Source organism: Prevotella sp. SGI.167, assembly GCF_050313615.1.
Lineage (GTDB): Bacteria > Bacteroidota > Bacteroidia > Bacteroidales > Bacteroidaceae > Prevotella.
The window spans coordinates 1-57,671 of record NZ_JBNPLT010000021.1 but is presented as its reverse complement, the minus strand read 5'-3'; the positions used below and the strand labels follow the sequence as shown (position 1 = coordinate 57,671).

The window sequence follows — 57,671 nt, the reverse complement described above, 5'->3', positions numbered from 1 at the left end:
AGTCGTTGAGGAGCATGTCTAGATAAGCCTTCACGATGGTCTGCACGTTCGTGCTGTTGTGGTCAAGGTCGCGCATGCCGCTCCAATCGTCGCCGGTATCGTTGTTGCTGCTGAGCTTTACGCCCTGCTTATCAGCCTCTTTCTTGGTCTTGCCGCCATCATCGTTGGCACAGATATCGGTTGATTTCATCTCGTAAGTCACTCCCTTGTAGGTTTCTACCGGGAAGTCAAACCAGGTTGATACGTTCTTACGGTGGTTGATTACCACGTCGGCGATGGTTCCGATGCCGTTATTCTTGAAGGTCTTGATGAGAGAGCGGAGTTCTCTTTCACTTCCGAAAGAACTTTCGTAGTTGGAAAACCAGTAGAGGTCATCGTAACCCATTGACTTGCCGCCACAGTTGGCACTCTGTGGAATCCATACGAGATTGAAGTACTGTCCCAGCTCAGGAGCCTGCGCTTCGAGATGGGTCCACTTGGAATCGCTGAAGGAATCCCAGTAGAATCCCTGCAGCATCACGCCGCTATGGTTGGCTGGCCAACCCTGGGCAAACATATTTGCGGTTGCCAGTAGGGCAACGAGTGTAGAGTATATCTTCTTCATATTCAAGGATTAAGATGTTTTGTTTATTTGTTGCAAAGTTACGATTTATTCCAATAGGTATGCGCAAATATGATGTAAATCAAGCAAAAGATCTGTGCAAACGTTTGCATATTTATCGATTTCATTTCTTTTTCCGTAAAATCTCACCCGATGCAGTAGAAATTGCGTCCCGACGTAGCATCAGATACGTCCCGACGCAGTAAAAGATGCATCCCGACGTAGTATCGGATACGTCCCGATGTAGTAAAAGATGCGTCCCGACGTAGCATCGGATACGTCCCGATGTAGTAAAAGATGCATCCCGACGTAGTACAAGATACGTCGGGACGTAATTTCAGAAGCATCCTGATTCCCATCTAGTAAGCCTCAGTTGAAGTTCAAGTAAGCCTCAGTTGAAGTTCAAGTGAGCCTTATTTGAAGTTCAAATGAGCCTTAGTTAAATGTTACGTAAGCTTTACTCCAACATTACGTAAGCCTTACTTCAACCTTAAGTAAGCCTCATTCGAAAAAAGTATCTTATCTGAATTTTCGTATCTGGTTCAGGGCGTAAGCGTGGTAATGCGTGGCAATAAGGTGGCAATAAAAAATCCCTTATTGCCACGCATTATTTGCTTATAATCAATGAGTTAAGTGTAAGTGTGATAGATGTGGCAATAATTTGATGAAAAAATTATTTTTTTGGCTATGTAAAACTTGGGTTAAAGATAATGAATCTGTGTGAATCTGTGGGAGTTTTTTTATGTCCCACGGATTTCACAGATTTACACAGATTTTTTTATGCCCTGGGTTAGCAGCTTCTGCCTTAACCTTTCCGCTGTAGTGTAGTGTGAAGTATTTTTGTTTATTCCGTTGTCTGTGCATTTGAGGCGGCTTTAGGAGATAATTATTATAAAAAAACTAGAAAACATTTGGCTATCTCGTTTTTTATTGCGTAATTTGCGTTGCGTAAAAAGCGCAATGGTTGCAAGTGTAACGAAAACAATAAGATTAAAGCAATAATATGGCAACATTGAACGATGGTTTATCAGAATTATTGTGCCTGGCTTACGGAGAACCAGCAGAAGCTGTTGCTGGCTATAGCTAGTGAGAGCCTGGTATCTTCGCCATTGAGCCAGCAGTTTATCAGCACCCACCATCTTCCTGCCACGAGCAGCGTGAAGACGGCATTAAAGGCATTGGTGGATAAGCTGCTGGTAAGCAAGACCCCAAACGGCTATTTAGTAAGCGACCGCTTCTTTGCGAAATGGCTGGTGAGAGGGGGAATCACATTATAGTCCAGTCATAATTCTGCTGGCATATAGATTACGGTATGTAAATAATATTCCAGAAAGAGACAGTCAAGGAGAAACTCCCGGAAAATAGGGAAAGAAGAGATTGAATATTTTTTCCCTTAAGGATATTTGTTTTTTCCTTAAGGGAAATAAATTCTTCCCTTAAGAGATATTTTCATCACATTTAACTTGTAAGGCTATTTTATTAAAACAAATCGCTATGGGTTCCATTGTTGAGAAACAGCAAGGTTAGTTTTTCATCGTTTTGTTCCCACAGCATCAACCAATCTGGGGTTATGTGACACTCCCAGATACCTTCTAGGTTTCCATGAAGTTTATGCGATTTATATGATGGTGGCAGTTTCCCCTCTTTGGCTAGTTTCTCTACGGCTTTTTCAATGAGGGTTGGATCTAGACCACGTTTCACTCCTTTTCGCAGAGACTTTTTAAATTTGTTTGTAAAGTCAATAGAGTATTTCATTCTAAGCACTGTTTGATTAAGTCGTGAGCATCTTTTGCATGATATACTCTTCCAGCTTTAACATCTTCTAGGGCTTCTTCAATGCCACTTTTCTTTTCGGTTTGAATAACCCAGCCAAACTTCTTTGCCAGTTCCTTTAATAAGTTGAAGTCAACTTGCGGAACAGTTATTGTTGTTGTTATATTATTTATAGCTACATCCATATTGCTTTACTTTTAATGTTATTTTTAATGCTGCCGCAAAGATACGACTTTTCCTCGTAACCACCAAATGTTTATGGGGAAATGTTGTGGGTTAGCGCAAAAAAGAAAATAGGCGGCTCCCGGATTGGAGGAGAGTCGCCTATTCTATGAATTTTTAACTAAATCAGTAAAGTTCGACCAACTTTCAACTTTGAATCCTCTTAGATCTCTGACGGATTTCTTAAACCACTCTATTTTAGAAAGCTCCATAACAGTTTTTACAAGTGCAGTCAAATCATCATTCATCGTCATGTATGTACTGCCTTGCACCCACTCGAAACCATTCTTCTTTAGAAGCTCTTTTATTTCGTAGTAAGCCTTGTTGTAAGGTTCGCCATAGTATTTTTGTAAATCGGAAATAACCATATCAGATGCTAGTGCGTACATACTGCCTCCTTTGCTGGTTCAAATAAGTCCTTATATCCAAAGAATATGTTCCCATCTGCGGTTTTTGCGGAGATGACAATTCCTACGAAAGGATTGTTCTCAACTTCAATCACTTCGCCCTGTGTCCAGTCTTTGGCATGTGTCAAGTCTGGAGATATTAATACTTTGTCGCCTGTTCTCATAATCATAAAAATATAAATGTTGTACTTATTCGGTGCAAAGATACGACTTTTCCTCGTAACTTCCAAGGCTTTTGGGAAAAATATAGGGAGGGTGATAAAGAAAAAAAATAGGCGACTCCCGGAATTGAGAGCCGCCTATTGATATTTAGTTTATTTGATGAAGCAAATGCTTACTTCTTTGTCATTACACACTTTGCATAGCCATTAGCCCATGCATAGAGCTTGATGTCGTAAGTACCAGCATCTACAGAGATGTTGCCACCGCCTTGGGTAAGAGCATTTACATCGCCACCCCAGTTGATAGCCCAGTCGTCGTTGGCACGGAACTTGATTTCACCAGAAGCCAATGTGATGTCCTTTGCCTCCCAGTAGCCAAGTGCTTTTGTTTCTGCATTGTAAGGAACGTATGTCATATCTACGTCTGAATCCCAACCATTAGGGGATGCGCTACCAATGATACCAATAGTTGTGATAGGAGTCAGAACATAGCTCTTGCTTTCCAAATCAACATCTACTTTGTAGTAACCGGCTTCTTCTGTCATGGTGATGTTGGCTGCATCAGCAGCAGTATTGAAGTCTGCGCCATAGTTGGTGCCCTTCCACTCTGGCTGAGTACAGAACTTGAAACCATTCTGGTTCAAGTACATGAAACCAGTAAAGTGTACACCATCCTCACCTGCGAGGTAGTCATTTGTTGCCCATCCATTAGCATCACCTGCCATATAGAGTACTGGCTTGCCTACAGTGTAAGTAAGGTTGTTCATATCAAGAGTAACAATCCATGTACCTGCGCCTGGGATTACTGGAGTCTGAAGTTCACCCCATGAATCGCCATCATAGAGAATGTATCCGAATGTGTCTTCTGAACCGTTCTCCTTGCAGCCCAAGGCTCCCTTGTTGATGGAATCCCAGTCTTCACTTACGAAGTTGCTTCCAGCATAGAACTTAAACCAGTTTTTGTCTGCAGTAGTTGTAACCTTCAACTGATAAACTCCATCGCTAATCTTGTTCATCCAGACAGGAGATTTTGCATCCCACTCATTTCCGTTTACCTGACCGAGCATGTAGTAGCCCTTCTCATCGAGTTGAGGTGTTGCTGTTGGAGTAAACTTACCTGTAGTCTCGCCCTTGGTAGTAATGCTTACCGCATCACCAGAAGCGAGATTGATAGAAACTTGTGTCTCCACTTTCAGGTCGCGAGCAACAGAAGCACGAGACTTATTCTGCTCGCAAACGAGTTTCTCCAATTCAGAAGCACTTACTTGAACGCTGTTGCCAACCATTGTTCCATTGACAGCTACTCCGTTCACCTTGAAATCTTGGAGGGTGAAACCAGAGACATTGGCATCTGTAGAATTGACTGTTACGAGATTGATGATACCATCTTCATCAGCCATGCTGCCTTCTGCCTCAGAACCATTGGCAAAGGTTACCCCATACTTGGCAGCAGATGCTTCCTGCTCGTTGGCCTGTGGGTTAGCCCAGTCGTCGTAGTCGCCAGCGCAGCTGGCAAGTGCGAGACTTGCCATTGTTGCTAAGCTATATAATAATGTCTTTTTCATTGTGTTCATGTTTTTAATTATTTAACTTCTGCTGTGTTCTTGTCGAAGTTGACATAGAGCTTCTGTCCTGCTGTGCAAGTTACAGAGTAACCTTCACCAGCCTCAGACCAAGAATTAACAATGTTCATGTTTCTCCAGAAGCAGTTGCCCTTGAAGATAGTGTACTCTGTACGCCACCAGTCGATTCCTGGAATCTTGATATATGTGCGGAGCTCGCCATCACCACCGAAGGCTGGAGATACCCATTCGCCAGTCTGGTCTGCAGGAGCTGTCATAGCCCAAGCGGCAGAAGCGTCGTCCCAATTGCCACCAGCAGCAGCACCGATGATGTAAGCAGCACCAGGATAAACATTCAGTGAGTAGTTGATGTTCTTCTTGTCTGCTGACATTTCACCAACGAAGTGGAGAACGAACCAGCCGCCATGAGCAACCTTCAGGTTTCCGTCGCCATCCTCTGAGAATTCAGCACCAGCATTATCGTTGACAGCAGCCAGACGGCTAAAGCCACGCCAGTCATTCTCGTATGTACCCCACTTGAATGAACCGCCATCAGGAACATAAACCATGGTATAATAGTTGCCTGCCATACCATATACAGGAGCCACTGGCTTCCAGCTGCTCCAAGCCTCTTGGATAGAAGAACCAACTACGAACAGGTTCTCTGGATACTTAGCATCTGGAGCCTTGTAAGTAGCCTTCACTGAAGGCAGGGTTATGATGTTGGAATAACTCTGACCAAGATAAGGGTCGGCTGTGCCATCTATGACAGCACGCAATCTTACATATACAGGCATTGTTTCTGGCACGCTTGTGTCTGGGTTGGCTGCCTGGAACATATCAACGAGTGTAGAGTTCAACTCTGCTGCATCCACAGCCATCTTGGCTGTGGTGTAAGAGGTTGACAATTCTTTATGTGTAGCTGTTGTATCTGTCAGGAACTTCTGATCGAGTGCAACCTGCACATAGTAGCGAACCACGTATGGAATACCTCCATAGTTTGGCTGTGAACAAGACAAGGTCAAGTTGTTGGCACTTGCCAAGTCGTATGTATTGTTTTCTGCGTATGCTGGTGTATTCAATACAAATCCGTCTGCAGCATGATTTAAATCCAATGTAGGATTGCTGTCATTGTCGTCAGAGCATGAAGTGAAGAGCAAAGGCAAAACCATTGCAGGCAACAGCATCAATTTTAAAAATATCTTTTTCATAATTGTATTCTTTAATCAATTATAGTTCTTTATTCCGAAGAATCCCCGATTTACTAAGATTAGTAATTAGGGTTCTGAGTCATGTTAGGATTACCTGCAATGTCGGTAACAGGGATAGGATATACGTTGAACTTAGACTCGATACCGATACCTCCTGCTACACCTCCCTTGAAGTCCCAAAGATACTTGGAACCAGAGAAGAGACCAAAGCGGATCAAATCAGAACGACGACGGCCTTCTACATAGAACTCACGGCACCACTCATCAATCAAAGTCTGTTCATCGACAGCTCCAGAAATCTCCTTGCGATTAGCACGCTTCTGGATAGTCTGGATATCTGCGAGAGCATCTGTTGTATTTCCCAAACGATAGTTAGCTTCTGCACGTGTCAGGTAAATCTCAGCCAAACGGAACAATGGAATATCTGTATCCATGAATGTACCATCGTGGATGTCGGAACCGTCTGCATGGCGATTCTGCCATTTTACGATAGAAGCACCATTTGTGAAACCTGTAATCTGCTTGCCAGGGCTGAGTGTGCGGATGCCGCCACCTACACCCATGTAGAACATGGCACGGTCATCACCAGCTTTGTTGATGACATCCTTTGTGGTTACGTGCAATTCTTCATCCTTTGCGATAACCTGCTCCTCGGTGGCATCCTTCAGCGCATCGCTTTCACCTGCCATAGGGATATTGTCATTAGGGAAGAATTTCTCAACCAAGTCCTTGCGGGCGAAGTTGCAGCTCCAATAGTTGCTGGTGAATGAATTTGGCATTCCTGAAGTTCGCATAGATGCTACGAGGTATGTAGAACCTGAGTATTCCTGAGTCTTCTTGCCATCCTGGCGGATAGGGAAGATAATCTCCTTCATAGCCTGGGTGTTCTGGTCGTTGTCGCCCATGAATACCTGCTCATAGCCTGAGAATCCATTCTTTGTCTCGGTTGACAATGCGTAAGCTCCACTATTGAGAATCTTGTCACAGTAGTCCTTTGCCTTGGCGAAATCCTTTACCTGGCCATCTGTGTAAACTGCAGAGTTCAGAGCCAGACGAGCATGGAGGGCATAAGCTGCACCACGGTCTGCACGGCCAAAGCCTTTTTCGTCATTGTAAGCACCAACTTCCTTGAGCTGTGGCTCAATGGCGGTCAACTCCTTGTCAATCCAGTCGTAGAGATCCTTACCGGTTTTCTCAACAGGCAGTTCGCTATCAAATGTATCCTTGAAAGGTGCCTTGTGGAAGAGATCAAGGAAATAATAGTAGTTCAAGCAGCGGAGGAAACGAACCTCTGCAATGACGTCATCGCTCATCTTGCCAGTTTGCTCACTGATAAACTGGTTGTGAAGGGTGATGTCGTATGCCAGGCGCTGGTATGCCCAGTTGGCACGTACTGAACTTGAGTTCCATGCAATATTGGTGAGGGAAGGGATATCTGTATCAGTCTGCCAAGCCCAGATAACCTCATCGGTGCAAAGCTCCTGAAGATTGAAGATGACACGATAGAAACCGCTTTCACCCTCATCCTGGCTCATATCTCCCTTTCCTGCAGGACCTGCCTGACCTGTCAGACCAAGTGTGGCATATTGTTTAGCTAAAAGACCGTCGGCATCATAACTAGGTGATGACTGAGGATCAATTGAGCTGATATTCAAATCGTCTGCGCAAGAAGCCAATCCCAAGCAGAGGAAACCGGCAACTGCAGTCTTTATTAATATATTTCTCATAATTATAATCCTTTATATATTAGAAGTTGAGGTTCAAACCAATCTGGAAACTCATTGGACGTGGATATGGATTGCTGTCGATACCACTGGTTACCTCTGGGTCGATACCCTTATATTTTGTAATGATGAATGGGTTCTGTGCTGTGAAGTAGATACGTCCGCTGCAAGAATTCTTGATCAATGCAGGGAAGCTGTAACCCAATGTAATATTGGTACACTTCAAGTAAGAAGCATTACGTACAAAGTAATCACTCAAGTAGTTCTGGGCAACTGTCAAACCTGTGAAACCGAGCTTAACGGCCTCTGGAGTGGTGTTGCTGAATGAACTGTTAGAGTAAAGACCTGATGGAGAGATGGATGCTCTGTTTGCCAGGAAGTCATAATATACGTAGTTGCCCAAAGATGCACGGAATGCCATACTGAAGTCCCAATTCTTATAGAGGAACTTAGTGGTGAGACCCATGATTACATCTGCAGCTGGGTTCTTGTAATAGTAACGGTCAGCGTCGTTAATCTGACCATCGGCATTGCGATCTACGTACAGACCTTCGATAGGTTTGCCATTCTCATCATATACCTGCTGGTAAACGAAGAATGAGTTGACTGCTTCACCCACCTTGTTCTTCAAAATCTTGGTGTTGTTACCGCGAGAAATCTTGTCACCTGTCCATACCCAGTCCTGAGCACCGGCATCAAGAGAAGTAATCTCGTTGTGGTTCCAGCCTACATTATAGGTAATATCCCATGTAAAGTCCTTGGTTACGATAGGCTTTACGTCGAAAGCCAACTCAACACCATAGTTCTTGAGGGAACCTACGTTCTTCAACAGGTTATCACCGAAAGTTGTACCTGCAGGTACGTCAACGGTTGATAACAAATCGGTTGTCTTGCGATAGTAACCATCAATGTTGAAAGAGAAACGGTTGTTGAGAGCAGCGAAGTCGATACCTGCATTCCATGTTGTGGTCTTTTCCCAAGTCAACTTGTCGTTATACTTGTTAGGACGTACAGTCTGGTGATAGTCGTTACCGAAAGGATACTGAGCATAAGAGTTACCTACTACATAAAGTGGAGCATAGTAGAAGTCATCGATACCATTCTGCTGACCAGTCTTACCCCAACCTACACGGAATTTGAAATCATCAAGCCATTTTACATCTTTCAGGAAGCCCTCGTTGTTGATCTTCCAGGCAAAGGCTGCTGATGGGAAGTAGCCCCACTTATGACCTTTGGCGAAACGAGAAGAACCATCGGCACGGAATGTGGCGGTAATCAAGTAGCGGTCGAGAAGATTATAGTTCAAACGGCCGAAGTATGATACCAGAGAGTTGTGGTTAGCCCACTCCTGCTCGCTGCGCTTTGATGGGTTGTGCTGCCAATTGTAGTAACCTGTCTCCTCGTTGAGGACTGGGTTATTTGCCTTCAGATATTCATCTGTACCAAAGCCCTGGTTGTAGCCATGTCTGTGGTAGTGGCTCTGCTCGGCACCTGCCATAACATCGATGTCGTGAACACCAAACTTATGAGCATACTGTGCATAGGCATTACCAATCATATTGTATTTCCAATAGTGAGTCATACCAGCCCAACCGAAATAGTTGTTAGAGTATGAGTACTTGGAAATCTCATCGCTTTGCTGTGTAGAGGTGTACTGAGCACCCAAGCTTGCATGCAGATGCAAATCCTCGAAACCATGAATTTTGTAATCTACCTCGAAGTTGCCACTGTAGTCACGGGCGTGAGCCATAATCTCTTTCTGGTTAAGAAGAGCCACTGGGTTCTGGGCTGCATTAGAGTTGGTCGTATTCTTCCAGTTAGGGTCTTTTATAGCATCAGACTTGTTGATCAGGTTCTGATAGTAACCGCCTGTAACTGCATACTGGTCACCTTCCCCAAAAACAGGCTCTGTTGGATTCATAGACAAAGCTGCACCGATAGCACCGCCTGCATCTGCATAGCGGTCTTTCTCATACATGAACTTACCTGTGATGTTGAAGTTCAAGTGCTTGTCGAGCAATGATGGAGCCAAGTTGAGAGAAGCGTTGACACGATTCATCCAACTGGTCTTCACGATACCGTTTGAGTTGTTGAAACCAACACTGGCACGATATGGCATGTTCTTCAAGCCACCCTGTACGCTTACGTTATGGTTGGTAGATACTGCTGTGCGGAAAATCTCGTCCTGCCAGTTGGTATCTGCATTGCCTAATTTTGATGCATCAAGACCATTAACTGAGCTGACAAGTTCCTTGTACTGAGCTGCGTTCAATACGTCATATTTCTTCTGGATCGTAGAAATAGTTACATCGCCTGTGTAAGAAACAGAAGGCTTCTGACCATTGCGACCTTTCTTGGTGGTAATGATGATGACACCATTAGAAGCACGGCTACCATAGATAGCTGTGGCAGATGCATCCTTCAATACGGTGAAAGTCTCAATATCAGTAGGATTAATCATCGCAAGGATATTACTCATACCGGTAGCAGTCTGGTTATCGATAACCAAACCATCTACTACATAGAGTGGGTCATTGGATGCACTGAGAGAAGCACCACCACGGATACGAATCTGGGCACCTGCACCAGGAGTACCACCAGCAGTCTGTACATCTACACCTGCAATCTTACCTACCAACATATCTGATGCGTTGTTGGTGATACCCTTTGACATCTCATCTGGCTTGATAGCTGTAACAGAACCAGTCAAGTCGTTCTTCTTAGCACGACCATAACCGATGACAACGACTTCGTTCAAAGCCTTAGAGTCATCTGCCAAGGTAATCATCATGTTAGATGTGGCTTTGATAGTCTGTGGAGTCAATCCCAGATAGGTGAATGTAAGATCGGTACCTGGAGCTGCGTCAACAGAGAAGTTACCATCCATGTCGGTAATACCTACTGCCTTACCGTTCACTGTAATGGTAGCACCCATGACTGGCTCACCGGAAGCATCCTTCACGTGTCCCTTAATCGCATTAGTCTGCGCAAAGGAACTTGCTGTCAGAAGCAGACCACTTGCTAGGGTCAACGCTCTGAGAGGCAATTTAAATTTTACCTGCTTCATCATTTTGTCTGATTTTTAAGTTTATGTTTATATTTATTGTTTATTCTTTATGAATATTCTGCTTGTTTTGTGATGAATATCACGTTTTTAGTCTCTGGCCTTGTTTTATATATAAAAATAGGTCGAGGAATTGCGCTGTTTATTCTTTCTGGGTGCAAAATTAAGGTCTTTTTCAATACGATGTACTATTTTTTAGTTAATTCCGTTATTTCTTATGCGCAATCGTTTGCATACCTTTTGCTTGATTTAAATCAATGGAAATGATGCAACTTAACGGATATTTGTCTAATTTTGCAGCGTGAGGAAAGATATCATGAACGAAAATAATATTATAACAATGAAAGATATAGCTCGCGACCTGGGGGTAAGTATCGCCACGGTGAGCAGAGCTTTGAAGGACAGCCCTAGAATCAGTGCTGCCCAGAAGGAGCGTATACAGGCGTATGCGCGGGAACATAATTTCTATCCCAACGTCATCGGAGAGGCTTTGCGACATAGCAAGGTGCAGCCGATGAAGGTGATAGGAGTTATCATTCCGGAGTTGGTACATTATTATTTTATGTCCGTTCTTTCGGGTATTGAGGAGGAAGCGAGAGCCAGAGGATATCGTGTGATGGTGGCACAGAGCAAGGAAAGATATGACCGAGAGGTTGCCATCTGCGATGATTTCTATAAGAATAAGGTGTGCGGCATCATCGTTTCGCAGGCAAAGGACACCAAGCAGTATGCTCACTTCGAGAAGTTGATGAACAATGGCGTGCCGCTGGTCTTCTATGATAGAATATGTACGGGCGTCAACTGCTCCAGAGTGGTGGTGGATGACTACATGGGCGCCTTCACCGCCGTGACTTATCTCATTGATACGGGCTGTAAGAAGATTGCCTTCTATGGTTCGCCGATGAATATGGAGATTTCCAAGAACCGGTATAATGGTTATCATGATGCCCTCGTGAAGCATGGATTGACGGAAAATCCAAGTTGGGTGAAGGTTTGCGACAACCGTGCGCAGGCTGAGGCTATCACACCTGAAATCCTGGAGCAGGATGATGTTCCTGATGCTTTCTTTGCCATCAACGATGATACGGCAATCGGCATCCTCTATACCGCTAAGCGTATGGGATTCTGTGTGCCGGATGATATCAGCATCTGTGGCTTTACCAATGGTGACCGTGCCAAGGCTAGCGATCCGATGCTTACCACTGTGGAACAGAGAGGTGTGGCTGTAGGAGAGGAAGCGGCAAATATCCTTATCGGTCAGGTGGATGGCTCCATCCCGAAAGATGATGTAGAGAAAAGAGTAGTGAGAACCCGACTCGTGGTAAGAGGAACTACCAGATAACTTTGAACTTTGAGCTTTGAACATTGAACTTTATAAATAGCTCTAATAACCTAATGTCCTTTGTGAATTTCGATGTTCAAAATCAAAGTAAGAGTAATCATAAAGTTCAAAATTCAATGTTCAAAATTCAAAGTATAACAATATGACACAAAAACCTGATTTAAGTTTCTGGAAGCTCTGGAATTTGAGCTTCGGATTCTTCGGGGTACAGATTGCCTACGCCCTTCAGAGCGCCAATATCTCCCGAATCTTTGCAACGTTGGGTGCTGACCCACACAACTTGAGTTATTTCTGGATTCTCCCTCCATTGATGGGAATCCTGGTACAGCCTATAGTAGGAACACTGAGCGATAAGACCTGGTGCCGATTCGGTCGCCGCATCCCTTATCTCTTCGTGGGAGCCACGATTGCCGTCCTCGTGATGTGCCTGCTGCCGAATGCCGGTTCGCTGGGCTTGACCGTGAGTGGAGCGATGCTCTTCGGACTGATTGCCCTGATGTTCCTGGATACGAGCATCAATATGGCAATGCAGCCATTCAAGATGCTGGTGGGCGACATGGTGAACGAGAAGCAGAAGGCAAAGGCTTACTCTATCCAGAGTTTCCTCTGCAATGCCGGCTCTGTGGCTGGATATATCTTCCCATTCCTCTTTACCTTCCTGGGGATCAAGAATGTAGCTGAGCAGGGCGTAGTGCCGGATTCTGTTATCTGGTCGTTCTATGTGGGCGCTGCCATCCTCATTCTCTGCGTCATCTATACAACGATGAAGGTGAAAGAGTGGAATCCTAAGCAGTATGCTGCCTATAATGGTGTAGCTGGCGAGGTAGAAAAGGAAGAAGAGGGCAAGGCAGACTGGATTACCCTCTTGAAAAACGCACCTTCTACTTTCTGGAAGGTGGGACTGGTTCAGTTCTTCTGCTGGGCTAGTTTCCTATATCTCTGGAACTATTCTACCGGTGCCATCGCCGAGACGGTTTGGAATACTACCGATCCAAAATCGGCAGAGTTCCAGGAGGCAGGTAACTGGGTAGGTATTCTCTTCGCTGTTCAGGCAGTAGGTAGTGTGCTTTGGGCTGTGGTTCTTCCTCAGTTCAAGAATACCAAGATGGCATACGCAGTCAGCTTGATTATCGGTGGTGTGGGCTTTGCTCTCATTCCATTCCTTCACGACCAGTACTTGCAGTTTATCCCATTCCTGATGATTGGTGCCGGTTGGGCAGCCATGTTGGCAATGCCTTTCACCTTCGTTACCAATGCCTTGCAGGGCTATGGTCACATGGGTGCTTATCTGGGCTTGTTCAATGGAACCATCTGTATTCCTCAGATTGTAGCAGCCATCTGTGGTGGTGGCGTCTTGAGTCTGGTAGGTTCTCATCAGAGCGATATGATGATTGTGGCTGGTATTTTGCTTATCTGTGGAGCTTTATCGGTTAGTATCATCAAGGACCATCAGAAAAAGAATGCAAAAGAGTTAAAGAAATAGGTGTGAAACCGAAATCAATGCAAACGTTTGCATCGTTTTTTTGTTCTTTTGTGCAAATGAAAGTTGAATATAACGGATATTTTTCTTAATTTCGCACCGTAAATAATAACAAAATAACCTTTTTGAGTCTTATGATTATACATTTTCATATTTCGTATAAGACAATGTTCGGCGAGCAGATTGTCGTCAACATTCAGAAAGATAATGAGGAAGTGAAGTTTCCTTTGACCACGCTCGATGGTGAGCGCTGGTCGTATGATTGGTGTGTAGAACCTACTCAGCAGGCTTACACCTATTTTTATAGCGTAGTACGTGAGGGCGTTGTTCTGAAGACTGAATGGCTTCTGGTGAAGCATCGCCTGGATATGACAGCGAAGAAGGCTGCGGAATATACGCTCTACGATCACTGGAAGGTGATACCTCAGGATTCCTACTTGTATAGTAGTGCCTTTACTGATTGCATCAACCACCAGGCTCCTCAGGAGATGAAGCCATGTAACTATGCTAAGACAGTCCGTATTATTGTTCGTGCTCCTCAGTTGCGTGATGGTGAGAGACTCGGATTGTTGGGCGCTGGTCAGGTATTGGGTAACTGGAATCTTCAGAACGTGGTACCAATGACTCAGCATATCTATAATGAATGGGCAGTAGATTTGGATGCTACCCAGTTGCAGAGTTCTCATTTGGAACTGAAGTTTGTGGCTGTTGATAAGAAGAAGTCACAGGTTCTTTGGGAGACAGGAATGAACCGTACCATTGACTTGCCGGAGATGGAGGCAGGAGAAGTCGTAGTCTATGATTTAGACCAGGCATTCTTCGCCCTTTACAACCGCAAGCTTGCCGGAACGCAGGTGCCGGTATTCTCCTTGCGCAGCAAGAAGAGTGCCGGAGTGGGCGATTTCGGTGATCTCAAGACTATGATTGATCTCGTGGCATCTACCGGTCAGAAAGTTCTTCAACTTCTGCCAATCAATGATACTACCATCACCCATACCTGGACGGACAGTTATCCATATAGCTGCATCAGCGTCTTCGCCATCCATCCTATGTATGCCGATCTTCATGCACTTCCAGAGTTGAAGGATGCCAAGGCTCGTGCTGCGGCAGAGAAGAAACGTGAACAGCTGAACAGCTTGTCCCAGATAGATTATGAACAGGTAAATGATTTCAAGATCAATTACTTGCACCAGATATTCGAACAGGAAGGCAAAAAGATAATGTCGGGAGCCGATTTCAAGGCTTTCATTCTGGAAACACAACAGTGGCTCGTGCCTTACGCACAGTATTCTTACCTGCGCGACAAGAATGGTACTGCCGACTTCACTCAGTGGCCAGACCATAATGTCTGGGATGAGGCTGAGCGCAAGGATTTGACCAACCCTGAAACCGAGGCGTACAAGAACGTTGAGTTCTTCTACTTCGTGCAGTTCATTCTGAACAAGCAGATGCAGGAGGCACACGAGCATGCCAAGGCTAAGGGGGTCATCCTGAAGGGTGATATTCCTATCGGTGTGCATCGTCACAGTTGTGATGTCTGGATGGAGCCTAAGTACTTCAACATGAACGGTCAGGCAGGTGCTCCACCGGATGACTTCTCTGTGAACGGTCAGAACTGGGGATTCCCTACTTATAACTGGGATGAGATGTTGAAGGACGGTTGCCAGTGGTGGACCCGCAGATTCCAGAATATGTCTAAGTACTTTGATGCTTATCGCATCGACCACGTGCTCGGCTTCTTCCGTATCTGGGAAATTCCGGTAGATAGCGTACATGGTTTGCTCGGACAGTTTGCTCCATCCCTCGGCATGACCCGTGAGGAGATTCAGGGCTACGGCTTGAACTTCCAGGAGGATCGCTTTACCCGTCCGTTCATCACCGACTGGGTCTTGGACCGCATGTTCCATGAGCGTGCTGACGAGGTGAAGGAGAAATATCTCGACCGTCTCGACGATGAGCGTTATCAGATGAAGCCAGAGATAGATACCCAGCGCAAGGTAGAAGCTCTCTTCGCTGATGTAACAGATGAGAAGGAAATCTGGTTGCGTGACGGCTTGTATGCCTTGATAAGTGATGTTCTCTTCGTTCGTGACCGCAAGAATCCGGAACTCTTCCATCCACGTATCTCTGCGCAGCTCGATTTCATCTACGAGTCGCTCTATGATAGTGATAAGGTTGTGTTCAACCGTCTTTACAATGACTACTTCTACCGCCGCCACAACCAGTTCTGGTATGGCGAGGCTATGAAGAAACTTCCTAAGCTGGTTCAGGCTACCCGTATGCTGGTTTGTGCCGAAGACCTCGGTATGGTACCTGATTGCGTGCCATGGGTGATGGACGAGTTGAAGATATTGAGCCTGGAGCTCCAGAGCATGCCAAAGGATCCTACGGTTAAGTTCGGTCATCTGAGCCGCAACCCATACCGCTCTGTCTGCACCATCACCAGCCATGATATGCCAACCTTGCGTATGTGGTGGGACGAGAACATCTCCCGTACTCAGGAGTATTACAACACGATGCTCTATCGTGAGGGACCAGCTCCTCATCCGCTCCCAGGTTGGTTGGCAAGAGATATCATCGCCCGTCACCTGGCCTCTCCATCCATGCTCTGCATATTGAGTGTCCAGGACTGGCTTGCCATCGATGAGAGACTCCGTCTGCCGTCTGCCGATGCCGAGCGCATCAACATCCCTGCCAATCCAAAGCACTACTGGCGCTATCGCATGCACCTCAGTCTGGAGGAATTGGCTGCCAGCAAGGAGTTTATGGAGAGCATCACCGAGCTGATAGCTCAAGGTGGAAGAATCTAAGGTTTTGCGAAAGTAATAGCAAAAGTGAGTGCAAAAGCAATAGAGAATGCATGTGCGTGCAAACGTTTGCACCCTGATATACAGAAAAATACCCTCCCAATTTGCGGAGGGTATTTTTGTTTTTTGTATCTTTGCACTGTCTTAAGAATAAACTGAATATGATTAAGATGAACTAGCAAGGAAACAAAAAACAAGAATAAGCAATAACTGAACAATATGAAGAAACTGAATTTATTAGTGATGGGTCTCTTGCTCCCGATGTTGGCAGCAGCCCAGACCGTTAAGTCGCCTAACGGCAACGTCTCAGTAACTTTCTCTTTGACAGAAAAGGGACAGCCTACCTATGAGATGAGCTATAAGGGAAAGACTGTATGTAAGCCATCCCATCTCGGATTGGAGTTGGCGAAGGATAAGCATGCCTCTAAGGGTATGGAGGAAACCAGCCTGATGGATGGTTTTACAGAAACAGGCAGCAAGACATCGACCTTCGATGAAACCTGGAAGCCTGTATGGGGTGAGACCGCTACCATCCGTAATAACTACAACGAGATGGAGGTAAACCTGAACCAGGCTTCATCCAAGCGTAACATCACCATCCGCTTCCGTGTATATGATTATGGTATGGGTTTGCGCTATGAGTTCCCTCAGCAGGAAAGCCTGAACTATTTCGTCATTCAGGAGGAGCATACCCAGTTTGCCATGGCAGGCGATCATACCGCTTACTGGATTCCTGGCGATTACGATACTCAGGAGTATGAATATCAGATTACTCCATTGACCGGTATTCGTCCAATTATTGCGAAGAACCGCGAAGCTTACAAGAGCAATTCTTCTACCACCGTCTTCTCGGATACCGGTGTTCAGACCTCTCTCCAGATGAAGACAAAGGATGGTCTCTATATCAATATCCACGAGGCTGCCTGCCTGGATTATCCAACCATGCACCTCAACCTGGATGAAAAGACATTGACCTTTGAGTCTTGGCTGACTCCTGATGCCGTAGGCAGAAAGGGATTCATCCAGACTCCGTTCAATACACCTTGGCGTACCGTCCTCGTTAGTGATGATGCCCGTGATATGCTTTCATGCAAGTTGACATTGAACCTCAACGAGCCTTGCAAGATTGAGGATACTTCATGGATTCATCCAACCAAGTACTGCGGTGTATGGTGGAACATGATTGTAGGCACCAAGACCTGGAGCTATACCAACGACCTGCCATCTGTTCGTCTCGGTGTAACCGATTACAGCAAGTGCAAGCCTAACGGTACTCATGGTGCAACCAACCAGGAAGTAAAGCGCTATATCGACTTTGCAGCCAAGAACGGTTTGCAGGAGGTTCTGGTAGAAGGCTGGAACGAAGGTTGGGAAGACTGGTTCGGTCATCAGAAACTCGATGTCTTCGATTTCGTGACTCCATATCCTGATTTCGATATCAAGATGCTCAATGACTATGCTCATTCTAAGGGCGTGAAGCTGATGATGCACCACGAGACATCTTCTTCTGCACTCAATTATGAGCGCCATCTGGAGGATGCCTTCAACCTGATGAACAAATATGGTTATGATGCCGTGAAGACCGGTTATGTCGGCGATATCATCCCAAGAGGTGAGTATCACTACAGTCAGTTGATGAACAATCACTACCAGCGTGTCATCGAGACTGCAGCCAAGCATCATATCATGGTGAATGCTCATGAGGCAACCCGTCCTACTGGTATCTGCCGCACCTGGCCTAACCTGGTTGGTAACGAGAGTGCACGTGGTACAGAGTACGAAGCATTTGGCGGTTCTGTATCTTATCATACCGTGATGTTGCCATTCACCCGTCTGCAGGGTGGTCCGATGGATTACACTCCTGGTATCTTCGAGACCAAGCTTTCTGAGTGGAGCAACAATAAGAGTTATGTTCATACCACTCTCTGTGGTCAGCTTTCTCTCTATCTCGTGATGTACAGTCCGTTGCAGATGGCAGCCGATCTTCCAGAGCATTATGAGAAGTATGATGATGCTTTCCAGTTCATCCGTGATGTAGCTTGCGACTGGGATGACTCCAAGTACCTGGAGGCTGAGCCTGCTAAGTATATCACCGTAGCCCGCAAGGCAAAGGGAACCGACAACTGGTTTGTCGGTGGTAAGACTGATGCAGCCCGCACAGCCGTAGTAAAGCTCGACTTCCTGGATAAGGGCAAGAAGTATGCTTGCGCTATCTATCAAGACGGCAAGAATGCCGATTACGAGAAGAATCCTAAATCTTACCAGATCATCCACAAGACTGTGAAGAAGGGTGATGTCTTGAAGATTAAAGAAGCACGTGGTGGTGGTTTCGCCATCTCATTGCTCGCTAAATAAGTCTATAATTTCCGTATTTCCGTCCAACTTGTCGGCTTGGACGGAAATACGCTAAAAATGAGTGTAGATAATCTGGGACACTTATTCTAGTTTTATTCACTTTAATGTCCTGTATAATAGCAACTTAACAATATGAAAGTCCAAAAACTAATAATTGCAGCACTGACAGCATCGATATTACCAACTTCATTGAATGCCCAGCAGACATTTAATGAGATGATGTATTCCAAGGAGAAAACCATGTTTGTACTCAATGCCCCTACAGCCGGAAAGTCTTCTGTTACCATCCGTCTTTATAAGGACGGACAAAAGGGGAAGGCTTATAAGACGTTGAAAATGAAGAAGATGGGTGATGAGCGATGGGAGGCTACCGTGAAGGGCGACCTCAAGGGAAAGTTCTATACCTTTGATATCGGTAAGGGGGAAACTCCGGGTACATTTGCCAAAGCAGTAGGCGTGAACGGAAATCGTGGCGCCATCGTTGATTTGTACGATACCGATCCGTCTGGATGGGATAAGGATGTGCGTCCTGCCTTGAAATCACCAGCCGATCTCGTCATTTACGAGCTTCACGTACGTGATTTCTCCATTTCTCCTACATCTGATTTGAAGTATAAGGGCAAGTATCTTGCCCTCACAGAGCCTGGTGCCATCGAATATCTCAAGAACCTCGGCATCAATGCCATCCATTTCCAGCCGGTATTTGATTACGCATCAGTAGATGAGACCCAGCTCAATAAGCCACAGTTCAACTGGGGTTATGATCCAAAGAATTATAATGTGCCGGAAGGCAGTTACAGTACCGACCCATATTCTCCGGGAACCCGCATCAAGGAGTTCAAAGAGATGGTGATGGCGCTTCACAAGGCAGGCATCCGAGTGATTTTCGATGCCGTATACAACCATACTTTCGATATCAACGGCAGCAACTTCCAGCGTACTTATCCTGATTATTATTATCGCAAGACCAAGGATGGCAAGTACTCTGACGGTTCCGGCTGTGGAAACGAGACTGCTTCAGAAAAGGCTTTGATGCGCCAGTTTATGCTGGAGAGCGTGAAGTATTGGATAGATGAATATCATATCGACGGTTTCCGTTTTGACCTGATGGGTGTGCATGATATCGAGACCATGCAGGCTATCCGTGAGATGGTGAACCGTATTGATCCTAGCATCTATATCTATGGTGAGGGATGGAGCGCAGGCAGCTGTGCTTATCCTACGGAGAAACTTGCCATGAAGGCGAATACCCACCAGCTCAACGGTATCGGTGCCTTCAGCGATGATATGCGTGATGCCCTCCGTGGTCCTTTCTCTGATGACCATAAGGGTGCGCTCCTGGCTGGTCTTCCTGGACAGGAGGAGAGTCTGAAGTTCGGTATCGTGGGTGGCATCGCTCATCCGCAGGTGGATATGAACAAGGTGAACTATGACAAGAAGCCTTGGACCAACAACCCAACCGAGCAGATCAGTTATGTAAGCTGCCACGACGATATGTGTCTGGTAGATAGATTGAAGGCAAGTATCCCATCCCTGACAGATAAGAATATCCCGGAGGAGATGCGTATTGCCGAGTTGCTTCGCATCGACCAGCTTGCACAGACCTGCGTCTTCACTTCCCAGGGTGTACCTTTTATCCTTGCCGGCGAGGAGATGCTTCGCGACAAGAAGGGTGTGCACAACAGTTTCAATTCACCAGACAGCATCAACCAGTTTACCTGGACCAATCTGCAGAAGTATCCACAGGCATTCACCTTCTATAAGAATCTGATCCAGCTCCGCAAGAACCATCCAGCCTTCCGTCTTTCTACAGGCGATAAGGTACGTGAGCATCTGGAGTTTTTGTCTAATCAGGATGCCAACGGTAAGGAACAGAACTGCCTCGTAGGTTTCCAGCTCAAGAACCTGGAAGGTATTGATTCCTGGAAGCATATCGTAGTCATCTATAATTTCAACAAGCAGACTAAGAAGATGCAGATTCCTGAAGGCAACTATACCGTGGCTTGCTGCAACGGAGTCATCAACGAGGAAGGCCTGGGCTTTATCTCCAGCAAGGAAGTAGAGGTCGCCCCTCAGTCTGCCTTGATTCTTTATCAGAAATAGTCTATATATATAATAAGGTGTAAATTATGAAAAAGATAATAGCTTCATTATTGCTTATGGGTAGCGCAATAAGTATGAACGCAGCGGTCAACGTAAGCCGCATTGAACCAACCGACTGGTATGTGGGCATGAAGGATGCCTCGCTCCAGCTGATGGTGTATGGAAAGGATATCAAGAATGCCGATGTTACGGTGGATTATCCGGGTGTGAAGGTGGATAGCATCGCCCGCCTCGATTCTCCTAACTACCTGCTGGTGTATCTCAATCTCGATGGTGCCAAGGCAGGAGAGATGACGCTCAACTTCAAGCAGGGCAAGCAGTCGAAGAAGGTGAAGTATGTGTTGAAGAACCGTGAGATGGCGGGAGACAAGCGCATCGGCTTCTCTAACGAGGATGTGCTCTACATGCTGATGCCTGACCGTTTTGCCAATGGAAATCTGAAGAACGATGCATTCAAGAACATGCGTGACAAGACCTGCGACCGCACGGCACCTAGTCTTCGTCATGGTGGCGACCTGGAGGGAATCCGCCAGCACCTGGATTATTTCAGCCAGTTGGGCGTAACTGCCCTGTGGTTTACTCCGGTTTTGGAGAACGACAGTCCTAATGATGGCAAGAACAGTACCTATCATGGTTATGCCACCACCAACTACTATCGTGTGGATCCACGCTTCGGAACCAATGCAGAGTATAAGCAACTCATTGATGAGGCTCACAAGAAGGGTCTGAAGATTGTGATGGATATGATTTTCAACCACTGCGGTTTCGATCATCCTTGGGTAGCCGATATGCCAACAAAGGATTGGTTCAATACTCCGGAGTGGCTTGCTCCTGAAAACCAGACTCCAGAGCATCAGAAGAATATCGGAACCATGGATGGTGCTGCCAAGGTAAATGACAAGTATCTCCAGACCAATTATAAGCTGACTCCTGTACTCGACCCATACGCCAGCAAGGTTGATCTCACAGAAACCGTGGATGGATGGTTTGTTCCATCTATGCCGGATTTGAACCAGCGCAATCCGCACGTCATCAAATATCTCATTCAGAACAGCGAGTGGTGGATAGAGACTGTAGGTATCGACGGTATCCGCATGGATACCTATCCATACGCCGACCGTGATGCGATGGCACACTGGATGAAGGTGCTTGGCGAAGAGTATCCTCACTTCAATACCGTGGGTGAGACCTGGGTAACCGAACCAGCCTATACCGCTGCTTGGCAGAAAGACAGCAAGTTGTCAGAGAAGAACAGCTATCTGCCAACCGTTATGGATTTCGCCTTCTTCGACCGTATCAACAGTGCGAAGAACGAGGAGACCGATGACTGGTGGAACGGTATGAACCGTATCTACAATGTGTTCTGCTACGACTATCTCTATCCTAATCCAAAGAGCGTGATGGCATTCGTCGAGAACCACGATACCGACCGCTTCCTGGGTGAAGGCAAGGATACCCTGGCATTGAAGCAGGCCTTGGCACTTCTCTTGACCGTAAACCGCACCCCGCAGCTCTATTACGGAACTGAGGTGTTGATGAATGGTACCAAGAGCGTAACCGATGGCAATGTCCGCAAGGACTTCCCTGGCGGTTGGGCTGGTGACAAGCACAATGCCTTTACTGCCGAAGGAAGAACACAGGCAGAGAACCAGATGTTCAACTGGCTCAGCAATCTGTTGCATTGGCGTCAGGGAAATGAGGTCATTACCAAGGGCAAGCAAACCCAGTTCTGTCCTCAGAAGGGTGTGTATGTCATCGCCCGCCAGTACAACGGAAAGAGCGTGATGACCATCATCAATGGCAAGAAGGAAGCCAATGAACTGAATGTTTCCCGCTATGCAGAGATTATCGGCAATGCTGAGAAGGCTACGGATGTAACGAATGGCCGTACCGTTCTCATCAACAAGAACGTGAAGCTCCGTCCTCGCCAGAGTATGATACTTGAATTCTAGAAAAAACTCAAGAAAGTGCCTAACGGTGTGATTTTACACTGATAGGCACTTTTTTCTTGTATTTATTCTTTTGTTTCGATAATTCTTTGTACTTTTGCAAGCAGAGAGTTAAAAACTTAATAAAATGGATGAAGAAATAGGCAAATGGCTATTAGATATATCCAAGTATATAATTACTGCTTATATCTTATCGCAAATGTTTGGTAAAGATAATGATTCCTGGTGGTCATTTATTGGTGCTGTCTTATTGGCTGTTCTATTGTTTGCATTGGGATATTATTTAATTAAAAAAGGAAAAGATAAAAATAAGAAAGGGAAGTAAAATGAGTAATGGATTATTGGCAATGTATATTTTCCTTGCTGTGTTCGCAACAGGATTAGTTATTTATTCTAATATGTCTGATAGAAAAAGACAGGAGAAATAAGTATGGATTACGGATTATTGGGAATGTATATATTCCTGGCTTTAATTATTGTTGGTTCTTTAATCTATTCAAAATGGGAGGATAAGCATCAGCAACAAGAGCAATAAATGGTGATTAGATACATTCTTTCCATAATAGGCATTTTTTTCATAACCTTGAGCAGTTTTGCGCAAGGCAGCCTTCCTAGTCGCTTTAATGTAAGCTACCTCAATATGGCGGCAGGAATGCCTAATAATTTTGCGGATGATATTTTCCAGGATTCATACGGCTTCGTCTGGATCAGTACACATGGTGGTGGACTGGTACGTTATGACGGATTCAATTATATGAACTTCAATCTGGGCTCATCCGGTATCAGTCTGCGAAGCAATAGCTGCCGCAATGTCTATGAAGATCATTTCAAGCGCCTGTGGATAGCTTTCGAGGAAGGTCCGCAGGTGCTCGACCTCAAAACGATGCAGCCTGTTGTTCCACCTTGTGAGAACAGCCAGGTAGAGGCACAACTCAACAAAGTATTCAAGAACTTTTGCACCCGAACATATTGTGATGCAAAGGGCAATATATGGATGCTTTCTTTCAACCAGCTTACCCGTTTCGGCTTTAACGAAAAGGGCGAGGTGAACAGCGTCTTGTCTACATCCTATCCTTATAATGCTCCCGACCTCGGAATCTGTGATGTCTATCGCAGAGGAACGGTTGTATTATGCAACAAAGGAGTGGTGAGCGAGTTTTCTGTGAAGAACAATCAGCTCGTAACAAAGAATATCTCATCCCTGTTTCCTCCGCTCGAAGGCTGGTATGCCTGTGCCATCATCTCATATCATGGCAAGATATGGATGGGTACGAATCGCGGATTGTTTAATAGTGCAAAGCAGGAATTCCATTGCTCTGCTACCGACCATTCGCTCCAGCACGAAGTAGTGACGAGCCTTGCCGTTTCTCCAGATGACAAACTTCTGGTAGGAACGCTCTGTGGCGTAGATATCTTCAATGATAATACCGGAGAGATAGAACATTGGAACACTGCTACGGCTGTGAATCCGCTGAGCAGCAACTTTATCAACAGTCTTTTCTCTAAGAACGGACAGATATGGGTAGGTTCCGAGACAGGTGGTGTTATCAAGCTGGCTCCACGTCAGCTGAATTTGGAATTCTACCGTCACGACCCCGCCAACCCAGGCAGCATCTCTCCCAACGCAGTCAATGCCATGTATGCGGCAGCCGACGGAACCCTGTGGGTAGGAACTGTAGAGGGAGGTCTCAATGCCTTGACTCCAGGCAGCATGAACTTTGTTCATTATACGGTGGCAAATTCCGGTTTGCCGCATAATACCGTCTCGGTTCTTGCAGCCGATAACCGCAATCAGCTCTGGATTGGTACCTGGGGAAGGGGCTTTGCTGTGATGAATCTCAGTCAGCCGGGCAAGATTATTCCTCTGGTGATAGATGCTAAGCATCAGCATTTACTTAACTTTGCCGGTTCCTTGGCTTACGATCCTATCAATGATGGTATGTGGCTCGGAACCAATGATGGTCTCTTCTTCTATGATATGAAGCGCCGCCAACTCATCGAACCTTTCAGGGGATGCCAGAATGTGCGCGGCTGCATTGGTTCTCTGATAACCCGAAAGGGCAAACTCCTGATGGGTTGTGTGCGGGGAATGGTAGAGGTCGACCTCAAGTCGCGTCCTCATGGCAAGGGCGATTTCGCTGTGACGTATCATCAGTATAAACTCGACAATCCGAAGAGTGGAGTCTTCGATAAGATATTGTCTTTCTGCCAGGCTAAGGATGGAAAGATATGGATGGGCAGTAACGGCTACGGTCTGTATTGCTATACCAGCGATAAAAACGGAAAGACTCAAGTGAAGTCGTATACCACCAATAACGGACTTGCCAACAATATCGTGAAGGGTATTGTAGAGGATAACCAGGGTATGTTGTGGATAGCTACCGATAACGGACTCTCTATCTTCAATCCGAAGACCGAGGCATTCTGCAGTTTCTCCCGTGAAGATGGTCTGATCAGTTCGCAGTTCTATTTCAATGGTGCCATCCGCAATGCCAAGGGCGAAATATTCCTGGGCACCGATGCGGGTATGATGGCTGTAAAGGGCATAAACCGTTCTGTGCATCAGACGGGTAAGTTGTGCTTTACCGAACTTCTGGTAGATAACCAGCCTGTCTTTGCCGGCAGCGATTATCTGAAAGAAGACATTTCTATTGCCAGAAAGTTGCGTATCCATGAGAGTGATAAGTCGTTCACCCTCTTTTTCTCAGCACTCAATTATGGCTGCGAGACACAGGGCGTGTACCTTTATCGCATGAAGGGATACGAGAATGAGTGGGTTCAACTCAAGGCTGGTCAGCATAGTGTGCGTTATTCCACTCTGCCAGCTGGAGACTATAAGTTTGAGGTGAAATATATCCCATCTATCAATTCCGACAAGGAGCAGGTGATCTCTGTAGAAGTTCAGATTACTCCTTATTTCTGGAAGAGCTGGTGGTTTATTACCATTCTAGTAATAGGTATCATCGCTTTGGTACAGTATATCTATATACGTCGACTTAATGTGATGCGTGAACGGGAGGTAGAGGCGCTGTATCGTCCTATCGAAGCTGCGCTCAAGGACAGTGATGAACCGGAGAAGCTCCAGAGTCGCATCCAGATGATTCTGCGAAATCAGCAGCGTTATCAGGAAAGTCAGAAGAAGAGTATCGAAGCTGATAAGAAGCAGGTCGTAGAGAATACGCATCCGTTCATGGAAAGTGTCATGGAGGTGATGGAGAAGAATTATGATAATTCCGAGTTTGGAGTTCAGGAACTTTCTGATGCTATGGGCTTGAACCGAAGCGTACTGAGCAAGAAGTTGACTGCAGAAACGGGCTTGCCAACGGCTCAGTTCATTCGTAACTATCGTCTGGATATTGCCAAGAGGATGATTGTTGATAATGGTGCCAATCGCAACATTACCGAGATAGCCTATAGGGTAGGTTTCAATGATCCGAAGTATTTCACCCGCTGTTTTACCAAGCAGTATGGAGTTTCACCTACATCTTTCAGGGACGCCCGGGAAGATGAAAAAGTGGAGAAGATGGCAGACGAGAAACCGGATAGAGAGCAAAAATCAAATCAGTAAATTTGAGAATAGAACCACAGAAAATAGGAATCGCTTGATATAGGTCAAGTGATTCCTATTTTTGTATGTGTGGGTACACAGAGGGTGGATAAGTACGTAAAACTACTAAAAACAAGCCGTTTATGCGTTTTGTCCACCTATAATTTTCATTTGTCCACCCTATATATACTGATTAATTGTACTTTTGCCACCGAAAATTTGTGATGTGTATGGCTTTGCCCTGCACTACTAACTTCCATCCGCAACCCATAAAAAGAGTAAACGGACGAAAGCAACTACAAACTATAGAAAATTAGAATAAACAAAAATACAAACCTAAAAATTGATAAGCAATGAGGAAACAATTATTCTCTATGATGCTATGCCTTGGTGCTGTTGGTGGCGCTTCTTTTGTTGCCCCAATGCCCGCAATGGCTGCTGTTGCACAGGACCAGGTGATCACAGTCAAGGGACAAGTTGTAGATGATCAGGGTGAACCTCTGATTGGTGCAACAGTCAAGACTAAGGATGCCAAGACAGGTGCAGTTACCGACTTGGATGGTAATTTTGAAATCCGTGTGAAGGCGAACGCCACTCTTTTTGTAAGCTATCTTGGCTACAAGGAGCGTGAGATTGCAGTACGCGGTCGTGCCATTATTGATGCTATCCAGCTCTCTTCTGATGACCATGTACTCGACCAGGTTGTTGTCGTAGGTTATGGTACCCAGAAGAAGGCAGACCTTACCGGTTCCGTATCTATCGTCAATGCTGAGGAGATGAAGAAGGTATCTAATTCCAACATCTCTACCATGCTTGAGGGTAAGGTTGCCGGTGTACAGATTACATCAGACGGTCAGCCTGGTGCAGATCCTAGTGTGAGAATTCGTGGTATCGGTTCTTTCGGTAGCACAGCTCCTCTTTATGTCATCGACGGTGTGCCAATGGGTACCACTATCCGTGACTTCTCTCCTAATGATATCGAGACCATCCAGATTCTGAAGGATGCTTCTGCGGGTGCCATCTACGGTTCTCGTGCTGCCAATGGTGTCGTTATCATCACTACCAAGAATGGTAAGAAAGACCAGCCTCTGAAGGTGAACTACTCTGGTTACTTTGGTGTTGACCAGATTCCTGACGATGTATATGATGTAATGAACGCTGACCAGTATAGCAACTACCTGGGTCAGGCTTGCAAGAATTCCAACACTCCTCTGCCTGGCGGTTACAAGATGGGCGAGGATGGAATGTATCATTTCCAGGACGAAACCAACACAGATTGGTTTGACGAGGTATTCAAGACCGGTATCCGCCAGAACCACAACGTAGCCCTCAGCGGTGGTAGCTCTCACAGTACTTATAATGTATCTCTCGACTACTATAACCAGAAGGGTACCTTGGAAGGTGCAGGACCTAACTACGAGCGTTATACTGCCCGTGTCAACAACACAATGGACACCAAGTTCGTAAAGTTCCGTACCAGCATGGTTTACTCTCACTCTAACCAGGACAACATGGGTCTTTCCAATGCCTCAGAGTATGTCCAGGGTCTTTACGGTGATGTAACCAACGTGCTCCGTGGTACACTTCTGATGCAGCCTACCATCAAGGCTTACGATAACTCTACATGGGTTCTCGATGACAAGGTGGGTGCAGCCAACGGTTATCGCTACGATGCTTACGGTTATGGTGTTTACTATGATGGCGTACATGGTGATATCTCTGCTTCTAACCCATTGTTGGTTAACAATATGTTGCAGCGCAATACATTGGTTGACCGCTTCGTAGGTACAGCTTCTGCTGATGTTGACCTGTTGGGTATGGTAGGCATCAAGAGCAAGAATCATGGTCTTCACTATAATGTAAACCTCTCTTACAGCAAGACAGAGGCTAAGGATAAGACCTGGATTCCTTCCTGGATTCAGAGCAACCGTGTATATCTCGCCAAGGAGAATGAGCGCCTCACCAAGGGTTCACGCAACTACAGCGATGCTTTGGTTGAGAATACCATTACCTACAATGGAACAATCGGCAAGCACAACATCAACCTGCTCGCCGGTATGACATACGAGGAGGAAAATACCAACCTCCTGACTGGTTGGGGTATCAACTTCACAGAGCCATACTTCCTCCAGCTCCAGAACGCCAAGAACACTTACTCAGAGTCATTCGAGTATAAGCATAGCCTGGCATCATACGTAGGTCGTTTGAACTACAATTATGATGAGAAGTATCTGCTTTCTGCAGTAGTACGTCGTGATGGTAGCTCCCGTTTGAGCAAGAACATCCGTTGGGCAACCTTCCCATCTGTATCTTTGGGTTGGCGTTTCGATAAGGAGAAGTTCTTCCCTATCAGCCGCGACATCGTTAACATGTTCAAGATTCGTGCCAGCTATGGTGAGCTAGGTAACGAGAACATCGGTGAGTACCAGTATATGGCTACCATGAACCGTAACAACATGACTTACAGCTTTGGCAACAGTCCTGTAACCGGTTCTGCCGTTTCTACCTTCGTGAACAACGATATCGCCTGGGAGAAGAAGAAGACCACCAATGTGGGTATCGACCTGGCTATGTTCAACAACCGTTTGGAGTTCACTGCCGAGTGGTATAAGAACAAGTCAGAAGACCTGCTTTACTCAGTTCCTGTGCCAGCACAGACCGGTGTATCCAACACCTCTGTAACCATGAACGCTGCCTCTATGGAGAACAGTGGCTTCGAGTTCAGCGCTACCTACCGCAACCGCGATCATGCCCTCAAGTATGATATCAGCGCCAACGTAAGTACCCTGAAGAACAAGGTAACCTCTCTGGGTATCGGTAAGGATTCATACATTGCGGGTGCATACGCTACTTACGTAGGTCAGGAGATTGGTAAGTTCTATGGTTGGGTTTACAAGGGAATCGCCCGTACCCAGGAAGACTTGGACAACAATGCTGTTCAGCAGGGTGCCAATGTCGGTGACTGCCTCTATGAGGATATCTCAGGTCCTGACGGAACTCCTGATGGCGTAATCGACGCTTACGACCAGACCGTATTGGGCAGTGGTCTTCCAAAGGTAAACTTCGGTTTGAGCACTCACTTGGAGTATAAGGGTTTCGACCTCAACATCTCTACATACGGAGTATTGAATTATCACGTATCAGATGATATCTATAACAGTTTGAACTCTTGCTACGGCTATGGCAACAAGGAAGTAGGCATGCTGGATGCCAACCGCTGGTCAGAGGATGGTTCTACCTACCTCTCTAGTGTTCCACGCACCTATGCAGCCAACAACGCTACCTTGGCATGGAACGACCTCTTCAGCTCTCGCAAGATTCAGAATGCTGCTTACTGGAAGATAGCCAACGTAGAGTTGGGCTACAACTTCCCAGACAAGTGGTTTGGTGGATATGTAAATGGTGTACGTCTCTATGTATCAGCACAGAACCTCTACACCTTCACAAGCTATCATGGATATAATGTAGACTATGCTGGCGGTACCTTTACCCCAGGTTACAACTTCTGCTCTTTCCCAAGTGCAAGAACATTCATGTGTGGTCTCCACTTCACATTCTAATAATGAGAATAGACAAGTATAAGAATCATTATTTAAAAGAACATTTGATATGAAACTATATAAATTATCATTAGCTCTCTTCCTTGGCCTCGGTGCAATGGCTACTACATCATGTGAGGACAAGTTGGAGGTAACAAATCCAAACCAGCAGACCACCGGAACCTTCGGTTTCAATGCAGATGATTTGGAGGAGTGCGTTATCGCAGCATACAACCATATCCGTATGGAAGGTTCTTCTGCTCGTGTAGGCTATACCCTTGATGTAACACGTGGCGATGAGGTTTGGAACTCATCACAGGTATGGTATATGCCATTCGACGACATGAACGACCCAGTAACAGACGAAATCTCATTCTGGCCTTGGCGTGAGGCTTACTATACTATTAATGTATGTAACTTCATCCTCTCACGTACCACAGGCGATGATGCTTCGCTCTCAGAGACCATGAAGAAGATCAAGGGACAGGCTCTCTTCCTTCGTGGTTATTCTTACTATACATTGGCAGGATACTATCAGAATCCTACTTTGATTACTGATTACGCCAACTATTCTTCTCTGGATGGTCTCTATGGCAAGAACAGTACCTACGACGAGGTACTCGATCAGGTAGAGCAGGATTTTGCTGAGGCTATGACTCTCCTCCCATCTCGCGATGCAGGTGGTCAGTGGGCTAAGGGTCGTGCAACCTGCGGTGCTGCTGCCGGTTACTATGCCCGCACTCTGATGCAGCGTCATAAGTACAGCGAAGCTCTTGCCGTACTCAAGGACATCATGAACAAGAAGTATGGTTCTTACAAGCTGGTGGCTAACTATGGCGACAACTTCCGTGAGGGTTCTGCTTATGAGAACAATGATGAGAGCCTCTTCGAGATTCAGTATCTCGACTACGGTTCACAGGGTGTGGATGATGAGTGGACTCCAGTCAATACAAGTCCTAACGCTACACAGGGACATGCCGTTGAGTCTAACTTCGCTCCAGGTAGATTCGGTGGATGGGCTGACCTCTCAGCTTCTCCATGGTTGTACAACCTCTTCAAGCAGGAGCGTACCAAGGAAGGTAAGTTGGATCCACGTCTCTACTGGACCATCGGTACATACGAGACTGACTGGGTTGGTTTTGAGAATGGTAACGTAGCTTACAAGACCGAGATGACAGCTTCTGATACCATCATAACCAACAACAACTATGGTGGTCTTCCTATCGCTAAGTGGACCAATTTCCGTACCAACCTTTATGATAAGGTGACAACCGGTCTTCATTGCGGTATCAACCTCCGCATGATGCGTTACTCAGACGTTTTGCTCCGTGCAGCAGAGTGCGAGAACGAGGTGAACGGTCCTACACAGCAGGCTATCGACTGGATTAACCAGGTTCGTGAGCGTGCCAACCTGAAGGACTTGAAGCTTTCAGACTTCAATAGCAAGGATAAGCTCTTCGAGCAGATTGCCAATGTAGAGCGTCCTAAGGAGTTCGGTTGCGAGTACGGTCGTGGTTACGACCTGATCCGTTGGGGATTCTTCTATGATCAGGGTCGTTTGGCTCAGTTGAAGGAGCACGGAACCTTCCGTCGTTCTCCATACAAGGCAAAGGAGCCGGTAAGCTACTCTTTGGTAGGTGTTGATTCAGAGGTGAAGAGCTCTTACGATACATACGTACCAGGTCATGAGTTCCTGCCTATCTATCAGGGCTTGTTGAATGATAACCCTAACCTGGTAGGTAACTCAGCTAATACGAATACGGATAACTCATCTGATTTCTTCGGAAGAGGTTGGACAGTTCATCCAGTAGTAGACTTGAGCAAGTAACAATATTCATTATCTCAAGGGGCAGGATTACCTGCCTCATGAGATAAAACTAAATAATTCACATATTTATAATATAGAATATAATATGAAACACCTAAATAAATTAGCATCTGTCTTCTGCGTAGCTGCAATGGCATTGACAGCGATGACTGGATGCGAGGGAAGTGACATGTTCAGTGTTAACTCTCCTGATTGGATTTCAGAAAAGATAGACTCCATCAATGCCGCTAAGGGCAATGACAATGCATTGCCAGAAGGTGAAGAGGATGTTTACACAGTCGGTGCTACTGACTATTCTACAGGTTGGTGGACAGCCTTCTCCAAGTACTATGTCATTCCTGATGGCAAGACCTGGAATGCCGTGTTCAATCTGAACATCAACCCATCGGCTCCTAATACCTACAAGAACTTCGCCCTCATCCTTGCTAGTGATGATGATCGTGGTGGCGCTAACTATAAGGAGTATGGAGCTATCCGTTTCGATAATCAGCCAAGCGGTAACTCTGAGTGGGGTGATTATATCGACAGAAGTGGTGTAGTAAGTACTCTTACTTTTGATACTGATACCGATGAAGGCGTACAGAAGCTTGGTGGTACTGTGATTCTTACTGTAGACCGTTCTGATCCTAATGCCTTCAGCGTAAAGATTACCAACGGAACTGTAACCAAGACATACAAGCAGGCTACCCCTCTCCCAAATCTCAATCCGGATGCAAGCGATACCAACATCCGTGCATTCCTTGTACCGGAAGGTTCTTACATCAACTTCCTCCAGTCTAACCTCGAGCCAATCGGTGGTTTCACTTCTGCAGAGGATAAGCAGCCTCTTTCTATGGAGTTGCACTCTGTTCCTAAGAAGGTAATGGTAGGTACATCTCTTGAGGATGCAATGGCCAACGTTTCTGCTACCATCACATTCGAGACTGGTATCACCAAGGAGGTTCCTGCTGCTGAACTCGGATTTGTGGCTGTTCCTAACATGGATCAGGTAGGTGTGAAGACACTCGTTGCTATCTACAACAAGACATTCAAGAACGAGAACTGCAGTTCTCCTATCACAGGTCAGGCTCAGTTCAGCGTTGTTGACAAGATGTTCAACAGTCTGGGTGCTACCGACAACTCAACTCCATTCTTCGGTGTTCTGTCAGATCCAGTAAAGGTAGCTCCTCATGAGACTCAGGTGATGCAGTTTACCAACTATACCAATGGTGGTAATAACTGGGAAAACTTCCTCGTTGTAATGGTAAACGGTGCTGGAACAGAATACGGTGTTACCCGTGCCGACTGCTTCGGTTGGGGTGCTGCTTATGACGGCAAGGCAACTCCATTCGGTGCTCCTGAAAATTGGGCAACATGGCTCGCTGACATGGATGGTGCAAAGGTTACCCTCTATACAACCAACAATGGTGATGGCACTGTTGATATCAAGTACGATATCCTGGCAGCTAATGGACATAAGTATCACATGGGCTACACTGGAATCTCTGGCGTAGATCCTAACGACTTCTTCGTCAAGCTCTCTCTTGAGAAGGCTCACCTGGAGTTTGATACCGTCATCGGTAATGAGGACAATACTTCTGCTTTCTTCGGAGCACTCTCTAATCTGTTTGATGTTCCTGCAGGCAAGACAGTTTCTACTCAGTTCGTCAACTACACAGCTGGTGGTTCTAACTGGTTCAACTTCGTAGCAGTTCTTGTCAACAAGGCAGACGATAAGGAGTATGCTGCAGTTCGTGCCGACAACTTCGGTTGGGGTACTGGATATGATGCATGTACTCATGCCTGCTCATGGGAAGACTGGGGTGCTTGGCTTACAGCCATGGATGGTGCCAAGGTTCAGCTCTCTGTAACCAATGTAGGTAATGGTACAGCCAACATCAAGGCAACCATGATAGGCAACAATGGTGTAACCTACACCCAGACCTATAATGGCATCAACAACATCGATGCCAATGACCTGGCGTTCAAGCTCACGATAGAGAAGGCTCATCTCGTATTCGACCTTCCTTTCGCAAATTCATCATTTGCTGCCCGCAAGCACTATACACGTGCTCATCGCAGATAAGAGATTTTTGAAATAATATGATAAGGCATGGCCTATGTGAAAACACATTTCCACATAGGTCTGCCTTTTTGCATCATATCAGAAGTCTTGGTTTTCTTTTTACAAATCAATAATTTAACTCAATCAAGTTATGAAGAAATTATTACTCTCTATGTTGGGGCTTGCTGCCATCGGTGCTACTGCCCAGACACAGGTCAGCGACAACGACCTGACGAATGCTTATACGTCGAGAGCATATAATAAGCGTGTGGTTTGCCACGACCCGTCTATCGTGGTAGATGACATCACCAACCCTAACTCGCCTACCTATTATATATATGGTTCTCATCTGGGTAGAGGCAAGACCACTGCGGCAAGCAACTACCAGGAATGGACTCCGTTCAAGGCGGGCGAGGAAGCTGCCGGCAATGTGAACAGTCTCTTTGCCAACAAGCAGGGCACATTGGTTAATTATTCCATTGCCTATCAGTCGCATGTTGTCACCGAAGTGAAGAACAGCAAGGGTGAGAAGGTGAAGTTCGGCAACTTCAATGCCCACGGCTGGCAGTATAAAGGCTATAATGTGCAGGGCAATCAGTGGGCACCAGACATCGTATACAACAAGACCATGAAGAAATGGTGTATGTATATGAGTCTGAATGGAGACCACTGGTGCTCTTCCATCGTATGCTTTGTTTCAGATAATATCGAAGGACCTTGGACTTATCAGGGACCAGTAGTTTTCTCCGGTTTCCAGGGCACATACGCTCACAATTCATACGCTGCTGCGGATGACTGGAAACATACCGACTTTGCCATTGCCACAGGCGAAACCGCTCTTCCTTCCCGTTATAAGGTGGGCGATAAATGGGGAACCTATTGGCCAAACTGTATCGACCCATGCGTCTTCTATGATGATAACGACAACCTCTGGATGAGCTACGGCTCCTGGTCGGGTGGTATCTTTATGATTAAGTTGGATAAGACCAACGGTCTCCGCGACTATACCTATACCTTCCCTTACGAGGTGAATGGCAAGGTCACCACTCCGGGTGCTGCCAGTGCCAACTGTACCAGCGATCCTTACTTCGGCAAGAAGATTGCTGGTGGATATTACGTATCGGGTGAGGCAAGCTATATTCAGAAGATAGGCAAGTACTACTTCCTCTTCATGAGCTATGGTGGCTTGACCAGCGATGGCGGTTACCAGATGCGCATCTTCCGTTCTGAGAAGCCGGATGGTCCTTACAAGGATTGCTATGGCACATCGGCTCTCTTCAACAGTTATAAGATGAACTATAGTTCTGCCACAGAAGACAACCGTGGCGTATTGCTCTTTGGCGGTTACCAGTGGGATGCAATGAGCGGTGCTGAAATAGCACAGGGTCACAACTCTGCGTTTGTAGACAAGCAGAACCGTTCTTTCGTGGTTTACCACACCCGTTTCAGCAATGGTGGCGAGGGTCATCAGGTTCGTGTTCATCAGCTCTTCCTCAATGACGAGGGGTGGTTGATGGCAGCTCCATTCGAGTTTGACGGCGAGACCATCACCGATGCAGCTATCGCTTCCAAGGCATCTATCGCAGATGCTGACATTGCAGGCGACTATCAGTTCATGCGTCATCAGTATGGTCAGAACACCAAGGCAAAGGCTTTCGAGACTCCTGTGAACATTACTCTCAATGCCGATGGAACCATCACTGGTGCCGAGAAGGGAACCTGGAAGCGTACGGCTGGTACTGATTACATCCACCTGACTATCAATGATGTCGTATATCGTGGCGTACTGGTTAAGCAGACCATCGACTATACCAATATCCCAGCCATCGCCATCTCTGCTCTCTCTTCATCAAGCGGTAGCGTGGCACTGGGACAGAACAACTTCACCTATCAGCAGGAGGTTTGGGCTGTAAAGGCAGATGCCAAGGCTGCCATTAAGTACACCCTCAGCAAGATGACATTGCCATTCTCTGACGGTGCCACTCTGAATGCGGCTCCTTCTCTGCCAGTTCAGGGCAAGATGGGTGCGAATATTTCATGGAAGTCAAGCGATACCTCTATCCTGACCGATGAAGGCAAGGTGAAGGGAAAGGGCAAGGTAACCATGACCATGACCATCAGCAAGGATGAGTATGAGTATGTGAAGGATTATTCCCTGAATATCGATGCTGAGGCTGAGGAAACAACTCCGGTATATTATCCAGTGTCTGCACTGAAGAATACAACTTCTGCTTGGTGGACCAACTTCTCGGCAGATTATAAGTTGCAGGCAGGTAAGAAGGCTCAGTTTAAGTTCTATAACTATAGTAATGCCACAAACAACTGGTGCAACTGGGCTTTGTATGGTGCCAACAAGACACATGGTGTGGCTGGCTATACCGAGTATTTCGGTATCCGTTGTGATAATTGGAACAATACCACAAATTCTAACACTGGGTGTGTAAGCAATTATGTTTGGGATACCTTCAAGAATGATATGAACGGGTCTTTGGTTGACATGACTGTGGAGTATGCCGCTAATGGCACCTTCAAGATGACAGCCACAATCACAACTACCAGCAAGAAGGTATACAACTATTCGTTCTCTACCACCATTGCCAGCAAGCCTAGCCAGCTTAACCTGTTCTTCGTAAACGAAGGCTCTTACATCGATGGCTCTAGCCTCGTAGATACCGGATTCGCTCCTATCATTATCCAGAAGAAGCAGAATGACGGCAAGTGGTACAATCTTGCAGGTCAGCTGGTGGACAAGAGCTACAAGGGTGTAGTGATTGTAAATGGAAGAAAGTTTGTGAACAAGTAATTCTCTTATATATTATAATAAGGTATAATACAAAGAAGATGAATTTATCTAAAATACTATTGGGAGCAGCAATGATGATTGCTGCTCCTGCTGTAAAAGGCGGTTGCCAGATGATGGCACAGAATGCTCCTCAGGAGCCAATCGTGGTAGATACTCCGATGGTTCACGACCCCGTGATGGCTTATGAGAACGGCAAGTACTATCTCTACTGCACGGGTCATGGCATTGCGCAGATGACTTCTACCGACCGCAAGCATTGGACCTTGAATCCGCAGGGTGTGTTGAAAGACGAGGTGCGTGGTGCTTTCCCGGCCTGGACCCATGATAGTGTGCCGGGTTATGAGAGTCATACCTGGGCACCTGATGTCATCAAATATAAGAACAAGTGGTATATGGCTTATTCCTGTTCTACCTTCGGCAAGAACACCTCTGCCATCGGATTGCTCAGCAATGTTTCTTTAGCCGATACCGATGGTTGGAAAGACGAGGGTTGTCTCATTGTCTCAAAGGGTGGAAAAGTGAATTGGAATGCCATCGATCCTAATTTCGTGATAGATGAGAAGGGCAAGCCTTGGCTTACCTGGGGTTCTTTCTGGGATGGCATCCAGCTCATTCCGCTGGACAAGAAGACGATGCATGTGAAGAAGGGCGCCAAGCCTCAGACCATTGCCCGCCGTTATGCACTCAATCAGATTGATGTGCCTACCAATCCTACTTCCAAGGATGCCGGCACCAATGCCATCGAGGCTCCATTCATCATGAAGCATGGTGGTTATTACTATCTCTTCGTCAGTTGGGATTACTGCTGCCAGGGGATGAAGAGTACCTATCGTGTTGCCGTAGGCAGAAGCAAGAAGGTTTCCGGTCCTTATCTGGACAAGACGGGTAAGGATATGCGAGAGGGTGGTGGCACCCTGCTGCTGGAAGGTGACAAGAAGGAATATGAGGCGATGGGCCATTGTTCAGCCTACTCCTTCCCTGATGGTGATTTCTTCTTCTGCCATGGTTACTGTATCGCCAAGAATGGCGCCAGCATCCTGGTCCAGAAGCGAATCAACTGGACGGAAGATGGATGGCTGACGCTGGAATAAGATATATTAGCTTAGTGTTAAAATAGAGTTAAAATAGCGTTTATTCCGCTACGAACGGTAAAAAATCGGTTTCGTAGCGAAATAAGCGCTATTTTCTTTCACTATTTCCGAAATTTGTCGTATATTTGCAGCATCTAATTGAGTATGATTATGTGTGAAATAATAGGTAGAAAAAAGGAAATAGCAGAATTGAAGCGTTACTACGAAAGTGGTAGGGCTGAGTTTGTGGCTGTGTATGGTCGTCGTCGTGTTGGTAAAACATTCTTGATTGATGAGGTGTTTCATGATGATATGGTGTTTCATCATACAGGATTGTCGCCTTACGACCGTCGTCGTAAGATAACTTTGAAAGACCAGTTGCAGAATTTCTATTTCTCGCTTCTTCGCCATGGCATGGAGGATATTGCGCAACCTAAGTCGTGGATGGAGGCTTTCTTTTTGCTGGAACGTTTTTTGGAAACTTGCGATAATGGTTCCCGACAGGTGGTATTTATCGACGAGTTGCCTTGGATGGATACGGCACGTTCCGGTTTTCTTACCGCATTAGAGGCTTTCTGGAATGGTTGGGGCAATATGCGCCATAATCTTTTGCTCGTAGTCTGTGGTTCTGCCACCTCCTGGATGCTTGATAATCTAATCAGTAATAAAGGTGGATTATATGGTCGTTTGACAGGAGAAATCAAACTGTCACCATTTACTTTGAAAGAATGCGAGGAATTCTATCAGAGTCGTGGCATCAAGATGTCCCGTTATAATATTACGCAGGCTTATATGATTATGGGGGGAATACCTTTCTATATGAATTTCTTTAATCCATCCTATAGTCTGGCTCAGAACATAGATGCCTTGTTCTTTGACCGTCAGGCGAAGCTGGGGGATGAGTTTGACAGGCTCTTCAATTCTGTGTTTGATCATGCAGAAGACTGTATGAAGATTGTGCGCTTTTTGGGAACCCGGCATGCAGGTTTCACCCGTAAGGAGATAGCAGAGCATACCGGTTTGAATCCGAATGGTGATTTTACCAAGATGCTGAAAGCCTTGTTGGGCAGTGATTTTGTGGTGAAATATACTCCATTTGGTTTCAGTCAGCGAGAGGAGTATTACAAGCTTATCGATTCCTTTTGCTGGTTCTGGCTTCATTTTAAGGAGAAGAAGGCAGTAAAGCAAACTGACTACTGGCAGCAGCATTTGAAGGAGAGCGACATTGCCTCATGGCGTGGCATTGCTTTCGAGGAGGTTTGTTTGCAGCATATTTCACAGATAAAATATGCTCTTCATATTGGTGCTGTGTCTTCGCAGGAATCTTCGCTCATAGTGAAGGGAAGCGAGGAGACAGATGGCATGCAGATAGACTTGTTGATAGACAGGGCTGATGATGCGGTGAATGTTTGTGAGATGAAATTTTATAAGGCTCCTTATGCCGTTACCAAGGGCTATGCTCAGGTGCTGAATAGCCGCTTGCAGGCTTTGGAAGAAAAGAATCCTGCTAAAACATTCCTCCTTACGTATGTGGGAAATTCTGAGTTGGTGAGTAATGAATACTCCGATATATTCAGGGCTTCAGTAACACTAGATGATTTGTTTGTTTGAATACTCTGAAATATGTTTAATAAGGCATTCTGAAATCTCGAAACTTGTAAAATAAGGCGTTCTGTGTAGTTAAAAACATGTAAAATAAGGCATTCCTCATTATTTTTTCTAATCTTTGTTCGCCCCGAAAAAACAATGGGATTGGGTTGTGGAAATGGGGACGAGAAAAAATTGAAAAATAGAGAAAAATAATAATCGCAATATAAGAAATGAATAAATTAAAAGCATTATTGGGCTTCGACCCGAAGACTACTACGGTCAAGACGGAATTGATAGCTGGTATGACTACCTTCTTGACCATGTGTTACATCCTGGCAGTAAACCCTACCATCCTTGCCACCACAGGTATGGACAAGGGGGCTCTCTTTACTGCCACAGCCATCGCTTCTGCCATTGCCACCTTCCTGCTGGCTTTCATGGCAAAGCTGCCTTTCGCCCAGGCTCCCAGCATGTGACTGAATGCCTTCTTCGCCTTCACCCTTTGTCAGGCAATGGGCTTGACCTGGTAGCAGGCTTTGGCAGTATTGCTCGTAGAGGGTATCATCTTCCTTGCCATCACCTTCCTCAATATCCGTGAAAAGATATTGGAGTGCATTCCGAAAAACCTCCGCTTTGCCATATCGGCAGGTATCGGTATGTTTATCGCCTTTATCGGTTTGAAGAATGCGGGCATCATTACTGCCAATGCTGATACTTTCGTGCAGCTCGGCAAGTTTACACCAGTCAGCATCCTGGGTCTCATCAGCATCCTGCTCTGTGGCTGTCTGATGGCGAGAAGAGTGAAAGGCTCCCTGTTCATCGCCATCATTATCTCTACATTGATAGGTATTCCGATGGGCGTAACCCAGTTCTCTGACAACTGGATGCCTGTATCTACCCCTCACAGCATAGCTCCAATCTTCTCCCAGTTCGATTTCTCGGGCTTCTTTACCCCTAAGATGTTTATGGTGGCTTTCTCCCTATTGATTGTCAACATCTTCGATACCATCGGAACGGTGTTGGGACTGGTTTCCAAGTTGGGTATCAAGGAGAATGAGAAGGGTGAGATTCCTGGTGTGAAGGAGGCGATGATGAGTGATGCCATCGGTACTACAGCCGGTGCCTTGCTGGGCAGCTCTACTATTACCACTTATGTGGAGAGTGCTTCGGGTGTTGCCGAGGGCGGTAAGTCGGGCTTGACATCTTTCTTTGTGGGTTTGATGTTTATCCTGAGCATTTTCCTGGCTCCTATCTTCCTGCTGATTCCGAGTGCAGCCACCAGTGGTGCCCTAGTAATGGTGGGTGTATTGATGATTGATTCGTTCAAGAAGATTGAGTTGGAGGATATTTCCGAGTCATTCCCTGCTTTCATCACAATGATTACGATGGTGCTCTGCTACAGCATCGCCGATGGCATCTGCCTCGGCATCCTGAGTTATGTGCTCATCAAGATGATGGTGGGTAAGTTCACGAATCTGAATCTTACGCTCTATATTCTGAGCATCTTCCTGCTCTTCAATTATGTTTTCAGCTAAATGAAGCGATAGATAAAAACGAGGCGACAACCTGCATCACGCAGATTGCCGCCTTCTTCTTTTCTAACTAACTTTCTTATCAACTATTCAAAAAATGTATCAATATATTGGGTATATCCAGGGCTGATGCCCTGGATGTAGCTTGTTTCTTATTTCAATCTTTCTACTTCAAACGGATGATATTCAGCGAGCTGGCAGGAATCTCTACCGTAGCACCGTTCTTCTCTGTAGTTACATAGTTTTCTACAGGATAGATGTTGGTAGGATTGTCGATGGTGTTCTCCTCCAGACCGTTCTTGGCAGAAAGGCGGATGAGCTTGCCATTCTTGATCTCCTTGCCCTGAAGATTAATCTTCGCTGTGGTGTGCTCGGTGCTGGTGTTGGCAATCTTCAGGATTACCTCGCCAGTCTGCTCATCAAGCGTTGCTGTTGAGAAGATGCCAGGAAGGGTGTTTGCCTTCAACTTGGTAGCGAATACCTCCTTGCCATCCAACTTGGCGAAGATGCTGTCGCCCACTACCTTCAGCTCGATATCGTACCACTTGCCGGTTTCAATCTTGCCTGGGCAGGTAGCAATCTGACTCTTGGCACCATTCACGATAGACTCCACACCGTGCTGGGTGTTGTTCCAGCCACCAAGGTTCAACCAGCAGTAGTTGTTCTTATCCACGTAGTTGAAGATGATGAGGAAACCTTCGTTTCCGGCATCCTTCTTCGCGCGTACCTTATATATATAGCCGTTGCTGGTAATCTCACCTGGGTTCAAGTGGATGCAGCTCTCTTCGTTGCTGGTCTGCTTGATGATGCTGCCTTCTGTCTTCCACTGACCGCGGATGTCGGTAGGCAACTCCTGCAAGGTCATCGGCAGCGCCTTGCCGTTCTCATCGCTGTAGCCCTTGTCCTCGAAAGAAACCTGGGTGCCCCAAGTTCCCATTCCCACACGGCAGATGGCTGGCTTCACCTGAGTCTGCTCATACTTGTATGGATTCTCCTGGTTCACCTTCAGTACACGGGTACCGATGTTGTTCGCCATCACGTTCTGGACATAGTAGGATGGAGTTCCGAATACCTTATCGGATGTATATTGAATCATATCCGGTGCCCACATGCGGTTGTTGAGGTTGGCGAAGATAGGAGCATAGGATGCCATGGTCACAATATCAGAATTGTTTTCGATGCCCATCATATAGACAGCCTCACCGAGTGCTGCATCGAGCGAACCCATATTGCCGAAGCCCTGGGTTACGGCATATTCACCTACATAAATCTCGCTGCCCTTGCGGTCGTAGTTATCATACTTGTTGAAGTTCTCAGCAAACCAGGCAGGGTTTCTGTAGTAGTGCTCATCGAGTAATTCCACGCTCTCGTTGCTTTCCCACTTAGGGTTGTCATCGCCCCAAGCCACCACGTTACCGATGAGGTGCATCTTAGGATATTTCGCCAATACGGCATCCTTGAACTTCTTGAAGCGCTCGTAGTAATGGTCGCTCTGAGCCGCAGGATCCGGCTGGTTGTTCTCATTACCAATCTCCAGATACTCGATGTTGTATGGTTCCGGATGACCGTTCTTGGCACGCAGCGCACCATATTTAGAGGTCACAGGACCATTGGCATACTCCAGGGCATTCATGCACTCGTCAATCCAAGGTTGGATGCTGTCTACAGGAGTCATACCGCCGTGCCACAAACCTACGTTTACAACATAGAGAGGCTTGGCGTTCAGATCCTCGGCAAGCTGCAGATACTCATCGAATCCCATACCATCGCTGGTACGGTAGCGCCAGTTTACGTTCTTATGGCCCGGACGTTCCTCAATAGGACCTATAGTCTTCTCCCAGTGGAAAGCATTCTCTGGAGATTCCTGTCCCTCTACGTAGCAACCGCCAGGGAAACGGACGAACTTAGGATGGATGTTATAAAGAAGCTGAGCCAGGTCAGGGCGCAAGCCATTCTCGCGATTCTTGAAAGTAGGAGGGAAGAGGCTTACCACATCCAGAACGATGGTACCCTTTCCGTCGGCTACGAGTTCAAACTGTGCTTTCGCATCGTTGGCATTGGCTGTAAGTTCAGCTGTATATTTGGTCCACTTCTTGCCTACCTTGGCATTGAGGGATGTTTCTGCATACACCTTATCGCCCTTGGTGTTGGTGAGGCGAGCCTTCAATCCGCCCTTGTAGCTGCCTTTAGCCCAGAAAGAGAGTTTGTAGGTTCTGCCTTGGACGGCGTTGATGCCCCAGAAACCCTCATTGATGAGAGAGGCTGTAGCTGCAGGCTTGGCAGCGATGGTAAGCTGTAGTGCCTTGCCCTGTGCATTGTTGAGCAAACCCTTGTTGATGAGTTGTGCATTGATCTTAGCACCTTCCTGAGCGGCAGTCTTCCAGGTTGGAATATTCTTGTCATCATCCTCGAAGGAGCGATTGCTGATGAGTTCGGCATAGAGACCGCCGTCGGCAGCATGGTTGATATCCTCGAAGAAGATACCATAGAGGTTAGGAGATACCTTGATGCCTGGGTTTGAGGCATCTACATTGATGGTAACCTGTGCGTTGGCAGCCAAAGCTGAGGCGAGCACAGCCGAAAGTAAAATCTGTCTTTTCTTATTCATTTGTTTATTCTTTATTCTTAGGTTTGTTTATTTTATTTCTTGTTGATGGCGTGAAATCAAGCTTAGCCTGAATCCATGCGGCTATTAATACACAGTTGCAAAAGTACACAAAATGCACAAGAAACAGGTGGACAAAATGCGAAATATAGTGTAAAAGGTGGATTTTCTGATGAAAATCCACCTTTTGTTTATTGTTGGTCAATAAAATCGGTTTTAATATAGTAATACCAGTCCGGCAAAAGCCGAGTAGAGTATCATGCGGATAGGATTGATCTTCATCACTTTTACGCCGATAAAGGTGGCGAAGAAGAGGGCGATGGAGATGTAGAAATGCCAGGGATTGGCTGGTGTAGAGAAGTTCTCGCCATTCACCAGAAGCAGGGCTGCGGCTCCTACCAGACCGACGATGGCTGGGCGAAGACCGATGAAGATGCTCTGGACGGCTGAGGTGTTCATATACTTGTACAGCATCTTGCTGATAAGAATCATCAAAACCAAGGATGGGAGAACCAACGCAAAGGTTGCCATGGCACTTCCGAGTACAGCCATCATGCCACTCATGCCGGCATTATGGACTGCTGTATAGCCACAATAGGTGGCGGCGTTGATACCGATAGGACCCGGTGTCATCTGAGAGATGGCAACCACATCGGTAAACTCTTGCATCGTCATCCAATGATACTGCGTAACTACCTGTCCCTGGATCAGGGAAATCATGGAATAGCCACCTCCGAATCCGAAGATGCCTATCTGAAGGAATACGATGAAAAGCTGAAGAAATATCATTTCAATTAATAATTAATAATTAATAATTGATAATTAACAATGAGGCTTACGCCTTTGCCTCGGAGGCTTCTATACATTATTAATTATACATTGTACATTAAACTTTACTCCGTTGGCTGGATAAACTGTCCATAGATGTATCCACCTACGGCAGCAGCGATAATAATCCAGATTGGGTTGACGCCCAGAAGCCATATCAGGAGGGCTGACAGGATAGGAATCCAGCAGTTGACAAGCGAAATTCCGGCACTCTTGGCAAGCGAGAATGTAGGTACGGCTATCAATGCTACGACGGCAGGACGGATGCCTGCAAACATAGCAGCAATCACCTTGTTGTCTTCAAACTGATGGAAAAACATGGCTATCGCCAGGATAATAAGGAAGGATGGCAACGAAGCGCCGAGGGTGCAGACGATGGCTCCCGGTGTCTTTGCCAACTTATATCCGAGCAGGGAACTCATGTTGATGGCCAAGGCCCCCGGACAAACCTGGGTAGTAGCGATGGCATCCAGAAATTCCTCCTTCGTCATCCAATGATGCTTGTCGACGACTTCGGATTCTATAATAGGAATCATGGCATAGCCACCACCAAAGGTGACTATGCCAATCTTCATGAATGTCTTAAATAAATCTGTATATTTCATTTATTTACTTTACTCTTTCTTCAATCCACTGACGTGCATTGACAAATGCCTCAATCCAAGGAGTTACCTCGTCGTTGCGGCGACCAGCTGGATACCAGGCGTTCTGCCATGGGAAGATGGCACGCTCCAAGTGTGGCATCATAGCCAAGTGGCGACCATCTGCAGAGCAGATACCTGCTACATTGTAGTCACTGCCGTTAGGATTACCTGGATACTCAGCGTAGTTGTACTTCGCAATGATGTTGTAGTGATCCTCTGGCTCAGGCAAGTAGAAACGGCCCTCGCCGTGAGCTACCCAGATACCGAGCTTATCACCGCTCAAGCTACCGAACATCACACTGTCGTTCTGAGGAATAGTCAAACCGAGGAATGTACTCTCGAACTTCTTGGATGTGTTGTGGCAGAGGTGTGAACGATGCTTGTGCTCAGGATTGATGAGGTTCAACTCAACCATCAGCTGACAACCGTTACAGATACCGAGTGAAAGGGTGTCCTCGCGGGCATAGAACTTATCAAGTGCCTCCTTAGCCTTAGGATTGTAGAGGAATGCACCAGCCCAACCCTTGGCAGAACCGAGAACGTCGGAGTTAGAGAAACCACCGCAGAATACGATGAAGTTTACATCCTCCAAGGTCTCACGACCGGAAATCAAGTCGGTCATCATCACATCCTTTACATCGAAGCCGGCGAGATACATAGAGTATGCCATCTCACGCTCACCATTGGTACCCTTCTCACGGATGATAGCTGCCTTGATGCCTGATGGCTTGCGACGGTTAGCGTCTAGGCTGTAGCTAGCGAGAGTTCCCTTGAAGCCATAACCGAAGTTCATCTCGATAGGCTGCTTCTTATAATTGGTGTAACGCTTCTTAGCCATACCGTTCATGCTCTGCTTGCGGTCGAGGAGGTAAGATGTCTTATACCAGTCATCACGCAATGCATCGATATCGAACTCGTGCTCGAAGCCTTCCTTCTTGATGATAATCTTGCGGAGCTCAGGAGCAGGATAACCAATCTTGGCATAACCGATACCGTTCTCATCGAAGAATGCCTTCAACTCGTCCTTGTGAGCATCGCTTACCTGGATGACAACACCTGGGTTCTCTGCGAAGAGAGTCTTGATGATGTCGGCATCTGCGATGTCGTGGAGGTTGATCTTCATACCGCCCTCTACGTTGGCGAATGTCATTTCGAGGAGAGTTGTAATCAAACCACCGGCACTGATATCGTGACCAGCCATTACCCAACCACGGTTGATGAGTTCCTGTACGGCATTGAAACAGTCAACGAAGTACTCTGGGTTCTTGACGGTAGGAACATCGCTGCCCACCTTGCCCAGGCTCTGTGCGAAGGCTGAACCACCGAGGCGCTGCTCGTCGAAGCTGAAGTCGATATGATAGAGGCTAGAGTTCTTGTCGTTAACGAGAACTGGGCTAACCACCTTCTTGACATCTGAAACCTCACCACCAGCACTTACGATAACGGTACCTGGAGCGATAATCTTCTCGCCGTTAGGATACTGCTGGGTCAATGAGAGAGAGTCCTTACCTGTTGGTACGTTCACGTGGATGGCGCAGCAGAAGTCTGACAATGCCTTCACACCCTCGTACAGACGGGCATCCTCACCCTTCTGGCTACGGCAAGGCCACATCCAGTTAGCAGAGAGGCTGATGCTGTCCATGCCATCTGCCAATGGAGCCCATACGATATTAGTCAAAGACTCTGCTACAGAGAGTACTGAACCTGCCTTAGGATCGGCAAGACCAGCCTGAGGAGCATGACCCATTGCAGTTACGATACCCTTCTCGCCACGGTAGTCGAGTGCTACGACACCACAGTCTGAGAGTGGCAACTGAATCTGACCCTGACCCTGCTGACGGGCAATCTTACCTGTTACGGAACGGTCAACCTTGTTGGTCAACCAGTCCTTACAAGCCACAGCCTCCATCTGGAGAACACGCTTCAAGTACTCGTCGAGGTTATCTGCAGAATAAGTTACATCTTCATATTTACGCTCTACGGTCTCATCCACCATCACTGTCTTAGGAGTATGACCGAACATCTGAGCTACATCGAGGTCGAATGGCTTCACGCCGTCAGCCTGCTTGAAGCTGAAGTGAGCATCGCCAGTAGTCTCACCAACCACGTACATTGGAGCACGCTCACGGTCGGCAATCTTCTGAACCTCGCTGATATACTTCTCGTCGATGAGCAAGCCCATGCGCTCCTGGCTCTCGTTGGCGATGATTTCCTTAGCGCTCAAAGTCTTGTCGCCGATAGGCAACTTAGACATATCGATTTCGCCACCGCACTCTTCTACCAACTCAGAGAGACAGTTCAAGTGACCGGCTGAACCGTGGTCGTGGATGCTGACTACTGGGTTCTCATCGTTCTCAACGAGTGCACGAACCAGGTTGTAGGCACGTTTCTGCATCTCAGGGTTGGCACGCTGAACAGCGTTCAACTCGATACCGTTGCTGTAACGGCCTGTATCTACAGAAGAAACAGAACCACCACCAAGACCGATGCGATAGTTGTCACCACCTACTACGACAACCTTGTTGCCCTTCTGTGGCTCACCCTTCTTGTAGTCACGCTTCTTGCCGTAGCCTACACCACCAGCAAGCATGATTACCTTATCGTATGCATACTTCTCACCATTCTCCTCGTGCTCGAATGTAAGCACAGAACCGGTGATGAGAGGCTGACCGAACTTGTTACCGAAGTCTGATGCACCGTTGGAGGCCTTGATCAGAATCTGTTCAGGAGTCTGATAGAGCCACTTACGAACAGGCATGATGTCTTCCCAGTCGCGCTCAGCATCGCTCTTGCCGTTGTCATCCTTCAAGCGAGGATAAGCAGTCATGTAGCAGGCAGTACCTGCGATAGGCCATGAACCTACACCACCACCCATACGGTCGCGGATTTCACCACCCGTACCGGTAGCAGCACCGTTGAAAGGCTCTACAGTAGTAGGGAAGTTGTGAGTCTCAGCCTTCAGAGAGATAACACTCTCGATATCCTTCACCTGGAAGAAATCGCTGGTAGTCTGATCGGCTGGAGCAAACTGCTCGATGACAGGACCCTGTGAGAAAGCCACATTATCCTTATAGGCAGAGAGAATCTTGTTAGGGTTCTCCTGAGTGGTCTTCTTGATCATGCTGAAGAGAGAAGACTCCATCTCCTTACCGTCGATGATAAACTGGCCGCCGAAGATCTTGTGGCGGCAGTGCTCTGAGTTGATCTGTGCGAAACCGAAGATTTCGCTGTCGGTGAGAGGGCGTCCGTTCTCTTTCTCCAGCTTGTGGAGATAAGCCATTTCGTCCTCGCTGAGGGCAAGACCCTCTTCCTCGTTATACTTCTCGAGGTCATCGACGTACTTGATAGGTTCTGGCTGGTGGTTCACGGTGAACACATCCTGACCGATACCGTTGTACATACGCTGGAGCATAGGGTCGTGCTCAGCGTCTTCGCTATCCACAGGGAAGTACTCCTCGATACGCGAAATGCCGTTAAGACTCATGTTCTGAGTAATCTCAACGGCATTCGTACTCCAAGGAGTAATCATTTCACGGCGTGGACCGACATAGAAGCCCTGCAACTGCTGGGCGTCCTCTAAAGTCGCGTCACCATAAAGCCAACAAAGTTCATTGATTTCGTCCTGAGATGGTTTGTGATCAATCTCGGTCGCAATCACACTCTTAGATGGAGTTCTGAAAAAAAGAATCATACTATTTCTCTTTTTATTATGTTAATGTATTTATTTTTCTTTCGGTTGCAAAGATAGCGCTAAATTTTGGAAATACAAAGCCTTTGCTCGTATTTTTATAGTTAGTTAATGCTTTCCCCTTGTAAAAAACTACAAAATATTGATTTTGTGGTTAAAAATGTCTAAAACGCTTTGACAAATGATGGTTATTCGGGTCTAATAAGTAACTTTGCACCGTGAAAGCGTGTGTAACATTTAAATGTGTTTTTAATAACTGAAAATAAAAATAAAGGAATATGAAACAGACTAAGATTTTTGCAATGGTTTTGATGGCAGCAGCTTTGTTGACAACAAGTTGCGCTAGTAAGAAGGATCTTCAGAATTGCCAGACAGAAAACAGAGAGTTGACTGCCAATTACCAAGATACAAAGGAGAAGTTGGCTGCTACAGAGGCTAGTCTCGCTGCAGCTCAGCAGCAGCTTGCTACTGCAAAGAGCGACTACGCTAAGTTGCAGAGTGCTCTTGACAAGAGTTTGACAAATGCTAATCAGAACAACATTAGCATCGAGAAGCTCGTTGACCAGATCAATGAGAGCAACCAGTACATCCGTCATTTGGTTGAGGTGAAGAGCAAGAGCGATTCTCTGAACATGGTATTGACCAATAACCTGACCCGCTCACTCAGCCGTGAGGAGATGAAGGAAGTTGACGTTCAGGTATTGAAGGGTGTGGTTTACATCTCTTTGGCTGACAACATGCTCTATCAGAGCGGTAGCTATGAGGTGAACAGCCGTGCTAAGGAGACTTTGAGCAAGATTGCCAAGATTATCCAGGACTACAAGGATTACGATGTACTCATTGAGGGTAACACTGATAACGTGCCTGTAAGCACAACAAGTGCCAAGATGAAGAACATCCGTAACAACTGGGACCTCTCTGCTCTCCGTGCAGCTTCTGTTGTTCAATATCTCCAGGACAACTTCGGTGTTAATCCTAAGCGTATGACTGCTGGTGGTCGTGGTGAGTACAACCCTGTTACAACCAACAATACAGAGGTTGGCAAGCAGCGTAACCGTCGTACCCAGATTATCATCACTCCTAAGCTCGACCAGTTCATGGACTTGATCGACAAGGCTCCAGAGGATTCTCAGAAGTAATCTTGGTAGATTATGAAGAATGAATAATCAGGGCTTGCACATCATTGCGTCCTGATGTATATGATAGAAGGCACCAATGGGTTTATGCTCATTGGTGCCTTTTTTGTATAAATATGCATGAATTATAGAAGATGGCTTAGAAAAAGCGTGTTTTATTGTCATTTTGATAGAAAATATCTTAATTCCCTTTCTATTATCAAATCTTTTTCGTAATTTTGCAGGCAAATTATTAATTAGACATGAATTGTTATGGAAAAGATTAAGATGACGACTCCATTGGTAGAGATGGACGGTGATGAGATGACAAGAATCCTTTGGAAGATGATCAAGGACGAACTGATTCTTCCTTTCGTTGACTTGAAGTCTGAGTATTATGACTTGGGTTTGCCTTATCGCGATCAGACCAATGACCAGGTAACCATTGACTCTGCTGAGGCTGCCAAGAAATATGGTGTAGCCGTGAAGTGTGCTACCATTACCCCTAATGCCCAGCGTATGGACGAGTATAAGCTCCACAAAATGTGGAAAAGTCCTAACGGAACAATCCGTAGCATCATGGACGGTACCGTGTTCCGTGCTCCTATTACCATTCCTAGCATTCACCCATGTGTGAAGAACTGGGAGAAGCCTATCACTATCGCCCGTCATGCTTATGGAGATGTATACAAGAGCGTGGAGATTCGTGCCGATGAACCGGGAGTAGCTAAACTCGTGTTCGAGGGTAAGAGTGGCAAGAAGCAGGAGGTTGAAATCCATAACTTCGATGGCGCTGGCGTTATTCAGGGTATGCACAATACCGACAAGAGCATCCGCAGCTTTGCTCACAGCTGCTTCAAGTTTGCCATCGATACCAAGCAGGACCTCTGGTTCGCTACCAAGGATACCATCTCCAAGACTTACGATGCTCAGTTCCGTAAGATTTTTGAGGAAGTATACGAGAGCGACTACAAGGAGAAGTTTGCAGAGCTTGGCATCGAGTACTTCTATACATTGATTGATGATGCCGTGGCTCGTGTGATTCGTAGTAAGGGTGGTTTCATCTGGGCTTGCAAGAACTATGATGGTGATGTGATGAGCGATATGCTCAGTACCGCATTCGGTTCTCTGGCAATGATGACTTCTGTCTTGGTTTCTCCTGATGGAAAATATGAATATGAGGCAGCACATGGTACAGTAACACGTCACTACTATCGCTACTTGAAAGGTGAGGATACATCTACCAACCCAATGGCAACCATCTTTGCATGGAGCGGTGCATTGAGAAAGCGTGGTGAGCTGGATGGCATCAAGGAGTTGCAGGACTTTGGCGACCAGTTGGAGGCTGCTTGCTTCGATACCTTGAATGACGGTATCGCTACCAAAGACCTCGTCAACCTGATGGAGGGAGTTGAGGCTAAGGCCGTGAACTCTGCAGGTTTCATCGCTGCTATTCGTGAGCGTTTGGAGAAGAGATTGGGATAAGCCAAAAATCAGATAAACAAAGGAAAAGCCTTACCGGAGTCAATAGATGACACTGGGTAAGGCTTTTTTGATATAAAGAGCGGAAACTTTTACTTCTTACGCTTGGAAGAAAGAGCATCTGAGTAGTACTTGAAAAAGTCAACTTTCAAGATTTTACTGATGTGGAACAGCATGCCCGTATCGATGGTAGTGCGATCGTATACCTTATATATATTGGTGCGATGGCAACCAAGCTCGTTTGCCAACCATACAGATGTTTTACCCTGCCGTTGAAGTTCTTCCTTGATGAGTTTGCCTATGACCACAGTATTAACTTTATCGTTCATAATTCTTTGCTTATTAAAGATTTTATATTTTCTTGTCTAAATCCGGTTGCAAAATTACCAATATAGTATTAAAATAGCGAACAAACTTGTAGCGGATTTGGTTACATTGCGTTAAAGTGTGTCATAAAATTCTTTAAAATTGTAATAAAACTAGTCTTTTTTAAGCTGATTTGGTGAATGTAATTGAATTGTAATCGAATGTAATGCGTATTACAAAAGAAAAAGTGTAATTTTGCAGGCAGAATTTAAATGATAGGAATATGGAAGCAAATAAGAAGAAAATCCTGGTTGTTGATGATGAGCAGGACTTGTGTGAAATCTTGAAGTTCAATTTAGAGACAGAGGGGTATCAGGCAGATACTGCCAATTCGGGTGAGGAAGCTATATCGATGGATATTGCCTCTTATGATCTTTTATTGCTTGATGTGATGATGGGAGGAATGAGCGGATTTCAGCTGGCAAGACAGTTGAAGGAGAATCCGATGACAGCTCATGTGCCTATCATCTTCCTGACAGCCCGTGATACGGAGAATGATACTGTGACCGGATTCAATCTGGGTGCAGATGATTATATCTCCAAGCCTTTCTCTATCCGGGAGGTGATGGTGCGAGTGCGTGCTGTGCTGCGCCGTACAATGGAGCAGAGAGGTAACAGCAGCGAGCCTTCTCTGATTAACTATCAGGGTTTGCAGCTCAATCTGGACAAGAAGTCGGTGACTGTGGATGGAGAGTGTGTGCCATTTACCAAGACAGAGTTTGAACTCTTGCGCCTTCTGCTGGAAGAGCGTGGTAAGGTGTTCTCTCGTCAGGAACTCATCGACCGTGTATGGCCAAAGGATGTGATGGTGCTCGACCGTACTGTGGATGTGAATATTACCCGTATGCGAAAGAAAATTGGTAAATTTTCCAAGTGTATTGTTACCCGTTTGGGATTTGGTTATTATTTTGATGCATAAACAGATATCATCATGTTTAAACTGAATAATGTAGGTAAGAAGTTGTATTTTAGCGTACTGGCGGTGTTCCTTGTGTTCGCTGTCAGTTTTATTGTATTTCAGCAAACACGCGAGAAACAGTATAAGATTAGTACGTTGACTCTGAAACTTGCCAACTATAATGAACTGCTGGCAGAGGATTTGGAATTGTCCAAGACTTGTGGCATTCTCCTTTCTGACAGTGTGGAAGTGGTGGATAGCGTGCGTGTGGCAGAGGCAAAGTTGGAAGATTTTGTGCAGACGCATGAGAGTAAGGACCTTCGTGTAACTTTGGTCAAGAAGGATGGAACCGTAATCTTTGACAATATGAGTAAGGATTATCGCCATTTTGCCAATCATGCCCAGCGTGCGGAGATAGTACAGGCATTGAAAGAGGGAATGGGTACGAGCGTAGAGCGACAGTCGAAAACGCTGAAGCAGGATTATTTCTATGTAGCGTCCTATTTCCCGAAGAGTCATCTTATCGTTCGTACAGCATTGCCATATAATGATGATTTGACCAAGTCGCTTCAGGCTGATCTGCATTATATCTGGTTTGCCTTGGCAGCCATCATCCTACTTACCCTGGTGCTATACCGTTTTACAAACAGATTGGCGAAGAATGTATCCAAACTCCGTATCTTTGCTTATAAGGCGGATCATAATGAGAGCCTGGAGGTGGAAGATCTGGCTAAATTCCCTAATGATGAGTTGGGTGAGATTGCCGAGCGAATTATCAAGATGTATAAGCGCATACAGACCACCCGACGTGAACAGGATGTACTGAAGCGCCAGCTTACCCAGAATATCGCCCACGAGCTGAAGACTCCTGTAGCAAGTATCCAGGGTTATCTGGAAACGATACTCGACAATCCGCATATCAACGAAGAGATGAAGTCGCAGTTTCTGCTGCGCTGTTATGCCCAGAGCGAGCGTCTCACCTCTCTGCTTCGCGACATCTCTACCCTGAACCGGTTGGATGACGGTTCGGATATGATAGATTTCGAGGCGGTAGACATTACGCAGATGGTGAGTGAAATAGCCCGTGAGACGGCGCTGGAAAGAGAATCGCACCAGATGACTTTCGAGAATCTTCTTCCCGACCAGCATATTATCGTGAAGGGTAACCGCAGTCTGCTCTATAGTGTGTTCCGCAATCTAACCGACAATGCCATAGCTTATGCCGGCGAAGGGCGTAAGATAACGTTGAGTGCCAAGGAGCAGGGCAATAAGTGGCATTTCATCTTCTGTGATAATGGTCAGGGAGTTCCTGCCGATCATCTCTCCCGTCTTTTCGAGCGTTTCTATCGGGTAGATAAGGGACGCAGCCGCAAGATGGGTGGCACCGGTTTGGGTCTTGCCATCGTCAAGAATGCCGTTCTCCTGCATGGCGGAACCATCCGTGTAAGTAATCAGCAGGAAGGCGGCTTGAAGTTTGAATTTACGCTTAAAAAGTAGAAATATGGCTATCTGTTAATCGGAAACAGTGTACTGGTGAACGATAGACAGCTGACTAGCCGTACGCTCGCCAGTTGGCTGTTCTACTGCAACAGTCAGCGTAAATGCCTGTAAAAGTGTGTTCGCTTGCAGATAAAAAATGGGGCGCAAGCTGTTTCCAGGAAAGGAATCGCTTGCGCCCCCTGATATTATTGCTTATGAGTAAATGAGCACCCTAAGATTAGAACTTGTAGATAGCACCAAATGAAATGTTACTCGCATCTACGTTAAGTCCGAATGTTGATGAGTTGTCACCATGGTCAGGAGAATAGCCTCTGTAACCGAGGAAACCTACCTTTGTGATGAAGTTTACGTGGTTGTTGATGTAAATCAAGAAAATCGGGCGTGCTGGATGTATCTAAAGCTATTTCTGCTGCAAAGCTACGATTTTTTAGTGAAACCGCCAAATAATATGAGGGAATATTTGGGCAAACCAACTTTTTTCTCTATCTTTGCATGAACAAACAGTTTGAATTTTATTGTATAAATATCATAAATGAATCAATTTACAAAGCTGATAGCAGCCCAGCTCAATCTGAAGGAGCAGGCTGTAGAAAATACTCTGGCGCTGCTCGAAGAGGGCTGCACCATTCCGTTTATCTCGCGATACCGCAAGGAGAAAACCGGTAATATGGACGAGGTAAACATTGAAGCCATCGCCCAGGCTAATGAAAAGTTGAAGGAGATGGCGAAGCGCAAGGAAACCATTCTCAAGACGATAGAAGAACAGGGAAAGCTGACCGATGCACTCAAGGAGCGTATCGCAAACTGCTGGGATGCCACCGAACTGGAAGACATCTATCTTCCTTATAAGCCTAAGCGCCGCACCCGTGCACAGATAGCACGTGAGGCAGGCTTGGAGCCTCTGGCACAACTGCTCCTCTTCCAGCGTGAGCGCAATCCGGAACAGGCTGCCAGGAAGTTTGTGGGTGATAAGGTGAAGGATGTGGAGGCTGCACTTCAGGGAGCCAAGGACATCATCGCCGAAACCGTAAGCGAGAATGAGCAGAGCCGCAATCAGATTCGCGGCGAGTTCCGTCGAGGTGCCATCATCACCTCAAAGGTAGTGGCTAAGAAAAAGGATGAAGAGGAGGCTCAGCGCTTCTCTGATTACTTTGATTTCTCTGAACCTTTAAAGAAATGTTCTTCTCATCGCTTGCTGGCGATGCGTCGTGGTGAAGCGGCTGGTTTCCTCCGTATCAGCATTTCAGCTGATGATGAGCAGTGTCAGGATAAACTGAAGCGTCATTATGTACATGGTTTCGGTGAATGCCAGACTTTGGTGGGTGAGGCTGTGGATGATGCTTTCAGGCGTCTGCTGAAGCCTAGTATTGAAACTGAGTTTGCTGCTCTCAGCAAGCAGAAGGCTGATGAGGAGGCTATTGTAGTATTCGCAGAAAACCTGCGACAGCTTTTGCTCGCTGCTCCTTTAGGACAGAAGCGTGTGATGGCTGTGGATCCGGGGTTCGCCAATGGCTGTAAAACCTGTTGTCTCGATGCGCAGGGTAATCTGATTCATCACGAAATAGTATTTCCTCATCCTCCACGTAACAAGAAGAATGAGGCTACCGCTGCCATCCAGCGCATGGTGAAGATGTATCAGGTTGAGGCAATGGCTGTGGGTAATGGTACGGCAAGTCGTGAAACCAGCGATTGGCTGCACGAAATAAGTTATCCACACCCTGTGGATATCTATGTGGTGAGCGAGGATGGTGCTTCTATCTATTCGGCTTCGAAGATTGCGAGAGATGAGTTCCCTGATGAGGATGTTACCGTTCGTGGTGCCGTGAGCATCGGTCGACGACTGATGGACCCGCTTGCCGAATTGGTAAAGATTGACCCAAAGAGCATCGGTGTAGGTCAGTATCAGCATGATGTGGATCAGACACAGCTTAAGAAGAGTCTTGATGCCGTGGTGATGAGTTGTGTGAATTCGGTAGGTGTAAATCTGAATACAGCATCCCAGCATCTCCTTACCTATGTGAGTGGATTGGGACCTACTCTTGCCAAGAATATCGTTGAATATCGTCGCGAGAATGGTGCTTTTGCTTCCCGTGCTCAGTTGAAGAAGGTGCCTCGTCTGGGGCCATCTGCCTTCGAGCAGTGTGCTGGTTTCCTCCGTATTCCTGGTGCCAGGAATCCGTTGGATAATAGTGCCGTGCATCCTGAGCGTTATGCGCTGGTAGAGCAGATGGCAAAGGATCAAGGTGTTACAGTGAAGCAATTGGTTGAGGATAAATCTCTACAGAAGAAGATTGATATCAAGAAATATGTAACTGCTGAGGTAGGTATGCCTACTTTGATGGATATCATGACCGAGCTTGACAAACCGGGCTTGGATCCTCGTGGTGAGGTGGAGAAGTTTGAGTTTGAAGCAAGTATCAAGTCCATTGAAGATTTGCAGGTAGGCATGGTGGTGCCAGGCATCGTCACCAATATCACCAAGTTTGGTGCCTTTGTTGATATAGGTGTCCACAACGACGGTCTGGTTCATGTTTCCCAAATGTCTAATCGCTACATCAATGATCCAAGTGAGGTGGTAAAGCTTCATGAGCATGTGATGGTGCGTGTGGCAGAAGTAGATTTGAAGCGCAAGCGCATCGCCCTTTCCATGAAGGGAGTAAAGTAAAAAGAATATTCAGAATGAATCAGAATCAAGATTATAATGGTGATGCTCTCCTATTGGGGAGCATCACCAGAGATTGCATAGAGTCGGCATATTGCTTTATTCATCAGAAGCTTAGAGTCTTTGAGTTTTCAACCAATCCTACCCAGAGGGATGATATAGAGTATGCCATCGCCCAATATGTGGAGGGCATGAATCCTCAGCTCTATCTTCTTCTTTCTCAAGGCAGAACGGAATTCCTTCTAGACCATGTGAATTTCGAAAAAGACATGCATGAGGCACAGGAAAAACTGGAAGGGATGATGTAGGTATCTCTCTGCTTGAGGAGAAGGATCTGACAAAAAGGTGTAAAAAGACAGGTAGTTATATTGAAAGAAAATGCTAAATAGTTATATATTAACTACTTAGCATTTTTTAATGTGCGCCTGATAGGCTATTTGTATGTCTGCTTATCAGCATAGGGACTTGCAAATAGCCAAATAACGACTTAAAATATCCGAAAATAGCCGCAAGAACGACTTAAAACGACTTAGAACGACTTAAAACACCCATAAATGATTTAACTATCGCAATGATAATAATAAAAACCAATGGTCTGACTTTAGACTTATCCTTAGGTCAGACCATTTTGTATATAGCAAGCAACAAGCTTAGGCGTTCTCAATAAGTTCTTTTAATGCATAAGTTGTTTCTTGTGCTATCAATTTGTAAATGGGGCATAACCTAAGAATAGACCTTGTCAGTTCTTAGATAGTTGGATGTAGAGATATGATAGTTTACTTTGTATTCAGGGGCTGTATGGTTATGATGGAACACCTGCGACAAAATTATAAGCAAACTCTTGGTTGGTTTGGACTCTCATTGATTGTCAATGATGTTTTTTAATGACTTTTGGCAATCTTGGCACAGTCCGTTTTTCATGTAGAAGGTATTCTTTCTATGGGCATCCTGCATCAGGCACTTCGGGGCATTCTTCTTGCAATGCGGAAAGCCACGAGAATGCAGAAATTCATGGATTGTTACTTTCCATAAGTCATCCTTTCGTTTCAATCGGAAGGTTGAAACCACACAGGCGTCACCTGGCCGGAAACTCAATCCCATGATTCCATAGTTGTATTGTCCATGAATAGAAGTAGAGATGTCTCGATGCGTCAAACCTATCGTTACGA

36 protein-coding genes and 2 pseudogenes (1 of these 38 running past the window's edge) are annotated in these 57,671 nt (G+C 46.1%); 22 read left to right on the top strand and 16 right to left on the bottom strand.

Features of this window, described 5'->3' with window-relative positions; genetic code table 11:
- Nucleotides 1–604: the start of an alpha-amylase family glycosyl hydrolase gene (locus ACQRBJ_RS11210; RefSeq protein WP_445303660.1), read on the bottom strand. The gene continues 1,427 nt to the left of window position 1, outside the view; the window shows 604 of its 2,031 coding nt (coding positions 1–604); its start codon is at nt 602–604; its stop codon lies beyond the left edge, outside the window.
- Nucleotides 605–1,620: 1,016 nt separating this feature from the next.
- Between ACQRBJ_RS11210 and ACQRBJ_RS11205 the strand changes: the two genes are divergently transcribed.
- Nucleotides 1,621–1,878 (top strand): hypothetical protein, encoded by a 258-nt coding sequence (locus ACQRBJ_RS11205; RefSeq protein ID WP_294968498.1) that lies wholly within the window; start codon nt 1,621–1,623, stop codon nt 1,876–1,878.
- Between the two features lie 202 nt (nt 1,879–2,080).
- Here ACQRBJ_RS11205 and ACQRBJ_RS11200 read toward each other — a convergent pair whose 3' ends face one another.
- The 8 genes from ACQRBJ_RS11200 to ACQRBJ_RS11165 all read right to left on the bottom strand — a co-directional run bounded on the left by ACQRBJ_RS11200 (nt 2,081) and on the right by ACQRBJ_RS11165 (nt 10,728).
- On the bottom strand, nt 2,081–2,356 hold the full coding sequence (locus tag ACQRBJ_RS11200; protein WP_217762717.1) for a type II toxin-antitoxin system RelE/ParE family toxin: 276 nt from the start codon (nt 2,354–2,356) through the stop codon (nt 2,081–2,083).
- Nucleotides 2,353–2,559, bottom strand: a complete 207-nt coding sequence (locus tag ACQRBJ_RS11195) for a hypothetical protein (RefSeq protein ID WP_153123669.1) — start codon at nt 2,557–2,559, stop codon at nt 2,353–2,355. The genes ACQRBJ_RS11200 and ACQRBJ_RS11195 overlap by 4 nt, the downstream gene beginning before the upstream one ends.
- 144 nt (nt 2,560–2,703) lie before the next feature.
- Complete coding sequence (locus tag ACQRBJ_RS11190) at nt 2,704–2,985, bottom strand: virulence protein (protein ID WP_445303659.1); 282 nt, start codon at nt 2,983–2,985, stop codon at nt 2,704–2,706.
- On the bottom strand, nt 2,973–3,167 hold the full coding sequence (locus ACQRBJ_RS11185) for a transcriptional regulator (RefSeq protein ID WP_117662311.1): 195 nt from the start codon (nt 3,165–3,167) through the stop codon (nt 2,973–2,975). Before ACQRBJ_RS11185 ends, ACQRBJ_RS11190 begins: the two co-directional genes overlap by 13 nt.
- Nucleotides 3,168–3,337: 170 nt before the next feature.
- Nucleotides 3,338–4,738 (bottom strand): Outer membrane protein SusF domain-containing protein, encoded by a 1,401-nt coding sequence (locus ACQRBJ_RS11180; RefSeq protein WP_441932787.1) that lies wholly within the window; start codon nt 4,736–4,738, stop codon nt 3,338–3,340.
- Between the two features lie 8 nt (nt 4,739–4,746).
- Entirely contained in the window at nt 4,747–5,937 is a 1,191-nt protein-coding gene (locus ACQRBJ_RS11175) for a SusF/SusE family outer membrane protein (protein ID WP_287593219.1), read from the bottom strand.
- 59 nt (nt 5,938–5,996) lie between these two features.
- Entirely contained in the window at nt 5,997–7,664 is a 1,668-nt protein-coding gene (gene susD / locus ACQRBJ_RS11170; protein WP_445303658.1) for a starch-binding outer membrane lipoprotein SusD, read from the bottom strand.
- A gap of 19 nt (nt 7,665–7,683) precedes the next feature.
- Nucleotides 7,684–10,728, bottom strand: coding sequence for a SusC/RagA family TonB-linked outer membrane protein (locus tag ACQRBJ_RS11165; RefSeq protein WP_445303657.1), 3,045 nt, complete (start codon nt 10,726–10,728; stop codon nt 7,684–7,686).
- Between the two features lie 313 nt (nt 10,729–11,041).
- Here ACQRBJ_RS11165 and ACQRBJ_RS11160 point away from each other — a divergent pair, with 313 nt between their 5' ends.
- The 15 genes and pseudogenes from ACQRBJ_RS11160 (at nt 11,042) to ACQRBJ_RS11090 (ending at nt 40,717) form a co-directional block, all read left to right on the top strand.
- On the top strand, nt 11,042–12,067 hold the full coding sequence (locus ACQRBJ_RS11160) for a LacI family DNA-binding transcriptional regulator (protein ID WP_445303656.1): 1,026 nt from the start codon (nt 11,042–11,044) through the stop codon (nt 12,065–12,067).
- Nucleotides 12,068–12,209: 142 nt separating this feature from the next.
- The gene (locus ACQRBJ_RS11155; RefSeq protein ID WP_445303655.1) at nt 12,210–13,550 is read left to right on the top strand and encodes an MFS transporter; all 1,341 of its coding nucleotides are present in this window, start codon (nt 12,210–12,212) and stop codon (nt 13,548–13,550) included.
- A 131-nt stretch (nt 13,551–13,681) separates the two neighbouring features.
- The gene (locus ACQRBJ_RS11150; RefSeq protein WP_445303654.1) at nt 13,682–16,357 is read left to right on the top strand and encodes a 4-alpha-glucanotransferase; all 2,676 of its coding nucleotides are present in this window, start codon (nt 13,682–13,684) and stop codon (nt 16,355–16,357) included.
- Between the two features lie 216 nt (nt 16,358–16,573).
- Complete coding sequence (locus ACQRBJ_RS11145) at nt 16,574–18,709, top strand: glycoside hydrolase family 97 protein (protein WP_445303653.1); 2,136 nt, start codon at nt 16,574–16,576, stop codon at nt 18,707–18,709.
- Nucleotides 18,710–18,841: 132 nt separating this feature from the next.
- Nucleotides 18,842–20,812: a type I pullulanase gene (pulA, locus tag ACQRBJ_RS11140; RefSeq protein WP_445303652.1), complete on the top strand. Its 1,971-nt coding sequence runs from the start codon at nt 18,842–18,844 to the stop codon at nt 20,810–20,812.
- A 26-nt stretch (nt 20,813–20,838) separates the two neighbouring features.
- Nucleotides 20,839–22,764: a glycoside hydrolase family 13 protein gene (locus tag ACQRBJ_RS11135; protein WP_294968529.1), complete on the top strand. Its 1,926-nt coding sequence runs from the start codon at nt 20,839–20,841 to the stop codon at nt 22,762–22,764.
- Nucleotides 22,765–22,888: 124 nt separating this feature from the next.
- Nucleotides 22,889–23,086 (top strand): DUF6722 family protein, encoded by a 198-nt coding sequence (locus ACQRBJ_RS11130; protein ID WP_118066256.1) that lies wholly within the window; start codon nt 22,889–22,891, stop codon nt 23,084–23,086.
- Nucleotides 23,087–23,344: 258 nt separating this feature from the next.
- Nucleotides 23,345–26,329, top strand: a complete 2,985-nt coding sequence (locus ACQRBJ_RS11125; RefSeq protein ID WP_445303651.1) for a ligand-binding sensor domain-containing protein — start codon at nt 23,345–23,347, stop codon at nt 26,327–26,329.
- 332 nt (nt 26,330–26,661) lie between these two features.
- On the top strand, nt 26,662–29,868 hold the full coding sequence (locus ACQRBJ_RS11120) for a SusC/RagA family TonB-linked outer membrane protein (protein WP_445303650.1): 3,207 nt from the start codon (nt 26,662–26,664) through the stop codon (nt 29,866–29,868).
- 49 nt (nt 29,869–29,917) lie between these two features.
- Nucleotides 29,918–31,675, top strand: coding sequence for a RagB/SusD family nutrient uptake outer membrane protein (locus ACQRBJ_RS11115; protein WP_445303649.1), 1,758 nt, complete (start codon nt 29,918–29,920; stop codon nt 31,673–31,675).
- Nucleotides 31,676–31,760: 85 nt separating this feature from the next.
- Nucleotides 31,761–33,203, top strand: a pseudogene (locus ACQRBJ_RS11110) (hypothetical protein); the annotation flags it as partial.
- A 667-nt stretch (nt 33,204–33,870) separates the two neighbouring features.
- Complete coding sequence (locus ACQRBJ_RS11105; RefSeq protein WP_445303648.1) at nt 33,871–36,522, top strand: lipocalin-like domain-containing protein; 2,652 nt, start codon at nt 33,871–33,873, stop codon at nt 36,520–36,522.
- 110 nt (nt 36,523–36,632) lie between these two features.
- Nucleotides 36,633–37,613: a family 43 glycosylhydrolase gene (locus ACQRBJ_RS11100; RefSeq protein ID WP_445303661.1), complete on the top strand. Its 981-nt coding sequence runs from the start codon at nt 36,633–36,635 to the stop codon at nt 37,611–37,613.
- A gap of 150 nt (nt 37,614–37,763) precedes the next feature.
- Nucleotides 37,764–39,203: an AAA family ATPase gene (locus tag ACQRBJ_RS11095; RefSeq protein ID WP_445303647.1), complete on the top strand. Its 1,440-nt coding sequence runs from the start codon at nt 37,764–37,766 to the stop codon at nt 39,201–39,203.
- A 209-nt stretch (nt 39,204–39,412) separates the two neighbouring features.
- A pseudogene (locus ACQRBJ_RS11090) lies at nt 39,413–40,717 on the top strand (NCS2 family permease).
- A 163-nt stretch (nt 40,718–40,880) separates the two neighbouring features.
- On the opposite strand, the gene ACQRBJ_RS11085 reads toward ACQRBJ_RS11090, so the two are convergent.
- From ACQRBJ_RS11085 to purL, 4 genes are all read right to left on the bottom strand, one after another.
- Nucleotides 40,881–43,322, bottom strand: a complete 2,442-nt coding sequence (locus tag ACQRBJ_RS11085) for an alpha-L-arabinofuranosidase C-terminal domain-containing protein (RefSeq protein ID WP_445303646.1) — start codon at nt 43,320–43,322, stop codon at nt 40,881–40,883.
- A 213-nt stretch (nt 43,323–43,535) separates the two neighbouring features.
- Complete coding sequence (locus ACQRBJ_RS11080; RefSeq protein WP_445303645.1) at nt 43,536–44,108, bottom strand: chromate transporter; 573 nt, start codon at nt 44,106–44,108, stop codon at nt 43,536–43,538.
- A gap of 104 nt (nt 44,109–44,212) precedes the next feature.
- Nucleotides 44,213–44,752 (bottom strand): chromate transporter, encoded by a 540-nt coding sequence (locus ACQRBJ_RS11075; protein ID WP_153123710.1) that lies wholly within the window; start codon nt 44,750–44,752, stop codon nt 44,213–44,215.
- Nucleotides 44,753–44,756: 4 nt separating this feature from the next.
- Nucleotides 44,757–48,482 carry a phosphoribosylformylglycinamidine synthase gene (purL, locus tag ACQRBJ_RS11070; RefSeq protein ID WP_445303644.1) on the bottom strand — a complete coding sequence of 1,242 codons (3,726 nt, stop codon included), beginning with the start codon at nt 48,480–48,482 and terminating at the stop codon, nt 44,757–44,759.
- 275 nt (nt 48,483–48,757) lie between these two features.
- On the opposite strand from purL, the gene ACQRBJ_RS11065 reads away from it, so the two are divergent.
- Both ACQRBJ_RS11065 and ACQRBJ_RS11060 read left to right on the top strand, forming a co-directional pair.
- Nucleotides 48,758–49,618 (top strand): OmpA family protein, encoded by an 861-nt coding sequence (locus tag ACQRBJ_RS11065; RefSeq protein ID WP_293630084.1) that lies wholly within the window; start codon nt 48,758–48,760, stop codon nt 49,616–49,618.
- A gap of 249 nt (nt 49,619–49,867) precedes the next feature.
- Entirely contained in the window at nt 49,868–51,079 is a 1,212-nt protein-coding gene (locus tag ACQRBJ_RS11060) for an NADP-dependent isocitrate dehydrogenase (RefSeq protein ID WP_217761323.1), read from the top strand.
- Between the two features lie 89 nt (nt 51,080–51,168).
- Here the strand turns inward: ACQRBJ_RS11060 and ACQRBJ_RS11055 are convergent, their stop codons facing one another.
- Entirely contained in the window at nt 51,169–51,405 is a 237-nt protein-coding gene (locus ACQRBJ_RS11055) for an XRE family transcriptional regulator (RefSeq protein ID WP_217761325.1), read from the bottom strand.
- 260 nt (nt 51,406–51,665) lie between these two features.
- Between ACQRBJ_RS11055 and ACQRBJ_RS11050 the strand changes: the two genes are divergently transcribed.
- Complete coding sequence (locus ACQRBJ_RS11050; protein ID WP_153123719.1) at nt 51,666–52,361, top strand: response regulator transcription factor; 696 nt, start codon at nt 51,666–51,668, stop codon at nt 52,359–52,361.
- Nucleotides 52,362–52,373: 12 nt separating this feature from the next.
- On the top strand, nt 52,374–53,837 hold the full coding sequence (locus ACQRBJ_RS11045; protein WP_441935619.1) for a sensor histidine kinase: 1,464 nt from the start codon (nt 52,374–52,376) through the stop codon (nt 53,835–53,837).
- Between the two features lie 220 nt (nt 53,838–54,057).
- Here ACQRBJ_RS11045 and ACQRBJ_RS11040 read toward each other — a convergent pair whose 3' ends face one another.
- Nucleotides 54,058–54,210, bottom strand: coding sequence for a hypothetical protein (locus tag ACQRBJ_RS11040; protein WP_441932800.1), 153 nt, complete (start codon nt 54,208–54,210; stop codon nt 54,058–54,060).
- Between the two features lie 162 nt (nt 54,211–54,372).
- Here ACQRBJ_RS11040 and ACQRBJ_RS11035 point away from each other — a divergent pair, with 162 nt between their 5' ends.
- Together ACQRBJ_RS11035 and ACQRBJ_RS11030 are read left to right on the top strand one after the other, a co-directional pair.
- Complete coding sequence (locus ACQRBJ_RS11035; RefSeq protein ID WP_445303643.1) at nt 54,373–56,505, top strand: Tex family protein; 2,133 nt, start codon at nt 54,373–54,375, stop codon at nt 56,503–56,505.
- 14 nt (nt 56,506–56,519) lie between these two features.
- Nucleotides 56,520–56,810 carry a hypothetical protein gene (locus ACQRBJ_RS11030; RefSeq protein ID WP_445303642.1) on the top strand — a complete coding sequence of 97 codons (291 nt, stop codon included), beginning with the start codon at nt 56,520–56,522 and terminating at the stop codon, nt 56,808–56,810.
- A gap of 550 nt (nt 56,811–57,360) precedes the next feature.
- On the opposite strand, the gene ACQRBJ_RS11025 is transcribed toward ACQRBJ_RS11030, so the two are convergent.
- A partial coding sequence (locus ACQRBJ_RS11025) for a hypothetical protein (RefSeq protein WP_445303641.1) occupies nt 57,361–57,671 on the bottom strand: 311 nt, incomplete at its 5' end.

Coding starts and splice junctions, on each gene's coding strand:
- ACQRBJ_RS11205 (WP_294968498.1), top strand. CDS start 1,621: ATGGTTTATCAGAATTATTGTGCCTGGCTTACGGAGAACCAGCAGAAG.
- ACQRBJ_RS11200 (WP_217762717.1), bottom strand. CDS start 2,356: ATGAAATACTCTATTGACTTTACAAACAAATTTAAAAAGTCTCTGCGA.
- ACQRBJ_RS11195 (WP_153123669.1), bottom strand. CDS start 2,559: ATGGATGTAGCTATAAATAATATAACAACAACAATAACTGTTCCGCAA.
- ACQRBJ_RS11190 (WP_445303659.1), bottom strand. CDS start 2,985: ATGTACGCACTAGCATCTGATATGGTTATTTCCGATTTACAAAAATAC.
- ACQRBJ_RS11185 (WP_117662311.1), bottom strand. CDS start 3,167: ATGAGAACAGGCGACAAAGTATTAATATCTCCAGACTTGACACATGCC.
- ACQRBJ_RS11180 (WP_441932787.1), bottom strand. CDS start 4,738: ATGAACACAATGAAAAAGACATTATTATATAGCTTAGCAACAATGGCA.
- ACQRBJ_RS11175 (WP_287593219.1), bottom strand. CDS start 5,937: ATGAAAAAGATATTTTTAAAATTGATGCTGTTGCCTGCAATGGTTTTG.
- susD (WP_445303658.1), bottom strand. CDS start 7,664: ATGAGAAATATATTAATAAAGACTGCAGTTGCCGGTTTCCTCTGCTTG.
- ACQRBJ_RS11165 (WP_445303657.1), bottom strand. CDS start 10,728: ATGAAGCAGGTAAAATTTAAATTGCCTCTCAGAGCGTTGACCCTAGCA.
- ACQRBJ_RS11160 (WP_445303656.1), top strand. CDS start 11,042: ATGAACGAAAATAATATTATAACAATGAAAGATATAGCTCGCGACCTG.
- ACQRBJ_RS11155 (WP_445303655.1), top strand. CDS start 12,210: ATGACACAAAAACCTGATTTAAGTTTCTGGAAGCTCTGGAATTTGAGC.
- ACQRBJ_RS11150 (WP_445303654.1), top strand. CDS start 13,682: ATGATTATACATTTTCATATTTCGTATAAGACAATGTTCGGCGAGCAG.
- ACQRBJ_RS11145 (WP_445303653.1), top strand. CDS start 16,574: ATGAAGAAACTGAATTTATTAGTGATGGGTCTCTTGCTCCCGATGTTG.
- pulA (WP_445303652.1), top strand. CDS start 18,842: ATGAAAGTCCAAAAACTAATAATTGCAGCACTGACAGCATCGATATTA.
- ACQRBJ_RS11135 (WP_294968529.1), top strand. CDS start 20,839: ATGAAAAAGATAATAGCTTCATTATTGCTTATGGGTAGCGCAATAAGT.
- ACQRBJ_RS11130 (WP_118066256.1), top strand. CDS start 22,889: ATGGATGAAGAAATAGGCAAATGGCTATTAGATATATCCAAGTATATA.
- ACQRBJ_RS11120 (WP_445303650.1), top strand. CDS start 26,662: ATGAGGAAACAATTATTCTCTATGATGCTATGCCTTGGTGCTGTTGGT.
- ACQRBJ_RS11115 (WP_445303649.1), top strand. CDS start 29,918: ATGAAACTATATAAATTATCATTAGCTCTCTTCCTTGGCCTCGGTGCA.
- ACQRBJ_RS11105 (WP_445303648.1), top strand. CDS start 33,871: ATGAAGAAATTATTACTCTCTATGTTGGGGCTTGCTGCCATCGGTGCT.
- ACQRBJ_RS11100 (WP_445303661.1), top strand. CDS start 36,633: ATGATGGCACAGAATGCTCCTCAGGAGCCAATCGTGGTAGATACTCCG.
- ACQRBJ_RS11095 (WP_445303647.1), top strand. CDS start 37,764: ATGTGTGAAATAATAGGTAGAAAAAAGGAAATAGCAGAATTGAAGCGT.
- ACQRBJ_RS11085 (WP_445303646.1), bottom strand. CDS start 43,322: ATGAATAAGAAAAGACAGATTTTACTTTCGGCTGTGCTCGCCTCAGCT.
- ACQRBJ_RS11080 (WP_445303645.1), bottom strand. CDS start 44,108: ATGATATTTCTTCAGCTTTTCATCGTATTCCTTCAGATAGGCATCTTC.
- ACQRBJ_RS11075 (WP_153123710.1), bottom strand. CDS start 44,752: ATGAAATATACAGATTTATTTAAGACATTCATGAAGATTGGCATAGTC.
- purL (WP_445303644.1), bottom strand. CDS start 48,482: ATGATTCTTTTTTTCAGAACTCCATCTAAGAGTGTGATTGCGACCGAG.
- ACQRBJ_RS11065 (WP_293630084.1), top strand. CDS start 48,758: ATGAAACAGACTAAGATTTTTGCAATGGTTTTGATGGCAGCAGCTTTG.
- ACQRBJ_RS11060 (WP_217761323.1), top strand. CDS start 49,868: ATGGAAAAGATTAAGATGACGACTCCATTGGTAGAGATGGACGGTGAT.
- ACQRBJ_RS11055 (WP_217761325.1), bottom strand. CDS start 51,405: ATGAACGATAAAGTTAATACTGTGGTCATAGGCAAACTCATCAAGGAA.
- ACQRBJ_RS11050 (WP_153123719.1), top strand. CDS start 51,666: ATGGAAGCAAATAAGAAGAAAATCCTGGTTGTTGATGATGAGCAGGAC.
- ACQRBJ_RS11045 (WP_441935619.1), top strand. CDS start 52,374: ATGTTTAAACTGAATAATGTAGGTAAGAAGTTGTATTTTAGCGTACTG.
- ACQRBJ_RS11035 (WP_445303643.1), top strand. CDS start 54,373: ATGAATCAATTTACAAAGCTGATAGCAGCCCAGCTCAATCTGAAGGAG.
- ACQRBJ_RS11030 (WP_445303642.1), top strand. CDS start 56,520: ATGAATCAGAATCAAGATTATAATGGTGATGCTCTCCTATTGGGGAGC.